The organism is Ottowia thiooxydans DSM 14619, assembly GCF_000422885.1.
Classification (GTDB): domain Bacteria; phylum Pseudomonadota; class Gammaproteobacteria; order Burkholderiales; family Burkholderiaceae_C; genus Ottowia; species Ottowia thiooxydans.
The window spans coordinates 1-57,671 of sequence record NZ_AUGX01000034.1 but is presented as its reverse complement, the minus strand read 5'-3'; the positions used below and the strand labels follow the sequence as shown (position 1 = coordinate 57,671).

At 60.5% G+C, this 57,671-nt stretch carries 34 protein-coding genes (1 of these 34 running past the window's edge); 22 read left to right on the top strand and 12 right to left on the bottom strand.

Going from position 1 to position 57,671, the window contains the following annotated elements:
- The 10 genes from G518_RS0121100 to G518_RS38685 all read left to right on the top strand — a co-directional run.
- Positions 1-578 carry the 3' portion of an ABC transporter permease gene (locus G518_RS0121100; protein ID WP_051237185.1) on the top strand. 262 nt of this gene lie to the left of the window's left edge, so 578 of the gene's 840 nt are visible here — the last part of the coding sequence; its start codon lies off the left edge, out of view; the stop codon is at positions 576-578.
- A 13-nt stretch (positions 579-591) separates the two neighbouring features.
- A complete protein-coding gene (locus tag G518_RS0121095) occupies positions 592-1,593 on the top strand; it encodes an ABC transporter ATP-binding protein (protein ID WP_051237183.1) in 1,002 nt (333 codons plus the stop codon).
- A complete protein-coding gene (locus tag G518_RS36190; protein ID WP_169457980.1) occupies positions 1,583-2,377 on the top strand; it encodes an ABC transporter ATP-binding protein in 795 nt (264 codons plus the stop codon). The genes G518_RS0121095 and G518_RS36190 overlap by 11 nt, the downstream gene beginning before the upstream one ends.
- A 537-nt stretch (positions 2,378-2,914) precedes the next feature.
- Positions 2,915-6,979, top strand: a complete 4,065-nt coding sequence (locus tag G518_RS0121080; RefSeq protein ID WP_051237180.1) for a Pls/PosA family non-ribosomal peptide synthetase — start codon at positions 2,915-2,917, stop codon at positions 6,977-6,979.
- A gap of 241 nt (positions 6,980-7,220) precedes the next feature.
- The gene (locus G518_RS0121075; RefSeq protein WP_028604234.1) at positions 7,221-8,033 is read left to right on the top strand and encodes a hypothetical protein; all 813 of its coding nucleotides are present in this window, start codon (positions 7,221-7,223) and stop codon (positions 8,031-8,033) included.
- A gap of 510 nt (positions 8,034-8,543) precedes the next feature.
- On the top strand, positions 8,544-8,834 hold the full coding sequence (locus tag G518_RS0121065) for an acyl carrier protein (RefSeq protein ID WP_028604233.1): 291 nt from the start codon (positions 8,544-8,546) through the stop codon (positions 8,832-8,834).
- A gap of 14 nt (positions 8,835-8,848) precedes the next feature.
- Complete coding sequence (locus G518_RS0121060) at positions 8,849-10,126, top strand: glycosyltransferase (protein ID WP_028604232.1); 1,278 nt, start codon at positions 8,849-8,851, stop codon at positions 10,124-10,126.
- A gap of 8 nt (positions 10,127-10,134) precedes the next feature.
- The gene (locus tag G518_RS36185) at positions 10,135-17,187 is read left to right on the top strand and encodes a type I polyketide synthase (RefSeq protein WP_051237177.1); all 7,053 of its coding nucleotides are present in this window, start codon (positions 10,135-10,137) and stop codon (positions 17,185-17,187) included.
- An 18-nt stretch (positions 17,188-17,205) separates the two neighbouring features.
- Entirely contained in the window at positions 17,206-19,923 is a 2,718-nt protein-coding gene (locus tag G518_RS0121050; protein ID WP_028604231.1) for a polyketide synthase dehydratase domain-containing protein, read from the top strand.
- A complete protein-coding gene (locus tag G518_RS38685; RefSeq protein ID WP_051237175.1) occupies positions 19,920-28,655 on the top strand; it encodes a type I polyketide synthase in 8,736 nt (2,911 codons plus the stop codon). Before G518_RS0121050 ends, G518_RS38685 begins: the two co-directional genes overlap by 4 nt.
- 219 nt (positions 28,656-28,874) lie before the next feature.
- Here the strand turns inward: G518_RS38685 and G518_RS0121040 are convergent, their stop codons facing one another.
- The 11 genes from G518_RS0121040 to G518_RS0120990 form a co-directional block, all read right to left on the bottom strand.
- On the bottom strand, positions 28,875-29,462 hold the full coding sequence (locus G518_RS0121040; RefSeq protein WP_028604230.1) for a septation protein IspZ: 588 nt from the start codon (positions 29,460-29,462) through the stop codon (positions 28,875-28,877).
- A 97-nt stretch (positions 29,463-29,559) separates the two neighbouring features.
- Positions 29,560-30,498 carry a Gfo/Idh/MocA family protein gene (locus G518_RS0121035; protein ID WP_028604229.1) on the bottom strand — a complete coding sequence of 313 codons (939 nt, stop codon included), beginning with the start codon at positions 30,496-30,498 and terminating at the stop codon, positions 29,560-29,562.
- Between the two features lie 9 nt (positions 30,499-30,507).
- A complete protein-coding gene (locus tag G518_RS0121030) occupies positions 30,508-31,803 on the bottom strand; it encodes a TolC family protein (protein ID WP_028604228.1) in 1,296 nt (431 codons plus the stop codon).
- A gap of 53 nt (positions 31,804-31,856) precedes the next feature.
- The gene (locus G518_RS0121025; protein WP_084652077.1) at positions 31,857-33,257 is read right to left on the bottom strand and encodes a TolC family protein; all 1,401 of its coding nucleotides are present in this window, start codon (positions 33,255-33,257) and stop codon (positions 31,857-31,859) included.
- The gene (locus G518_RS0121020; protein ID WP_028604226.1) at positions 33,254-34,606 is read right to left on the bottom strand and encodes a TolC family protein; all 1,353 of its coding nucleotides are present in this window, start codon (positions 34,604-34,606) and stop codon (positions 33,254-33,256) included. Before G518_RS0121020 ends, G518_RS0121025 begins: the two co-directional genes overlap by 4 nt.
- Entirely contained in the window at positions 34,603-37,332 is a 2,730-nt protein-coding gene (locus G518_RS36175) for an NHLP bacteriocin export ABC transporter permease/ATPase subunit (RefSeq protein ID WP_028604225.1), read from the bottom strand. The genes G518_RS0121020 and G518_RS36175 overlap by 4 nt, the downstream gene beginning before the upstream one ends.
- Positions 37,333-37,342: 10 nt before the next feature.
- Positions 37,343-39,106: an ATP-binding cassette domain-containing protein gene (locus G518_RS0121010; RefSeq protein WP_028604224.1), complete on the bottom strand. Its 1,764-nt coding sequence runs from the start codon at positions 39,104-39,106 to the stop codon at positions 37,343-37,345.
- A 5-nt stretch (positions 39,107-39,111) separates the two neighbouring features.
- Positions 39,112-40,338 carry an NHLP bacteriocin system secretion protein gene (locus tag G518_RS0121005; protein WP_028604223.1) on the bottom strand — a complete coding sequence of 409 codons (1,227 nt, stop codon included), beginning with the start codon at positions 40,336-40,338 and terminating at the stop codon, positions 39,112-39,114.
- A gap of 33 nt (positions 40,339-40,371) precedes the next feature.
- Complete coding sequence (locus tag G518_RS0121000; RefSeq protein ID WP_028604222.1) at positions 40,372-41,376, bottom strand: methyltransferase; 1,005 nt, start codon at positions 41,374-41,376, stop codon at positions 40,372-40,374.
- Entirely contained in the window at positions 41,373-42,548 is a 1,176-nt protein-coding gene (locus G518_RS0120995) for a glycosyltransferase family 4 protein (RefSeq protein WP_028604221.1), read from the bottom strand. The genes G518_RS0121000 and G518_RS0120995 overlap by 4 nt, the downstream gene beginning before the upstream one ends.
- Positions 42,548-43,450 carry a glucosamine inositolphosphorylceramide transferase family protein gene (locus G518_RS0120990; protein ID WP_051237174.1) on the bottom strand — a complete coding sequence of 301 codons (903 nt, stop codon included), beginning with the start codon at positions 43,448-43,450 and terminating at the stop codon, positions 42,548-42,550. Before G518_RS0120990 ends, G518_RS0120995 begins: the two co-directional genes overlap by 1 nt.
- Positions 43,451-43,851: 401 nt before the next feature.
- Between G518_RS0120990 and G518_RS0120985 the strand changes: the two genes are divergently transcribed.
- The 6 genes from G518_RS0120985 to G518_RS0120955 all read left to right on the top strand — a co-directional run bounded on the left by G518_RS0120985 (position 43,852) and on the right by G518_RS0120955 (position 49,391).
- The gene (locus G518_RS0120985; RefSeq protein ID WP_028604219.1) at positions 43,852-44,148 is read left to right on the top strand and encodes a hypothetical protein; all 297 of its coding nucleotides are present in this window, start codon (positions 43,852-43,854) and stop codon (positions 44,146-44,148) included.
- A gap of 40 nt (positions 44,149-44,188) precedes the next feature.
- The gene (locus G518_RS0120980; protein ID WP_028604218.1) at positions 44,189-45,214 is read left to right on the top strand and encodes a hypothetical protein; all 1,026 of its coding nucleotides are present in this window, start codon (positions 44,189-44,191) and stop codon (positions 45,212-45,214) included.
- A gap of 18 nt (positions 45,215-45,232) precedes the next feature.
- Positions 45,233-45,655: a sugar 3,4-ketoisomerase gene (locus tag G518_RS0120975; protein ID WP_036595511.1), complete on the top strand. Its 423-nt coding sequence runs from the start codon at positions 45,233-45,235 to the stop codon at positions 45,653-45,655.
- 229 nt (positions 45,656-45,884) lie between these two features.
- Positions 45,885-47,288 (top strand): NDP-hexose 2,3-dehydratase family protein, encoded by a 1,404-nt coding sequence (locus tag G518_RS0120965; protein ID WP_036595508.1) that lies wholly within the window; start codon positions 45,885-45,887, stop codon positions 47,286-47,288.
- A gap of 85 nt (positions 47,289-47,373) precedes the next feature.
- Complete coding sequence (locus tag G518_RS0120960) at positions 47,374-48,381, top strand: NAD-dependent epimerase (protein ID WP_028604215.1); 1,008 nt, start codon at positions 47,374-47,376, stop codon at positions 48,379-48,381.
- A gap of 101 nt (positions 48,382-48,482) precedes the next feature.
- The gene (locus G518_RS0120955) at positions 48,483-49,391 is read left to right on the top strand and encodes a DMT family transporter (RefSeq protein WP_028604214.1); all 909 of its coding nucleotides are present in this window, start codon (positions 48,483-48,485) and stop codon (positions 49,389-49,391) included.
- A gap of 59 nt (positions 49,392-49,450) precedes the next feature.
- Here G518_RS0120955 and G518_RS36170 read toward each other — a convergent pair whose 3' ends face one another.
- On the bottom strand, positions 49,451-50,377 hold the full coding sequence (locus G518_RS36170) for a LysR family transcriptional regulator (protein ID WP_051237172.1): 927 nt from the start codon (positions 50,375-50,377) through the stop codon (positions 49,451-49,453).
- A 97-nt stretch (positions 50,378-50,474) separates the two neighbouring features.
- Between G518_RS36170 and G518_RS0120945 the strand changes: the two genes are divergently transcribed.
- From G518_RS0120945 to G518_RS36160, 6 genes are all read left to right on the top strand, one after another.
- Positions 50,475-52,139 carry a rhodanese-like domain-containing protein gene (locus G518_RS0120945; RefSeq protein ID WP_051237170.1) on the top strand — a complete coding sequence of 555 codons (1,665 nt, stop codon included), beginning with the start codon at positions 50,475-50,477 and terminating at the stop codon, positions 52,137-52,139.
- 62 nt (positions 52,140-52,201) lie between these two features.
- Positions 52,202-53,188: a Bug family tripartite tricarboxylate transporter substrate binding protein gene (locus G518_RS0120940; protein ID WP_036595506.1), complete on the top strand. Its 987-nt coding sequence runs from the start codon at positions 52,202-52,204 to the stop codon at positions 53,186-53,188.
- Between the two features lie 39 nt (positions 53,189-53,227).
- Positions 53,228-53,851 (top strand): cysteine dioxygenase family protein, encoded by a 624-nt coding sequence (locus G518_RS0120935; RefSeq protein ID WP_051237168.1) that lies wholly within the window; start codon positions 53,228-53,230, stop codon positions 53,849-53,851.
- Positions 53,848-55,098: an aminotransferase class I/II-fold pyridoxal phosphate-dependent enzyme gene (locus G518_RS36165; RefSeq protein ID WP_245598063.1), complete on the top strand. Its 1,251-nt coding sequence runs from the start codon at positions 53,848-53,850 to the stop codon at positions 55,096-55,098. The genes G518_RS0120935 and G518_RS36165 overlap by 4 nt, the downstream gene beginning before the upstream one ends.
- Positions 55,095-56,348, top strand: a complete 1,254-nt coding sequence (gene metC, locus G518_RS0120925; protein WP_028604210.1) for a cystathionine beta-lyase — start codon at positions 55,095-55,097, stop codon at positions 56,346-56,348. The genes G518_RS36165 and metC overlap by 4 nt, the downstream gene beginning before the upstream one ends.
- 24 nt (positions 56,349-56,372) lie before the next feature.
- The gene (locus tag G518_RS36160) at positions 56,373-57,350 is read left to right on the top strand and encodes a tripartite tricarboxylate transporter substrate binding protein (RefSeq protein WP_051237164.1); all 978 of its coding nucleotides are present in this window, start codon (positions 56,373-56,375) and stop codon (positions 57,348-57,350) included.
- The last annotated feature ends 321 nt before the right edge of the window (positions 57,351-57,671 follow it).

Genomic DNA, 57,671 nt, shown 5'->3' with positions numbered 1-57,671 from the left:
TGGTTTCGGCGGTGGTAGGTGTCTGCGTGGGTGCGTTCAGCGGATACCTGGGTGGCATCCTTGATTCCGTGCTGTCGCGAGTTGTCGACGTACTGTTGGCATTTCCTCTGTTCGTTGCGGCGATGGCTCTTGTGGCTGTATTCGGAAATTCGGTTCAATCGGTGGTGCTCGCCACGGCCATCATCAATTTTCCGTTCTATTTTCGGCTCGCTCGCGCGCAGTCCGTGTCTCTGCGTACTATCGGATATGTTGAAGCAGCATTGATCAACGGCAACTCAAGCTCCCGGGTCATCCTTGGTTTCATCTTGCCGAATTCTCTGCCGCCCGTGGTCGTACAGATCTCACTCAACCTCGGCTGGGCCATTCTGAATACGGCAAGTCTCGCCTTCATTGGGTTGGGCGTCGGCCCTCCTACTCCTGAATGGGGCGTGATGATCCAGGAAGGGGCCGCCTTGATGATCGCTGGCCAATGGTGGACGGTGGTCTTCCCTGGAGGCGCCTTGGTGCTCGCGGTGTTTTGTTTCTCCCTAATAGGAGATGGCCTGCGCGACATCATCGATCCGCGGCGGCGCAGCTAAAGTGGTGGACTGTATGAGTGAAGACCGAGATCGCATCAACAAATCGGTGCTCGATATCCAGAAGCTTAGCTTGAGCTTCATCACGAGGGCTGGACGCGTTCATGCACTGGACAAGGTAAGCTTGCAAGTGGAAAGTGGTGAGTGCGTGGCCCTGATCGGCGAGTCTGGTTCCGGTAAGTCCATCACTGGCATGGCGGTCATGCGACTGCTTGGCACAAACGCTGAGATCTCCGCCGAGCACATGAGCTTGGCTGGCCAAGACATCCTGAAGATGTCGCCAAGTGTGTTGCGCGACTATCGCGGACGGCGCGTCGCCATGATCTTCCAAAACGCGAAGGCTGCCCTAAACCCTATCCGGCGCGTCGGCGATACGCTGGTTGACATTCTGGTCACTCACGCGCCTCATCGCACAACTCGCGCTCAGGCACGCAAAAAAGTACTGGAAGTCATGATACAGCTTGGCATTGCCCACGCTGAGGAACGCATGGCCGCCTATCCAGCCGAGCTCTCGGGTGGAATGTGTCAACGCATCATGATCGTAGCGGCACTGGTGTGCGAACCGGAGCTCATCATCGCCGACGAACCCACGTCTGCATTGGACGTCACGACCCAAGTGAAGGTCATGAACTTGCTGATCGAAGCGTGCCGACAACGTCATCTGGCGTGTCTTTTTATTACGCACGATCTTGCATTGGCTGCGGAGCACTGTGACCGCGCGGTCGTCATGCATGCTGGCCAGGTCCTTGAGGTGGGAAGTTCCGAAGAGGTGCTCAGCAACCCAGCCCATCCCTATACCCGCATGCTTGTGGCCGCTATGCCTTCAGGCAAAAGCAGTCATCATGAACTGCAGCCTATGCGAGGTGGCTTACCGGATCTTCGCCGCAACGATCTCCCCGCCTGCCGGTTCGCCGAGCGCTGTTCGCGAGCAGAAGACATCTGCCTGCGTGTCGAAGCGCCACGCCAAACGGTTGCACCCTTTCACCATGTCAGCTGCCACCATCCCCATGTCTCATGATTTCCTTGAGGTCGTCAGTCTGTCGAAGAATTTCGACTTAGGCCGAGGTCGAATACTTAAGGCAGTACAGAACGTCACCTTCAGCGCGGCCAAGGGTAAGGTCATCGGATTGGTGGGCGAGTCTGGTTCGGGCAAATCGACGCTGGTGCGCATGATCGCCCGCTTGATACTGCAAAGCTCCGGAGAGGTGCTACTGGACCGCATCAACATCAGTCCCCTGGTGGGTTCCACTTTTTCCCGCCATCCCGCTCGGCGGGACATTCAGATGGTGTTTCAGGATCCCTTGGCTTCACTCAACCCGCGATTTCGTGCTCGGCGTGCGATCGCCGATCCGGTTTTGCGATTGGGAACTGAAGCGGAGAAAGCTCAAGTGGATGCACTCGTTGAGCGAGCAGCCATGCGTACGGGCTTGCCTACTGAATTACTTAATCGCTTTCCGCATGAATTGTCCGGCGGACAGCGCGCCAGGGTGGATATTGCACGCGCAATAGTCCTCACCCCCAAGCTCGTCATCCTCGACGAGCCGACTTCCGCATTAGATGCCTCTCTACAAGCTCACGTCGTACGGACCTTGATGGAACTGCGTGACGAGCTAGATTTAACCTACATTTTTGTAAGCCACGACCTCAATCTCGTGCGCCTTCTCGCAGACGAGATCATCGTCATGTACCAGGGGCAGGCAGTGGAGCAAGGCGCCACCCAGCAGGTGTTCCATGACCCGAGCAACGACTACACCAAAACTCTCTTGGCAGCTTTGCCCCATATGCCCAGTCAGCGTTGGTGACAAGAAACGCCACGCTATAGATATCCATAGCGTGCGCGATGCCGCCAAATCTTTTGGATCTATCCCCTCGGAACGACGGCGCAACTCTGTGTGTAGCTATTTGCGGCGCCGGATCAATCATTGTCAGCGCGAACGGATTCGCACGCCTCCATGAAAATGGATATCAAACCGGTGTGCTGCCCTCAGGCCGGCGGGGCAACCGGCCAATCGCGGCGATGAGCGTTTTCGCCATCACGTCAAGGCTGTCGGGACCACGTGTGGGCGAAACTTCGGAGTTTCTGCAAGAGGCTGTGCGGGAAATCGAGGCGCGGCTGCCGCCTGCGCGTTCGCGCCCACCTTGAAGCAAGGCGACGCAGGCAGGCTCTTAGAACGTGTTTACGATCTATTCGGGGACCCCGAATAGATCGTAAACACGTTCTTACAGCTTGGCCTGCTCCGTGTATATCGTAAACCTGACGAATTCCTGTCGGCGCGCAAGGGGCCTTACGCGTTGACTCAAGCCAGCGGCGACAATGGCTGCGAATTGCCACCCCAAAAATGACTGCCCCCATCCTCCACGGCCCTGATCGCCCCGATCTTCTGCGCTCCGAAATCCTGGCCGACATCTTCGAGGAGACTGCCGCCCGCGTGCCAGAGAAGACGGCGCTCATCTATGGCGACCGGCACCTGACCTACGGTGAACTGGATCGGGCAGCCAATCGCGTCGCGCATCGTCTGATAGAAGCTGGTGTGCGACCTGGTCAGATGGTGGGGCTGTGGCATCCACGCGGGATCGAACTGCTGGTGTTGCAACTAGCCATCGCCAAAACTGGGGCTGCGTGGCTGCCCTTCGATGCCGACGTACCGACCGATCGCATCGCCGTGTGCCTGGAAGATGCCCAAGCTGTTGCGCTATTGATAGATGAGCATCATGGTCAGCCGGCGCACACTCAATCCAACATCTCAGCCCAAGTTCTTACGGCAAGAGAGTTGCTGGCACCGCTGCCGCAAGCCACCGTGCTCCGGCGCCGGGCAGGCGCTCTGCCCGAGCACACCGCCTATGTGATCTACACCAGCGGCTCCACCGGCAAGCCCAAGGGCATTGCCATTACGCAAGCCAGCATCTGCCACTTCCTGCGCAGCGAGAACGCGCGCCTGGGTGTGCGCGAGGACGACAAGGTCTATCAGGGCTTTTCGGTCGCCTTTGATATGAGCTTTGAGGAGATCTGGATCAGCTATCTCGTGGGCGCCACCTTGTGGATTGCCCCCAAAGAAATAGCTGGCGACCCGGAGGCGCTTCCGCGCGCACTGATAGAACACGATGTCACGGTGCTGCACGCCGTGCCCACCCTGCTGGCGCTGTTCGCGCAGGATGTGCCGGGCCTTCGCATCATCAACCTGGGCGGGGAGATGTGCCCGCAATCCCTGGTGGAGCGCTGGGCGCATGGGCGGCAGATGTTCAATACCTACGGGCCCACTGAAGCCACGGTGTCGGCCAGCCTGGCTGAGCTCAAGGCCGGTGAGCCGGTGACCATAGGGGAGGCTTTGCCCAACTACGGCTTGTTGGTGATTGAGGTGATTGACCCAGACAGCATCGTCAACGGCCAAGTACCCCCCTTGAAGATCCTGCCTTTTGGGGAGACAGGCGAGCTGTGCATCACCGGCCCTGGCGTGGCAGCGGGCTACTTGGGCCGGCCTGAGTTGACCGCCGAGAAATTCCTGCCCAACCCCTGGGCACGCAGCGCGCAAGAGGCACGCCTGTACCGCACGGGCGATCTCGCGCGGGTGGAAACGCATGCCAACCACCAACCTCAGATGCAATGCCTGGGCAGGGCGGATGATCAGGTCAAGATTCGCGGGTTTCGCGTGGAACTGGGGGAGATTGAGGCGGTCTTGGCTCAGCAAGCGGGCGTGGGCACCACCGCCGTGTTGCTGCGAAAAGATGACGACATAGACCAGCTCATTGCTTTCTATGTGCCCGCTGGTCAAACAAAACCGGAGGTACAGGCTCTGCGAGCAGGCTTGGCCGAGAAATTGCCACCTTACATGGTGCCCGCACGATTTGAGCCCCTCACTGCGATGCCGCGTTTGCCTTCGGGCAAGATAGACCGCAAGACGCTCAAGGCCTTACCGCTCGCGCCCGCCGCACCCACCGAAGGCAGCGACACCCCGCAGACTGCCGCTGAAGAGGCGCTCTTCGGTGCGCTGGAAAAGCTCTTTCCTGGCCACCCTATTCGGAGGGAGCTGGATTTTTTTAGCGACCTGGGTGGCCATTCGCTATTCGCAGCTCGCTTGATCTCCACTCTGCGGCAAGACCCCCGGTTTGCGCAGGCTGCAGTGACCGACATCTACCAGAACCGCAAGATTGGCTTGATCGCCGAGGCGCTGCAAACCGGCGTTCTAGCCGATGGTGCCTCTCACGCAGAGCGCCCCTTCCTGCTCCATTCGCCTTGGCGGCGTTGGCGCTGCGGCGTTGCCCAAGGGGTGGCCATTCCCTTTCTGGTGCTGATCAAGATGGCGCAATGGTTGGCACCGTTTTTTGCCTACCATTTCTACACTGGCGACCCATCCGATTCGATAGCCCTCGCGGTCTCGGCGTCGCTGGTGGCCTTCCTGCTCGCCACCGTGGCGGAGTTCGGCGTGGCATGGGCTGGTAAATGGCTGATTGCGGGGCGCCTCAAACCGGGCACCTACCCGCTCTGGGGCCTGGCTTACTACCGCTGGTGGTTGGCCGACCGCTTGATGGAAGCCGTGCCGGTGTACATGATCAATGGATCTTCACTCTATACCGGGTGGCTGCGTGCGCTGGGAGCGAACATTGGCCGAGACGTTAACCTGGGTGCGATCACGCTGCGCGCACCCGAATTGCTGCGCATAGGAGATGGCAGCAGCATCGGCAATGCGGTGAACCTTGAGAACGCCCGCGTAGAAGGCGGTCTCTTGCACTTGGGCAAAATTGATATTGGGCACCAGGCCTGCATTGGCTCCTACGTGGTGATCGAGGGCGACACTCGTATTGGCGACTTCGGCCACCTGGAAGGCCAGGCTGCTCTGCGTAGCGGCCAATCGGTGCCAGCACGCAAGATCTGGGCAGGTTCGCCGGCACGCGAACGCGGTGACTTCGATCCAGCCAGCCTGCCGCCACGCCCGATCGTCTCTCGTGGACGGTTGGTTTTTGAAGCCGCGTTTTTCGCGCTTGGCGCACTGGGGATGGCAGTGCTGTTCTTCATGCCGGTGTTTCCCACCTTCATGCTGATCGACGTGCTGGACATCGAGCAAATCTCCGTGCGCCCTTTGCTGGACGCAGGCACCATCACTGAAGTACAGGCATTTCTGCTGCGCTTTCTGAAATTCTTCTTGTTGGCCCTGCCTGCCAGCGTAGTGATGGTGGTGCTCACGGCGCTGGTGGCAGCGTTGATCCGCTACGTGTTCCTGCCGCGCATGAAGGCAGGCTCCTGGCCCATTCACAGCAACCGGTATCTGGGCAAATGGCTGGTCAATCAGATCCAGGAGGGCAGCCTGGCCACGCTTCACGGCATCTACGCCACCATCTATTCGGCCTGGTGGTATCGCCTGCTGGGCGCCAAGGTAGGCAAGGAAGCAGAGTTGTCCACCGCACTCGGCGTGGTCCCGGACATGCTGACGCTTGGCGATGAATGCTTCATTGCTGACGCCGTGATGCTGGGCGACGAACACATTGACGGCGGCTGGATGACCGTGCAGCCCACCGTCGTTTCCAAGCGCAGCTTCATCGGCAACGGCGCCTACGTACCAGACGGGACCACCGTGCCTGAGGGGGTACTGATCGGTGTGATGAGTGCCGTTCCGCGCAACGCCGCCATGAAGGAAGGCGACACCTGGCTTGGTTCACCGCCCATGCTGCTACCGGCGCGCGAGATAGCCGCTGGATTTCCTGAGCACCTGACCTACGCCCCATCCCCCTGGCGGCGTGTGGCACGCGGGCTGGTGGAAGCGTTCCGCATCGCTTCGCCCCATGCCATGGTCATTGCCGCTGGCTACGCCATCGTGCTGGATGCCATGCCCCTGGCTGAACAAGGCCGCTGGGGAGCTGTGGCCTTGGAGCTTTGCGTGGGTGGTGTGGTTTTTGGCTTTGCCACGTTCTTGTTCGTCGCCCTCTTCAAATGGCTGCTACTTGGCCGTTATCGCAAGCGCTCAGTGCCCATGTGGACACCCTTCGTCTGGTTGACGGAAGCTTCCACCAATATGTATGAAGGCATCGCGGTGCCCTGGTTCCTGCGCTATTTGAGAGGCACGCCGTGGCTTTCTGATGCCCTTAACTTGATGGGTTGCAAGATCGGCCGGGGCGTCTACATGGACACCACAGACATCACCGAGTTCGATTGCGTGCGCATTGGTGACCACAGCGAACTGAACGCTCTGTGCTGCCCACAGACTCACTTGTTCGAAGACCGCGTGATGAAGGTGGATGACGTGGTGATCGGCAGCCGCGTAACCCTGGGCCCGCGCTGTACGGTGCTTTATGGCGCTAGTGTGGGGGATGGGGCGCAGCTGGGGCCTCTGACGCTGGTGATGAAGGGCGAGAGCATTCCGGCCGGTACCCGCTGGCAAGGATCGCCCGCGGCGCCTTGGCGAGACCTTTGATGCGGCCTTATGAAGTTCAATTTCGTTCGCGCTGAGAAGGGTCTAAGCCCTTCGACAAGCTCAGGGCGAACGGTTTGTACATCACCGTACCGGGTCCGTAGTGTCCCTTTGCCTTAAAAAGAGATAAAAAGTTCTAATTAGATGGAACCTCACCGGCGGTGCGGTTACTTACTTGATTCAGCCGTGCACCAGGCCATTCGGCCCTATTCAACTCCAGCGCGCGGTGAATCAAGGAAAAATTGTGAACACGAAACTTGCGGCCGTCGGGCTACTTTGCGCACTGATGACGGCCTGTGGCGGTGGTGGCGATGACAGCCCCACACCCACCCCCACTCCTATAACAGCCAGCCCAGAGGGGCGTTGGGCTGCAAAGATCGGCAATGACCTGTTCTCGGTCATGACCGTGCTGGAAAACGGTGAAATCTGGGGCATTTATGCCAGTGGCTCAACCCTCGGAAATCTCTATGGCGAAGTGTCTGCCAATGGGCCTGCACTGAACGGCAAGTTGACTGATATCAACCTGACCTCGCGAGTCATCCGTGCAACGGACTTCACCGGAAGCGTCACGCCAAAAACCAGCATGGACCTCACGCTCACCGGCGCGTCCCCGATGTCCCTGACGTACGTAGAAACGTATGACCAACCGGCCAACGCTCTCGCGTTGACCGGGCTCTATGAAGGAAATCAATACACGCATATCTATAAATCGTTGCCGCTGGCGAATGACTCGACAAATAGCTCAACCACGCAGGGGTCCAATTCGACCACGGTGATTTCCGTCAACAAGGCAAAATTTCAAGTTTCCGACAAGGGCGAAGTGACTATGACATCGGATACCGATTGCTCTGGGTCTGGCACCATCTTGCCCCGAGCCACGGGTAAGAATGTGTTCGACGTCACGTTGACACTCCAGGGAAGTGCGTGCGCATTGGAAAATGGCACCAGCCTTCGCGGCATCGCCCTCCATGAATCAAAAGGCGACACCATGATCATTCAAGCCCTGAACGACGCCAAGACTGAAGGGCTCACCTTCAGCGCCTTCAAGTCGAAATAATCCTGGGCGCGAGGACTCCTCTGCTAGATCAGGGTCACATCCATCGCACCGCGCAGGAAAAAACCCTGCGATGAACAAAAAAGCAGCCTTTGGGCTGCTTTTTTGCATTGACATTCGGACCACGGTGGGCGAACACGGCAGGAACTCTACCGGAGCACGCTCAGGGGGGCAGATCGGTCAGACCTTGGTCAGGTTATTGCTCACGATTTATAAACAAAAGTTTTCAAAAAACTATAATCACTAACAAAACTGCGAAGTCAGTGAAGAATACATACTCGCGGCAGCTTGGCCAAGGCGCTCAGGTCCCAAAACGCACGGAAATGGGGCGCCTCTGGTGCCTGTCGAGTCAATGATCTGTGTGCCTGAATTAACGTCAACATGATTCTTTCTTACTGCCATACTTCAGCGATAGCATGGGTACGGTGTTGCAAGATTTGTATCAGTTACTGACACCGGGCCACGTGGCCAGCTAGTCCTGAGTTTCACTTCTCTTTAATCATCATCCCTGCCATGAAGATCAACCACATTGACGACTGCTGGAACGCGATTGTCGAAACGCTGACGGAACTGCTGGAAGAGCAGGGACAAGAGCCCGGCGAGATCACGCCGGCCACTCAGTTGAATGCCGATCTGGGCCTGAGTTCGGTCGAGGCCATCCACATGATGATCATGCTGGAAGACAAGCTGGATGCGGCTTTGAACTTCGAGAAGCTGGCCGTGCGTGACGGAGAGTATGTTCAGGATATTTCGGTCGCTGACTTGCTCGATTTCATTGCCCGTTCCGTTGGCCTGAAAACCTAGTCGCTCGCGCCCACATGCCTCGTTGCACCATTCTCGCTCTGGGGTCGAGGGGCGACATTCAACCCCTTTTGGCTCTGGCAATGGGCCTGAAGAAGGCTGGGTATTCAGTGCGTTTTGCTGCACCCGCGGATTTCGAGGAATGGGTGAGCGGCCTGGGTCTGGAATATGCACGCCTGGCGGGCAGCTCGGCTGACTTCTACGGCGGAGCTGCTGGTGTCGCGCTAAGGGAGCGGATTCGAGACCCTAAGAAGTTCACGCGCTTTCTCAACGACTATCTGGGCCTCTTTCTAGACCGGTTGTTCAAGTCCTGCTGGGAAGCCTGCCAGGACAGCGATGTGATCCTGTGCTGGTCCTGGACCCGTGTAGGACCCTCACTGGCCGAGAAGCTGAAGATTCCGCTGGTGATTGTGAGCCCAACCCCGGTGCTTCACCTTCCGACTTTCGCCTTCGCCAATCCCTTTCAAGGGCCACCCCAATTGCAGGGACGCAATTTGGGCCCGCTCTACAACCGGTGGAGCTGGCGCTGGGCCGAGCCGTTCACGCGCATAGGGCAAACGCAGGTCGACCGCTGGCGAGAGCAGACCCTGGGCTTGCCACCGCTGGACTGGAAAACGGAGCTGCGCCAACTTAGAAGCTTGCCCCACCTGTTTGGCTACAGCCCCGCAGTTTTGCCAAAACCTTGGGATTGGGGCGCCAATGCGCACGTCACCGGTTACTGGTTCCTGGAGCAAAAGACTCAATTTACCCCGCCCGCCCCGCTGGCTGAGTTTCTGGCCGCCGGCGAAGCGCCTGTAGCCTTGGGCTTTAGCAGCCAGATCGGGCGTGATGCCAAGCGAATCTCATCAGCAGTGATGGACGGGCTCGCCCGATCAGGCAAACGGGGCTTGTTGATTGCAGGCTGGGGCGGTATTGGACAAGCCGACTTGCCGAGCAATGTGTTCAAGGTGGATAGTGTTCCGTACGATTGGTTGTTACCTCGCGTGGCCGGCCTGGTGCATCAGGGTGGAGCAGGCTCCACCGCAGAAGCATTGCGGGCGGGCATTCCCAACGTGGCAGTGACCTTTGGCTATGAACAAGCTTTGTGGGGTGCGCGCATTGCCCGGCTGGGCGCCGGTGTGGCACCCATTCCCGCCGCCTCATTGAATGCGGACAACCTGAGTGAGGCCATTGTCCGCCTGGTCGACAAACCGCGCTTTCGTCAGAATGCACAAGCCGTTGCCGAGACCTTGCGCGCCGAAGACGGCGTGGGCGAGGTGGTCCGCATCATTGAAAGAGCCATACGCCGGAAGTAGAGCAAGCCATGAGCCCGTGTCCCACCCACATTGAAGTCAAGGCCATGGATTGCATCGCGCTCATTCCGCCTCACACTGCACTGCAGGCCGTCAAGGCAGTCCACGCTGCGGGTGGCATACCTCTGCTGGATGGCACAGGCCTGCCGTCAGACGATATCAAGTCCCTAGTGGAGAGGCTGGGCAGGCCCATTGGGAGCGCAGACCCCACACGATCCACACTCGGTTTGCGGATTGACGCCGCAGACGCACTCCAGCTCGAGCGCTGGCTTGACAGCACGGATTGCTTTCTGGTTCTAAGCCAATGGACCGCGCGTGAATTACCCGCACTGCTTGAACGTCTAGGAGGCTGTCGGACTTGGAGCGCCGATAGCGAAAATGGGCCCCAGCGAGGACAGTTTTCACGGGATTTGCAGGCTCATAGCCTAGCTATGGGTCAAAAAGACCGTGAAAAATGGACCGCTGCGGCCCATTTGCAGCCGGCGATTTCCAAGTCCGACAGCCTCCTAGGCGCACCCATACGACCCATCTGGCTGGAGCTGACCAGTCGTGGTGACATAGGCACGGTTTCTCCGGCTCTGCCATTTGCAGGCTGGCTCGCGCGCGGGGCTGAAAGCGCTGGCCGCTGCGGTGAAGAGTCTGCTTTCATCTTCTGCCAGCATCTGGCCAAGCAAGACAAGCCGTTCTGGATACAAGGCGGTATAGGTGTTCACTCTGCAGTGGCGTGCCAGGTTGGCGGCGCCAGCGGAGTGGTACTGGATGACGCACTTCTGTTGCTGCGCGAGTTCTCTCCGCCTGCCTCCTGGCAGTCTGTGCTTGGCAAGCAACGGATGGAAGATACGCGGGTACTGGTCAATGGTTCAGGTGAGCGCTATCGCGTGGCAGCCGGGCATCGGTTCTCACACCCCGTCATGGGCCAACGGCAGATTGGTTGGGGTGATCCCACCACTTTTGACTGGCCTCTTGGGCAGATGGCGGGCCAAGCGCATCGCATCGCCAGCCGCTACGGCAGCATGGGCCACCTGATGGCCGCCATTCGCGCCGCTTGCCGCCGCGACGTGGCGCTGGCCGCAGCCCTTCAGCCTTTGGCCCAAAACGGCCCGCTCGCGCGAGCCCATGGCACAGCGTTTCCTATCGTCCAAGGCCCCATGACGCGTGTCAGCGATGGCGCCGCGTTCGCCGAGGCAGTCGCTGAAGCAGGCGGCTTGCCCATGGTGGCCTTGTCCGTGATGCAGCCCGACCGCGTGGCCACGCTGCTGAAGGAAACCCGCATTCGCCTCGCAGGAAAACCATGGGGCGCGGGCCTCTTGGGATACCTCCCGGCCGAGTTGCTTGAAGCCCAGCTGGAAGCCGTCGCTGAGTGCCGGCCCGCTTTTGCCGTGGTCGCCGGAGGCAGCGCCGAACAGGGCGCTCGCCTGGAAAGCCTGGGGATTCCGACCTATATCCACGTACCCACCCCTTCCCTGCTAGCGCTGGCCTGGGAACAAGGCGCACGCCGCTTCGTTTTCGAAGGCAGTGAATGCGGCGGACATGTGGGGCCGCTCTACAGCCTGCCGCTGTGGAACGCCATGATCGATGCCTTGCTGCAGTTGCCCAAAGGGCAGCATGCGGATGTTCTCTTTGCCGGCGGCATTCATGACGAGCGCTCGGCAGCGATGGTGGCCGCGATGGCCGCCCCTCTGGCTGCCCGGGGTATCCGCATTGGCGTGCTCATGGGCAGCGCCTATCTATTCACCCGCGAAGCGGTGGCCACGGGCGCCATCGCCGATCTCTTCCAGCAACAGGCGCTGGAGTCCAGCCGTACGGTCCTGATAGAAACCCGGCCTGGCCACCGAGTGCGATGTGCCCCAACGCCCTTCACCCAATCCTTCGATCAGCGCCGCAGCGCCTTGCTGGCAGCGGGCGAGCCACCCGGCGCCGTGGGAGACCAGCTCGAAGAGCTTCTTCAGGGTCGCCTGCGAATCGCCTCCAAGGGAATCATTCGACATGGCGATGAATTGCGACAAGTCGATTCCGCGCAAATGATGCATGAAGGCGCCTTCATGATGGGCGAGGTGGTGGGACTCAACGAGGCTCGGATCTCATGCGCCGAGTTGCACCACCGCGTCGCTGACGGCGCCATGCGCTTGCTGGGCTCCCTTCAGGAACCACTCGGTGCGCCTCTGAAAGACGAAGACATGAACAACGAACCAGTCGCCATCATCGGCATCGGATGCGTATTGCCCGGTGCACAAGAGGCCTCCGCCCTGTGGCGCAATCTGCTGGATCAAGCCAATGCCATTCGCGAGGTTCCTGAGTCGCGCTGGGACTGGCGCTTGTACTTTGATGGTGATCCCAAGGCGCGCGACCGCATTTACTCAAAATGGGGCGGTTTCATTGATGCTTTGCCGTTCGATCCCTTGGGCTACGGCATTCCTCCAAAGTCCCTGCAATCCATCAGCCTGGCGCAGTTGCTCGCGCTCGAGACCACGCGCCGGGCATTGGAAGACGCCGGGCTAGGCAATCTGTCCGATCATGCGGCGCTGCGAGAGCAGACCTCAGTGATCTTTGGCGTGGCCAGCACCGGTGATCTTGAACTCATGTACAAGGCGCGCTCCGCGTTGCCATTGATCACGCCCATGACGGAAGAGGCGCAGCAGCGCCTACCTGAGTGGACTGAGGAAAGCTACCCGGGCATCTTGCTGAATGTGGTGGCGGGCCGCATTGCCAATAGGTTCGACCTGGGAGGCTGCAATTTTGTAGTGGACGCGGCATGCGCGTCTTCGCTCGCCGCTTTGGATCTGGCGGTGCGGGAGCTGCAGTCGCATCGCTCCGACATGGTGCTCGCCGGTGCGGTAGAAACTGAGCTCTCTCCCCATGCCTACATGGCGTTCAGCAAGACCCAGGCACTTTCAGGGCGCGGCGAAGCCAACGTCTTCGACGCCAGGGCTGATGGCATCGTGATCAGTGAAGGCGCCGTCACACTGGTGCTCAAGCGCTTGTCAGACGCCGAGCGAGACGGTGACCGTGTGTATGCCCTGATTCGCGCCGTGGCCGGCTCCAGCGATGGCAGAGGCATGGGCCTCACCGCGCCCAAGCCCGCAGGACAGGTCAAGGCCGTGCAGCGGGCCCACCGGGCTGGTGGCACCCAAGTGAACGCCATGGGGCTTTATGAAGCACACGGCACAGGCACCCGGGTGGGAGACCAGGCCGAGCTGGAATCGCTCATCTCCGTGCTGAGCGGAAGCGGAGCAGGCGCCAACTCATGCGTTGTAGGTTCAGCCAAGTCGCTACTCGGACACACACGGGCGGCTGCGGGCCTTACTGGCGTGGTCAAGGCTGCGCTGGCACTCCACCACCGCACGCTCCCGCCACATGGTGGCGTGAAGACGCCCCTGGCCGCGTTGCTGCAAACCGACTCCCCTGCCTTCCTGCTGGACCGCCCTTTGCCGTGGTTCAAACCTGAAGGCAAGGCCAGGCAAGCTGGTGTCAGCGCCTTTGGCTTTGGCGGCACTAATTTTCATGCGGTGCTGGAAGAGCATGGTACGGGCGCGATGGGTGCTGATGCGTGGCCCCTCGAGTTGTTCGCGTTCAAGGCAACCGACCGTGGGCGACTGGCTGAACGCTTGAATCAGCTGGCCACCACTTTGGTGAACACGGATGACACCGTCCGCCTGCGAGACCTTTCTCGTGCCAGCTTCGCGCGCGCTACCAGTGATGCGGGGCGCATGCGCTTGGCGCTGGTGGCGACATCCAAAAGCGATCTGCAGCGCCAATTGGCGGCAGCTGCCGGTTGGTTGCAATCGAGTGGCAGCAAACCACCACCGGGTATCTATGCTGGCAGCGCTGAAGGGCCTGCCGAGCAAGAGGGAAGCCCGCTCGCGTTCCTGTTTCCAGGACAAGGCTCTCAGTTTCCAGGCATGGGGGCGGAGCTGGCCGTTTACTTTGCCGAAGTTGGCGATGCATTGCACCACTCCGATGTGCGAGGGCTGATCCTGCCGCCAGCCGCTTTTGACGAGAGCAGCCGGCAATCACAGGAAAAGCAACTGGCCGACACCCGTGTCGCCCAACCGGCCATTGCCGCCCTCTCGGCCGGAATGCTTGATCTGGCCCGGCGCTGCGGCCTGGCGCCAGAACGGGTGGCAGGACATAGCTTCGGTGAGTTTGTCGCGTTGCATGCGGCGGGTGCGCTGTCCCGGGATGACCTTCTCAAACTCGCCGCCGAGCGTGGCAGGCTGATGGGCGAAGCGGGCTCTGGCACCATGCTGATGGCAGGGCTAGGCTTGGACGCGTTGAAGCCGTTTCTTGCAGACAGGGATGGCAAAAATGATAGCGAGGGCGTGTGGATTGCCAACCTGAACAGCCCCACTCAAACGGTGTTGTCGGGAGACACTCAAAGCTTGGCCGCACTGTGCTCACGCCTTGAGGCGGCAGGGCACGTGGCACGCCCGCTGCCAGTGTCCGCCGCCTTTCATTCACCGCTGATGCGCGGTGCGGCTGAACCTTTTGCCGGCTTCCTGGCGCAGGAGGTGCGGTTCATGCAGCCCAAGTGGCCGGTGCACGCCAACCTGGATGGCCAGCCCTATCCTGAGGATGTCGACGGTGTTCGCCAGCGCTGCTCCGAGCATCTGGAGCAGTCCGTGAATTTCTCGGCCCAGATCACCTCCATGTGGGAGGCGGGTGTCCGGCATTTTCTGGAAATCGGACCTGGCCGGGTACTCACAGGGCTGGTGGGTCAGATCCTGGGTGACCGCCCCCATAAGGCTGTGGCCTCCGAAGGCTCCCTCAAAAGCTGGCTGAGCGCACTGGGTAGCCTGTGGGCTGCTGGCCAACCAGTGGCCTTGGATGCGCTGTTTCAGGAGCGCGAAGTACGCACTCTCGATCTGGAAAAACTCCCTACCGCCAAGCAGCACGCCTGGATGTTGGACGGAGGGCGCATCTATCAGCCCGGCCAACCAGCATTGGTGGGCGTTACTCCGTTTCGCGATGCGCTCAGTCCCGCCAGTGCGCCGGCCACTCTGGCCACAGCGCCCAGCGCACTGGGGGCCGATCCCGTGGCGGACGCTTTCGGGCAATACCAGGAAACCATGCGCCAATTCCTGGATCAGCAGGAACGCATGATGATGAGGGTCCTGGACGGCCATTCTTCGCCGCAAAGCCAGAGCCAGCATCACCCAGCACAAGTCGCCAGCCCTGCCCCACAAAGGGCTGTAGACACCACCCATGCCAACGCCGGGGACGCACCGCCTGCACAGGATGCCGCCGCACCCAGCCTCAAGCCGGTACAGGTCACCATCGATGGTGATCGATTGCGGCAGGATCTGGTGCGTCTGGTGAGCGAGCGCACGGGCTATCCGGTGGAAATGCTGGGTCTGGAGCAAGACCTGGAAGGCGAGTTGGGCATTGACTCGATCAAGCGGATCGAAATCATCAACAACCTGGTGAAGAGCCTGCCGGCAGAGGTGTCCGGTCAGTTGCGCAAACAGCTCAATCGCTTGGTGCAGGCCAAATCATTGAAGGCGATCGTCGAATCGGTGTTGCAGCAAACCGAAAGCCGTCTGTTTGATCCGATCGCGGTCGATACGGGCGGCCCCGGTTGCCCTCGTTTCCTGATGGTGGATCGTGTCAAACCGCTGCCAACCCGCCTACCCAAGCCGGCTTCTGGTTTGTGGGTCATTACGAGCGACAACGGCGATGTCGCCCGCCAGTTGCTGGGTAAGTTCCACGCTGAAGGCCTCGGCGCCTGCCTGATTCCCCACGAGGAGCTGAACTCGCCCGAGTTGATCGTTCGTCGGCTGACCGCGCAGCGCTATGTTCATGGCCCGGTGGCAGGCATTGTGCATCTGGCCGCCTTGGGTTCACCTGCGCAAGCAGATGACCTGGCCGCGTGGCGTGATGCCACCGCGCGGGTCGTCAAAAGCTTGCACGTACTCTTACAGGCATGCGCGCAGGAACTGACCGACCCGGGCCATCCTATGCGTCTGCTTGCCGCCTCCCAATCAGGCGGCGTGCTGGACATTGAGCACCCAGAAGGCAATACGGCCGCATGGTCCGCCGCGGGCGGTTGCCATGGCCTGCTGCGTTCAGTTGAACAGGAGTTTCCGCACCTGCTGACCAAGGTGGTGGATGTGGAGCCCTCTTCTTCAGGGCTGGTCGAGTTGTTGTTCGCAGAAGCCTCGCTACCAGGCGGTGGAACCGAGATTGCCTACCGCGCTGGCGAGCGCTTCATCCGGGTTCCGCAGCAGGCGCCCTGGCCCACGGATGCCCCGGCTGATGACCGCTGGCGCCCTCAAGCCGGATGGGTAGTTCTGGCCACGGGAGGAGCCAGGGGCATCACCGCAGAAATCTGCCGCGAGCTGGCAGCCCCCGGCGTTCGATTGGTGCTGGTCGGACGCTCGGCAGCGCAGGACACCAGCGCCGGCCAGGAGCGCGAAACCAGCATGGCCTCGTTCCGCGCAGCCGGGGCCGAAGTGGAGTACTACAGCCTTGACGTGCGTGACGAGGCTGCCATGACCCATCTCATCAACGATCTGTACGAACGCTACGGGCGCATTGATGCAGTGGTCCATGGCGCCGGGTTGATCGAAGATCAGTCCTTCCTCGCTAAAGAGCCGGAGTCATTCGATCGCGTGTTTGACACCAAGGCGGACAGCGCCTATCTGCTTTCCCATCTGCTTCGGCCTGCAGAACTCAAGTGGATGGTGTTGTTCGGTTCCATCTCCGGCCGGTTCGGCAATCAGGGTCAGTCCGACTACGCGGCGGCCAACCAGGTCATGGCGCGGCTGGGCACCCATTTGGACCAGCGTTGGCCGAGCACCCGCGTTGTCACCATTGACTGGGGTCCCTGGCAAGGTGCCGGAATGGCGGCAGACGGGGTACTGGCCTTGCTGGAAGGCCAGGGCATCACACCGGTTTCTATTGCTGCCGGACGGCGCTTTTTTGTCGAAGAGATGAGCCGTGGCCGCAAGGGTGAATCAGAAGTGATTGCCGGCAATGGTCCTTGGGCCCTCGAAATCGATCGACTTCTGTCGACCGTGTTCGAGCTCTCCCTGCTCCTGCTTCATGGCGAAGCCCATGCGGGCTGACCTGGGGAGCGAACACCGGTGAACCCAACCGAGCACGCACCGCCTCGTCTGCTCCTGCTGGGAGCCCCTGACCGAGCCAGCCTGCTCGGCCGTATTGACCGCGCTACTCAGCGCCTGGCCAGCGGAATCAGCCCCTTGCAAGACGAGCTTGGCCAGCCCGATGAGCAGGAGCGCCTGGCGATCGTGGGGCCGGCACAGGAGCTTGTCGCGCTCCTGGCAGTGGCGCGTGAAAAGCTGGCGGAGCCTGGCCGCACACGACTGTCGATGCGCAATCGGGGCATTTACTTTGGCCAGGGACAGCAGGCCTCCGGAGTCGCCTTTCTGTACCCAGGCGAAGGTGCCCAGCGCGTGGGCATGATGGATACCGCGCGGCAGCATCTGTCACCGCTTCGTGAGTGGCTGAGCGCCCTGGACCAAACCTTCCTGGGCCACGGGCACCCACCACCCTCCGAGCTGATTTACCCTCCCTCGGGTTCGAACGCCGATGAATCGGCCTTGTTCGACATTGCGCGGGGTGGCCCACTCAGCACGGCCATCAGCCTCGCGTTGCACGAGGTACTGGTGGGATACGGCGTGCGCCCCGATGCCTTGCTCGGCCACAGCAACGGTGAGCACGCGGCGGTCATGGCGGCCTGTCTGGATCTGAGCCGTGATCGCCAGCACATCTGTGACTGGCTGCACCAAACCAGCCGCGCCGGACTGGCCCTGCACCCACCTGAGCCAGCGCAGGGCATGCTGGCCGTAAGCGCGTTTTCCAGCACCGCACTCACTGCGTTGCTGGCAGAGCGCGAGGGTGAGGTTTTCCTGGCCATGGACAATTGTTCGCTCCAACAAGTTCTAGGGGGCCATCGCGCTGAGCTTGAAAAGGTGGCCGAGCACATCAGTGCGCAAGGCGGCATCGGCCTGAAGCTGCCCTTTCAGAGGGCCTATCACACACCTCTTTTTGCGCGCTGGGGCGAAACGCTTGCGGCGCATTACCCGCTCCTGGCCTTGCCCTCGCCCAAAACGCCGGTCTATTCCTGCCTGACCGGGCAAGCCATGGGGCCCGAAGCCGATGCCATGCGCGAGACCATGGCACGCCAATGGACTGCCACCATCAGCCTGCGCAATGCCGTGGAAAACCTTTATGCCAAGGGTATCCACACATTCATTGAAGTAGGGCCTGACAACAAACTCTGCGCCTTCGTGGATGACACACTGCGAGGCCGCCCTCACCTGGCCGCAGGCATGGCCAGTGCCCGCCAGGACGACATGGCCGTACTCAAGACGCTACTCGCGCAACTTTATGCCCATGGTGTGGGCCTCGATGTTCACGGCATACGGCTTCGCGAGTTTCCCGCCCCACCGCCGGTCGCAAGGCCGTTGACATCGCCTCCACAGCGCCAAGGCTTGATTGAGCGCCAGGCCGCACTGATTACAGATGCCAAGGCCCGCATGCAGGCGATGCAACAAAGCTTCCTGAGCCGCCGAGGTACGGGTTCCGCGCACCCAGCCACAAAGCCTGGCACGGCCGTCACCGCCGCGTTCAGTGGTGGTGCGCTTGCCCGGGAGCTTCGTCGCCAGCTATCGACTACGGCCATGCCCTGGCTCGCAGACCACAGTCTTGGGCGTGGGCAGCCGGCCCTGCCGGTCCTCGCATTCACCACCAGCCTGGCGCTGGCGGCTGCGGTGGCCAGGCAAACAGTGGGCGCCCATAGGAGTGCTCCCGTTGTTTTGACCGCCGTCAAGGCGCAGCGCTGGCTCGCCCTGGATGAAGGAAAGCTCGGCCTCCACATCGCCTGGTCGAGACAGGCGAACACGGTCGACATCTCCTTGCGCGACGAGCAGCCGCTCCACGATGAGCCCGCATTCTCCAGCCATGTCGAGTTCATCCCTGCCGCGGTGGCCCCGCTTGCCCCCCTCGGCGAACAAGGCTCCGGGCGATGCGCCTGGACTCCGGAGCGCTTCTACCGGGAGTACGCTTTCCACGGCCCACAGTTCCAATGCTTGCGCCAAGTGACCTGGATCGGATCCACGGGCATCGTGGCCGAACTTGAAACCACCCTGCCACCCGCCGCGGACGCCGAGCTCTTCGCCGCAGACCCCGCTTTGCTGGATGGCGCAGGCCAGTTGGTCGCCCTGTGGTTGCTGGAGCATTCGATCATCACCGCAGACACGGGCGTCTTTCCGTATCAGGCCCGGCGTGTCGTGCTCCATGAAACACCCCCTCCTGGCGTTCGCGTACGCTGCGAGGGACGCATTGCCGTTCATGGAGAGGCCGTGACCGAAGCCGACTTCGTGTTCTCCGCCGGCGGACGCATCATCGCGACGATAGAAGGTTTTGCACAGCGGCTGATTGCGCTGCCGTCCATCCTGGCTAACTGGATTTTCGGTGACGGCCGTATGGCATTTTCAAGTTCGACCGCATCGGGTGAACGCACCATCAACCTGGATGAGTGGCGTGACACTCTGGAAGCCAACGGCGGAATCTGGGCTCGCGCCCTGGCCCACCGCGTATTGAACGCGCATGAGCTGCCTGCATGGTCCTCGCATCGTGATGTAGAGGATCTGCTCGCCCGCATCGCGGCCAAGGAGCTGGCACTGGAAGATATGGCCAGGCGAGGTATGCCCACACCACCGCTGCACGCCATCACCATCTCGCGGAACCTATTGACCTATGGCGATTACGACATGAGCTTCGACTATCGTCCAGGTGGCACCCCCTTGAGGGTGGCACGCAGCAAGGCTTTCTCATGACGGAGCGCGGCAAATTACTGCTCATGTCGGCAGCCTCCCAGGAAGAGCTTCTTGCCGAACTGGCCAACATCCTGGCGGGACATCAGCCTCACCCCTGGAACGACACCGAATTGCATCGCCTGGCACTGGTGGCCGACGATGATGAAGGTTTGGCCGCTGCCATCCAACTCGCCAGCGAACGCCTGACCCGTGGAAGTGACAAGCCAGTTTTCAATCTGGCCAATCAAGTGTTCTACGGCCGAAGAACCGAGAACGTTGGCGAAGAGGTGGAACCTCATCGGGTCGCATTCATGTTCCCTGGCTTTGGGGCGCACCATCGCACCCTGATGGCCGATCTTCTCGCCGCCTTTCCTGAAGTGCAGCAGTGGTTCGACGCCCTACCGGCGGATGCCCGGAAACGGTTCGAGTCCAACACCTTGATCCATCCCGGCACGGATCAACCGGCTGCGCCCGACTTCAGGCAAGGCATAGACGCCATCTTGTTAGGCTCCCTGGCCCTGCACACCGTGCTGGCCCGCTGTGCACCGGGCCTGGCTTGCGACGCCATGATCGGCCACAGCTACGGAGAAACGGCGGTGCTCGCCGCTTCGGGAATGACGTCGCAGGCCGATGCGATTGGGTTGCTCGACGCCATGATGGGCGCCATTGCCCAATCGGACCCTGACGCACGCTCCCGTGCCGCAGACATGCGGATGATTGCGGTCACAGCCGCATCACGGGAAACCTTGGCGGCATTCCGCCAGCAGCCCGCGACGACGGAAGAAGTCAGCGGGAAAGCAGTGGGCGCTGAAGACTCCGTATTTCTGGCTTTGGACAACTGCCCTCAGCAGGCCATCTTGTGTGGCCCCGAAACGGAGGTGGCCGCGATAGAAAAAGCCCTGTCCACCCGCGGCAACCTGTGCCTGCGATTGCCGGGAATGACGATACCGGTACACACGCCGCTGTTTCCCGTCAGCCAGCCCGCGCTGCAGAGTATGTATGCCGGCATGCCGCTCAGCCTGCCCTCCGTGCCCGTCTACAGCGCAACCACTGCGGCGCCCTTGCCTGCTGAGCTTGCGGGTATTCGTGAAGTGCTGGCCCTGCAGTGGACTCATCGTGCACGGTTTCGGGAAACCATTGAACGCCTATACGAAGATGGCATCCGTACCTTCGTGGAGGTCGGCCCCGGTGGACATCTGGCCGGCTTCGCACGGGACACGCTGCGCGGAAGGTCAGCTTTCTGCATGGCCACCAATCTGGAAAATCGCCCCACTCTCTCTCAGCTGCGTTGCTTTCTGGCGCAGATGTTTGTGCGAGGCCACAAGATTGACGCCAGCGCATTCGATACTGTGCCTTTGGCTGGCGGTGCAAAACACGCTTCATTGCTGTTGCAGTCGGCTCAGGAGCCGGGGTTGCCGGTGGAACCAACCGCGTTCACGGCCTTGAATTTGGAGGCCATGGTGCGTGACCTCGTGGCCGATTTGTTGGAGCTTGAAGCACCGGAGGCTATCGACGCCGATCGCGGTTTCTTCGAGCTGGGCATGGGATCGCTACAACTGGTGGAACTGGCCGAGCGCTTGCAGACTCAACTGGCGCGGCCGCTAGGCCAGACGGTAGCGTTCGACCATCCCAGTATCTCTGCCTTGGCGACCTACCTGAGCCAGGGTACAAGCGCACTTCCCGCCACGTCCGGTGCCAGAACCCATTCAGACGATATTGCAGTCATCGGCATGGGGTGCCGCCTTCCCGGCGGAATCAACACGCCGCAGGCCTTCTGGGATTTCCTGTGCGCGGGTGGCGACGGCATCTGCCCTGTGCCAGACGACCGATGGGACCTGTCCGAGCTGCGTGCCGCCGGGGTGGACCCCGACAGCATGCCGCACATCTTTCACGGCGGGTTCCTGAAAGAAATCCGTGACTTCGATTGCACCGCCTTTGGCATCTCGCCAAGGGAAGCCATCGCGCTCGATCCACAGCAACGCCTGCTGCTGGAGGTGAGCCAGGAAGCGCTGGAATCGGCCTGCATCACGCCCTCATCTCTTAAGAACAGCGCCACCGGCATTTTTGTGGGCATCAGCCACACCGAGTATTTGCAGCGCCTGTCTATGGCCGAGCGGCTGAACGTCTCGGGTTACCTGGGCACCGGCAACGCGCACTCGACCGCCGCAGGGCGCTTGTCTTTCCATCTGGGCGTTCATGGGCCTTGCATGGCTGTCGACACGGCCTGCTCCTCCTCGCTGGTGGCGCTGCATCTGGCGTGCCGCAGCCTGCGAGACGGGGAAAGCCATCTGGCACTGGCAGGTGGGGTCAATCTGCTGGTCTCGCCCGAGACCAGCATCATGCTGGCGCGCGCGGGCGCTTTGTCGAAAGACAGCCGATGCCAAACCTTCGACGATGGCGCCAACGGCTACGTGCGCAGCGAAGGTTGCGGCGTGGTCGTGCTGAAGCGTCTGGCCGACGCCCAGGCTGACGGTGACTCCATTCTGGCCGTGGTGCGAGGCAGCGCGGTCAACCACGATGGCCGCACCAGCGGCTTCACCGTGCCCAGCGGACAGGCCCAGCAGGCCCTGATACGCCAGGCATTGAATACCAGCCGGATCAGCCCGCAGGAGGTGGACTACTTTGAGGCACACGGCACCGGCACGTCGCTGGGTGATCCGATCGAGCTCAACGCATTGGGCCACGTGTTCAGCGAGCGCCCGCAGGACAAGCCCTTGATACTGGGCGCCGTCAAAACCAATCTGGGCCATCTGGAAGCGGCTGCTGGAATCACTGGTTTCATCAAGGGCGTGCTTCAGTTGCAGCACGGTCGCATTGCATCCAATCTGCACTTCACATCGCCCAATCACCGTGTGGATTGGGCGCAGCTGCCTTTTGCCGTCTCGCGGAGTCTGCAACCCTGGCCGAATCCTGATCGAGCACGCTTTGCCGGCGTCAGCTCGTTTGGCATCAGCGGCACCAATGCTTGCGCCATTCTCACCCAGGCGCCTGATGAAACGCCCCATGATGCAGAAGTGGCAGGCGCTCCACGCGAACTTCAGATACTGACCCTTTCAGCGCCTTCTGCTTCGGCAGCCGAGGCGCTCGCGCTATCCGTCGCTCACACCTTGCCAAAGATAGGGAGCGCAAGCTTCGCGAGCTTTTGCACCAGCACTCAACTGGGCCGCGATCACTCGCGCTACCGAATCGCGGTAGTGGGAACCGATGCTGAGCAGCTTGCTGAAGCGCTTGCGCACAAAACACCGGCCCACTGCGCTCGCCCCCCGAAGATCGCATTCCTGTTCAGCGGGCAAGGCTCGCAAATGGCCAACATGGGCTGCGAACTCCTGGACTCAGAACCTGCCTTCCGCGCAGCTCTGGAAGCGGCTGGCCAAGCGCTGCAGCCGTTCATGACACAGCCTCTGATTGAGCTCCTCCGGAGCGGGCACAGTTTGGACGCCACCGCGCTGGCACAACCAAGTTTGTTCGGCATTCAATACGCCCTGTGCGCGCTCTGGAAAAGCTGGGGCGTGCTGCCGCATGCCGTACTTGGGCACAGCATTGGTGAATATGCGGCCGCCTGCGCCGCGGGCATGCTGACTCTGGAAGAGGCAGCGCCCCTGGTGGCCCACCGCGGCAGGTTGATGCAGTCATTGCCCGCAGGGGGCGCCATGCTGGCGGTCCACCTGGGCCACGCGCAAGTGGCCGCATTCCTGACGGAATCAACGCTTCCCCTGGCCATCGCCGCCATCAATGGTCGCCACCATACGGTGCTTTCAGGCGCGGAGGGCGATATAGCCCGAGCGGAGCATCTGCTCCATCAGGCCGGCACCACTGCAGCACGCCTAAAGGTTTCACACGCTTTCCATTCGCCGCTGATGGCTCCAGCGCTGGAACCCTTCCACTGCATCGCGACAGCAGTGACGCCCAGAGCGGGCCAATTGCCCATGGTCTCCACACTGACCGGTGCCCTGCTGGAAAGCGCGCCAGACGCCCATTACTGGACGCAGCAATTGAGCTCGACCGTGCTGTTTGAGCCGGCCATGCAGACTCTGAAAAACACAGGCTGCACGGTGTTTATTGAGATTGGCCCCCGCCCCGTGCTGCTGGGGCTGGCCCAAAATGACCACAGCGAAGGCACCTGGCTGGCTAGTTTGAACGGCACCTCCGGAGAGCAGCGCCGAATGCTGCAAGCGCTGGCAGACCTCTATAGCACCGGTGCCCACGTCGATTGGCGTCAGTTCCACGACGGCAGGCCTTGGCGCCGAGCCAGCGTGCCCTTGACGCCGTTCGATCGGCGCAGGTTGTGGATAGACAAACGCCCTGAAATGCACATGAGTGCACCAGCAGTGAATGTGCCTGCTGCCCCATCGCCAACGAGCCCTCCGCCTAGGAAAAACTCGCTGATCGATCGTTTGCGCGCTACACCCTTGCAAGAGCAGCCCGCCCTGGTAGAGGCCAGCCTGCGGCGAATGGTGGCATCCGCCTTGGGTGGCCTTGCTGAAAGCGCTTTGGAGCCAAGCGAGCCCTTGAATCGCATGGGCCTGGACTCCTTGATGGCGATGAGTTTGCGCAATGAACTGGCCAGCAAACTCGGGCTCGACACGACGCTCGCCCATCTGACCGGCGAGGCCACGCTTGAGAGCCTGACCGCCGTGGTACAGGCCCAGTTGCTCAAGTCCGGAGCGCTGAGCGAGGTGACTACCCCTGAGCCGCCGTCTGCAGAGTCCGAGCCTTGCCCCCTTTCTTACGGCCAACGAGCACTCTGGTTTCTCTGGCAGTTGGCACCGCACTCAAGCGCCTACGGCTTGTCATTACCGCTGGAGATCGCCGCACCTGCTGACCCCATTCGCTGGCGCGCAGCCTGCCGAGCCCTGGTCGCCAGCCACCCTCAACTGCGGAGCGTGTTCCGTCTAGGAGCCTATCGGACTTGGAGCGTCGAAAGCGAAAATCGGCCCCAGCGAGGACAGTTTTCTCCGGATTCGCAGGCCCATAGCCCAGCTATGGGTCAAGAAGACGGTGGAAAATGGACCGCTGAGGTCGATTTGCAGCCGACGATTTCCAAGTCCGACAGGCTCCTAGTGGATGGGCAAGTGGTGCAACAGGCCATGCCGGCCGGTGAGGTGCAATGGGCTGACATGCCGGTGGCTGGCTGGAGCATGCAGGACGTCACCGCACTGCATCGCCAGCCTTTCGATCTTGAACATGGCCCGGTGATCCGCTTTGGCTGGTTTCCAAGAGATGACGGCAGTGCACTGCTGCTGCTCTCCATGCACCACATCGTCTCAGACGGCTGGTCACTGGAGCTGATCCGGCGGCAACTTCCGCACATCGCCACGGAAGGCGCGCCAGACACTGCTCACGTCACAGAAGCGTCGGGCTACCGCGCCCACGTCCGCCGCCAGCTCCAACTGCTTTCCAGCGCGAAGGGTGAGGCCTTGTGGACTTACTGGCGCGATCAGCTTGGTGGGCCCTTGCCGGTACTCGATCTGCCCACAGACTATCCACGCCCTGCCCAAAAGGGCTTTGCTGGTGCGTCCTGCGCGTTCGCCTTGTCCGAAGAACTGACGCTCGCCATGAAAGCCTTGGCCAGAGAAGTGGGTGCCACTCCGTACGTCGTCTTCCTGGCGGGTTTTCTGGCGCTTGTGCATCGAACCGCAGGCCAGGACGATCTGCTGGTTGGCTCCCCTCAAGCGGGGCGCGATCACGCGGAGTCCGCCCTCATCGTGGGCTACTTCACCGACCCTCTCGTGATCCGGTCGCGGCTTGGCCGCGATCAGGGCTTCCGTGAATTCCTAACCGCCACGCGTCAGACCGTGCTCGGTGCGCTGGAGCATTCGCAATTTCCTTTCGCCCTACTGGTGGAGCGACTGGCGCCGCAGCGCGCAGCAGATCGCTCACCGCTATTCGATGCAAGTTTCAATTTCACCCCGGCGGCCGTGCAGAACGACGATCTGCCCGAAGTAAGGCAGATTGAGCAGGCTGACGGAAAGTTCGATCTGACGCTGAATCTGCGAGACGGGGTGGCTGCCAGTGGCTGGTTTGGCTATGACACTCAGTTGTTCTCGGCTGCTGGCATGGCGCGCCTGCGCGACAACTTCATTCATTTGCTTGAATCCGCCGTGGCCGATCCAGAGCGCAGCGTAAGCACGCTGGCCACGTCTCGGGCAAGGGATGGCCTCGCGTTGGTGCCCGTGCTCAGTGGGGAAACGCTTGAGCTCAGTGCGCAAGACCACGTAGCCAGGCGCTTTGAAAGCGCGTCACGCACCCATCCTGATTCCATGGCTTTGGTGGCCGAGGATGCCCGGCTTAGCTACCGTCAACTAGATGCCATCGCTTGCCGGCTGGCGACTCAATTGTCCAACCAGGGACTGGGACACGGTAGCCGGGTGGGTGTCATGGCTCGCCGCACGGCAGGCTTCTTCGCAGCCGTTCTGGCCATTCACAAGATCGGCGCGGCCTATGTGGCGCTGGACCCTGCATGGCCTCAAGCTCTGCTCGAAAGGACCATTGCGAACAATGCTATCTCGCTATCATTTGGAGAGCACGGGCCAGACCTGTCTGTCATGGCGGACAGCGCCGGCCATGCTCCAACGCACCCCAGCTTTGCACAGGCAGCGAACAGTCTGGATGACCCCGCCTATGTGATCTTCACCTCCGGCTCCACTGGCGAGCCCAAGGGCGTGGAGATCTCGCACCGCTCTCTGGCCAACTATGTAGCCAGCATGGCCCCATTGCTGGGGCTTGAAGCTCCGGGCAACTTTGCGCTGGTGTCCACTCTGGCGGCGGATCTTGGCTTGACGATGGTATTTCCGTCCCTTTGCCTTGGCGCGTGCCTGCACGTGTTGCCGGAAGAAGCCAGCCTGGATGGGGCTCGGTTTGCGGATTACATCGAACGCGAACACATCGACTATCTGAAGATCGTCCCCTCTCACTTTGCAGCACTGACCGCCGGTCGCATGGTCTTCCCACGCCGCGTTCTGGTGTTTGGTGGCGAAGGCGCAAGCCCCTCCTGGGTCGCAGGTTTGCAGAAAGCGGCAGGTGCCTGCCGCATCTTCAATCACTACGGCCCTACGGAGACCACCATCGGGGTGCTTTGCGGCGAGGTCACCGCCACAACGCCTGTGCACGCCGGCAGCCTGCCCCTGTCCCATGCGGTGGCAGGCAGCGAGATCTATCTTCTGGATGCTCAAGACAACCCCGTACCCGGAGGTGCCATAGGCCACCTTCACGTGAGCGGCCCATGCCTGGCACTGGGTTACCTGGGCCTTGCATCGCAAGCCAGTTTCATTACCTTGAACGGCCTTCGGCTTTACCGAACAGGTGACCTGGCGCGGCAATGGCCAGACGGCGCTCTGGAAATATTGGGAAGAATCGATCGCCAAGCGAAGATCCGGGGTTTTCGCATTGAGCCCGCTCAGATCGAATCGGCTCTGAGAAGGCAACCGGGCATCAGCGAATGCGCGGTGATCACCGTGCCGGGGCCGAACTCCACGGCTCGTTTGCTGGGCTTCGTGGTCGCGAACGGCCAGACTCCTGAGTTATCTGCACTGCGCGAGACCTTGACCAAGCTTTTACCTGCGCCCATGGTGCCCGAGCACATTTTCTATCTGGACGCACTGCCCCGAAACGCCAACGGCAAGCTCGATACAGCAGCACTCGCCCTGCGTGCCACCCCGGCGCGTGAAGAAGGCGCGCAGTTGCCTAGGGACATGATCGAAATCGAGCTGACTCGCATCTGGACGGAAGTCCTGGGTGTTGCACAAGTGGGTATTCACGATGACTTCTTCAGCCTGGGAGGCCATTCCTTGTTGGCCGTCAAGCTGCTGTCCCTGATTCAGCAGAAATTCGGAAATCAGCTTTCCCTGGGGCAGATTCTCACCCACCCTAGCATTGCTGCCCAGGCGGAGACCTTGCGCACAGCCGCATCCCAGACCAGCCCATCAAGCGCACTCATCTCCTTGCGCCAAGGCGACTCACGCCAAGCGCCGCTCTATCTTCTTCCCGGCGCCGGTGGCAGCATCGTCTACCTGTTCTCTCTGGTGCGCGCATTGCCGGGAGACCTTCCCGTGCGTGCCTTGCAAGGCCGTGGTCTTCAGCCGGACGATCCCGTACCCCGCACAGTCGAAGAAGCGGCTGTCCACCACGTGGCCCTCCTCGAACAGGCGCAACCCGCAGGCCCGGTGCGACTGGCAGGGCACTCGTTTGGCGCACTGGTGGCCTACGAGATGGCTAGGCTGTTGCAATCTCGCGGCCGCCGTGTGGATTTTCTGGGACTGATCGACAACGCGGCGCAATCGACTGCCTCATCTGCGCGCAGCGACCAGCAATGGCTTGCCTATATCGCCAGGCGGATCGAGAAGCTCTCAGGCAAATCGCTTGACCTCGGTGGCATCGAAGCAGCAGCGGACTATTCCGCCGCGGCCCATCTGCTTTCGGTGCGCATGGTGACCGCTGACCTGCTGCCGGGTGGCATGGACGAAGCTTATTTGCTGCGCTTTCTTGATATCTACCGAGCCAACACCATCGCGGCCAGCCTCTACCGGCCACAGCCTCTGGCGCAAGGTTTACGTGCCACGGTGTTGGTGGCTGAGCAGAAAGACATCGAACTGGAATTAGCGGATGGACCGGCAGGTGACGCGACCCAGGGTTGGGGTGCACTGATCGCGCCAACGCCCAAGGTGGTGGTCGTGCCAGGAACACATCTGAGCATGCTGAACGAACCCCACGCCCAAACGCTGGCGCTAAAGATCGCGCAAGCTATCGGTGATTGATCGGATCAGAGATGGACCAGGAACGGATGCGATCTCAGGAACTGCATCAGGGTGTCTGAACCCCGTTCTGGCTGAGGTCGACGTCTTGGGCTGCTCTTCAACCTAAAAACCGTTGGCGCTGAGCTTGGCCTGTTCTGAGCTTGTCGAAGGGTCGAAGCGTTGCGCAAGGCTTCGACAGGCTCAGCCCGAACGGGGTTTATCGATTCGACTTCTTCGTTATCAGAGAGGGATGCTGCCTTCCGGTCGCCGAGGCAGCCAACCCAATTTGTACAGCAATTGATACAAGGGTTTGGTCCCGACGATAGACAGGCCGATCATGGCCATCAGGCTCGCAGTGCCCAGTGCGGCGCGCCACGCCGTGGCTTGCTCCAGCGAAAAAACCATGCCCAACCAAAGGTAGAGCATCGCCTTTGCAACGAAGTACCCGACCCAGATCAGGGTGAGAATCTGAAAGAGACGGCGCAGATCCGGTCGGTCCGAAAACGACCGACTCTTTTGCCGCTCGACAATTTCCTCAATCATTGAAGTGGGCCGGAACAAGCTCGCCAGGAAAACGCCGGCGGTCACCAAGTTACTGATCACCGCCTCAAAGCGCAGCATGAAAGGGTGGTGAGATACCAGGTCAATGCCACCAAATAGCAACGTCTGAACACCCGACACCAGGAAAAGCGTCTCGAACCCGCGCTTTCGGATCAGACGATCGGCGATGCCCCAGCCGATCACCACCATGCCACTGGCAATGGCGGCCTTGGTGCCAAAGAAATGGCCCACTGCGATGAACACAATCATCGAGCCAAAATTGTCCATCGCGAAGACGAGAAAGCGCCAGAGCTTCTGCGGCAAACTCGCTGGCGGGGGAGCGGGCGTTTCGGCAGCGATGGTGTCTCTCCTCTTGGAAGGCGTTTTAGAACTCGAGGCTGACCTGGCGCAATCGTTCAACGGCCCTTGCATCGGTCAGCAAGGCATCCAGAAATTCACCTGGATTGGAATTCTCCGCGGCCTTGAACACCGCCGCCACGAACAGGGCAAAGCTATCTGCAGGCGCAACCTCCCGCGTCGTCGGCGCATTTCTGACGCTTCCTTCCAGGCGGCAAACCATGTCTGGTGGCGTCGTGAAGGCCCGCTCCAAAGTCAACAAGGCGGAGGGGCCGAGCAGGATCAAACGATTGACATAGCCTGTGGTGGCGCCAAAGTGCCCGACCACGCTCCGCCCTCCAGGATAAGTCATCAGCACGCTAAACCCCGTGTCTCCTTCCAGGCTGCGGCAAACGATCTCCAGCGGGGGCACGCCAAAAAGCACCCGCCCAATGGACACAGCGTACGAGCCCAAATCCATCCTCATCCCACCGCCCAGTGCGGGATCGTTGCGGAAGTTGCCTGAAGGAAAAGGCGGAAAGCTGAAGGCAGCGACCGCCTGAGTGGGCGCGGAACCTGCCTCAGCGAAAAATTGGCGTGCAGCTGCCATCTGCGGATGGAAAGGATAAACCGCCGCCTCCGCCAGAACGCACCGATGGCGCTGCGCAAGTTCTGCCAAGTGCTCTGCCTGGGCCAAGGTGCTTACGGCAGGCTTGTCGATCATCACATGACGCCCGGCCGCAAGGGCTTTAGCGGCCAACTCCACATGATTGGCGTTCACGGTAGATATCCACACGAACGGCGCAGCGCTTTCTCGCAAGGCTTGCTCATAGTCGCCGTAATCCTGCCCGGTCATGCCGGCGGGGCGCAAGATCGTGCCAATGGAATGACGCGAGGCAATATCCAATTGGCGGACGTCATTGGCAAAAAGCGCTGGAATGACCCGCCGCCTGGCGATATCAGAGTAGCCGAGCAAGAGAACGTGCATCCAATGAACTCACTGACGAGGTAACGAAACCGAGGGCTGAATTAGGGCCCCCGAAATATGCTCAGGCGTGAGACGCCCGAGCGCTGACAACAAGCTGTATTCTGCGACGGCCACATCACGAAGTGCCCGGTTTTTCGCTGTCACGGCCTTCCAGATCTCCTGCCTGCCATTCAGCACATCCAGGAGTGTCCTGAGCCCGCGTTGCTGTTCAAACACCAATCCGCGCAAGGCCACTTCAGCAGCCTCGTTCTGCATTCGACTGGCCTCAAGCGCCGTGCGCGCAGTGGCCCTGTCGTCCCAGGCCTGCGAGGCTTTCTGGGTGACAAGGTTGACAGCCTGCTCCAGCTGGATTTGCCTTTGGCGCAGGCTTTCCTGTTCGGCCCGGAGGTTCGCAGACACCGCCCCACCCAGATAAAGCGGAATGACAATCTGAAAACCCAACCCGTACTCACGGCTTCTTCCGCGCGAGCTGCCGAGTTGATCGACTTCATTGCCCAGGTGCGCCTGAAAGTTCACGCTCGGCCGAACCTTGGCCTTGGACGCCGCGATGTCTGCCCTGGCCGATGCCTCGGCAAACGTGGCTTGCCGGATGCTGGGGTTGCTCTCCAGCGCCAAAACCACACTGGTCTGCTTGTCAGGTGGTAAATCCACTCTGGCGCCTATCGCCTGCAGGTCCACAGGCGGGCGCCCCACCCAGCGCTCAAAGGCGGCCTTGGCCACCGCCAAAGCCGCGGTAGCTTGCGCCTTCAGCGCGCGCGCATCCTCAAGCCGGCCAAGAGTTTGATCAAGATCGACCACCGTGGCGTCACGGCGCGCCAATCCTACGGCGGTCGTATGACGCTGCAGCTCGATGGCACTCATCATCTGCTCGGCCCCTTCAAGGTCTGCCGTCGTTCGAAGCACTTCCGCATAAGCTGTGGCGGCGTTGAGAAGCAGCGTTTGAACACCACTCTCCAGTGCAGCCCGTTGCGCACTCTGGTCCGCCAGGCCCTTGTCGATGCCGGCTTGAATCCCGCCACCGGAGTAGACAGGTTGAACAAGTCGAAGTTGCCACTGGCGCTGAACATAGCGGCTGTTATCTGGTTGGGCAGGCCCTGCGGGGTTGTATGCCATAGTGGATTCGCTCAGCCAGCCCGCACTGCCGGTGACATCCAGACGTGGCAGTTTCTGCGCACGCGCTTGAACCACGCCCTCATCGGCAGCCAGCAGCTGGGCCTTGAGCCCACGCAGGCCGGCATTCGACTCATAAGCCGAGACCAGCGCGGTCGTCAGCGTCTCCCCATGCGCGCTGGCAGACAGTGCCACGCACACACTCATTTGGCACAGACGATGCCATGGCCTGGGCCGCATCCTGGACGTCAATGAAGCCCCCACTGGCGCACAATCACAGGCCGCTTTGAAAAACCGGCGGCCTCAGCATCTACCTGCAGTTGCATCGTGACAGGATCGAGCTTGCCAATAGCGGCCAACAAACGCAGTCCGGAAAGAGTGATGTCTCGCGAAGCCGATGCCACTCCCACACGGGCATTGAACACATCGTCCGCCGCGTTGAGCTGATCCCAGACCGAACGAACGCCCCGGAGCACGCCCAGATCGATGCCCTCCGAGGTCACTTGCGCCGCAGACAACTGGGTCTGCCAACTCGTCGCCACTTGCTTCGCTGCGGCGTATCCGTGCCAGGCGTTGTTCACCGCTTCCAGTACACCCCTGCGCTGCCCCTCGCGTGCCATCTCGGCACTTCTCTTGCCCGCCTCGGCCTTCTCTATGCCAGCCTGTGCAGCGCCACCAAGATTGAACTGCCAATCTGCGCTGACCAACACACTTCGGTGATGCAGCCGCCGCCATTCGCTGGAGACTCCGGAGCCGTCAGAGGCGGCGTAGGTCAGCGTCGCCGTGGGCAACTTTTGAGCTTGCGCAATGCGAACGACTTGACCGGCGGCGTCTATCGCCTGCCCTGCAGCAAGCAAACCGGGATCACTGGCCATGGCTTCGGCGCGTGCCATCTCTTCCGACGCCGGCAACGCCGGCAGCTCCGCCGGCAAGGCCGTGCTGGCAAGCGAAGGCTCCGCGTCCGCCCCAATCACAAGGCGATAAGCCAGGCGCGCACGGCCCAGATCGTTTTCAGCCTGTGCATGGCTGGCCACTGCTTGGGCCAGTCGGGACTGCACCTGTCCAAAATCAGTCACGGTGATCATTTGAAGCTTCAAGCGCGATTCATTGCTATCGCGCAGGCGGCTCAAATGCTTCACATGAGCGTCAATGGCGGACATTTTTCTTGTTGCCAGCCAAACGTCGAAATACGCCGTCGCTGCGCTCAAAAGCACCTGCTGCTCTGTTTGCCGAAGCAGGGACCGCACCACGCCAGACTGTGATTGGGCGGCTGCCAACTTCGCATCCAAACTCCCCCCGGCATACAAAGGCTGCTGAAGGTTCAACCCTACCGAGTTTTGCGGATAGGCAAAACGCTCTCGCGGACTTGGCGTAGAGACATCAGCAAATGACCAGGTCTCGTAGACCACTCGCCCAACCCCACCAAAAGCGATCACCCGCGGACGCCGTGCCGCAACCGCCAGGTTCACGTTCTCGTCAGTACCCACGACTTGAGAGCGCGCTATGCGCACATCAGGGTTGGTTGCATAGGCTCGGCTCAGCGCGTCAGCCAGGCTTTGGGCGTGGACCACAGGAGCCAGTGTGCAGAGCACGACAGCGAGCGTGAAGACTTTCTTATAGCGCCGGCCCATGTGTCTCGACCGCTTCATTGCAGTCCCAGCCTGGCGGCAGTCAGGCCGCCTGTACGCGCCAGCAATAGCCAGCGGCCTAGCGTGGCCTCCCGCTGTGCGACATGAAGGCTGACTTCGGCGTTATAGAGCTCGCGGTGCGCATCAAGCAGCTCAAAGAAACTGCGCTGCTCTCGTTGCCGCGTCATTCCCTGCAGGCTTCTCTGAACGGCAGCGACCTGACTGACCCTTGCGGCCAGTGTGTCCTGAGTGGCCAAGAGCCCGTACCACGCTTCGGCCACAGCCGCCTGCAACGCGCTCTGGCTTTCCTGCAAGTCCAACTCACGCTGCCTGAGCACCTGCTCGGCCTGCCGTACCCGGGATGCCGTGGCGCCCCCGGCATACAGTGACAGCGAGGCATTGAGCGTCAAGTAGCGTGTGGTATCCGAGATCTCCCACGCCTGTGCCTCGCGGGCACGGCGCACGCCTGTCGCCAGGTTCATGGCCGGGAGCCAACCCGCTGTTGCCGTATCTACCCCGGTTCGGGTGGCGTTAATGCCGCGTCGCACTGCCTCCAGGTTCGGGTGGTCTACCATGGCCTGCGCCAAGGCCTCTTGCGCGCTGGCGGGAAGAGCGGCGGTGGACTCGCATGAGGCAAGCTCCGGTGGCGGCTCGCCAGTCCATGCCTTATATGAAGCCCGGGCGGCTTCCAGGGCGATCTGCGACTGGCTGAGCTGGATGCGCGCATTCGCAAGGCGGCTTTCGCCGCGCCCCTGATCGGTCCGCGTGGCATCCTGCCTCGCCACCAGGCCTGCAACGCCCTGCAGGGCTTGGCTCAACTGGCTTTCATAGCGACGCGCCGACTCCAGGTCTCTCATCGCCTTTTGTATATCCGAGCAGGCGACGGCGATGCCTAGAAACACCTTCTGCTCGGTATCGCGTACCTGGGCGCTCTGCACTGCGAGCAAGGCCTCGCTTTGTCGGATCGACGCTCTGAGCGCGCCGCCCTGATACACCGGCAGACTCACCTCAACACCGTACTTGCGCGGACGGTAATCAAAGCCCGCGTTCACAGACGCGGCCCCTGGCGTGCTCACCACTGCTGTGGAATCGCGAAGCAGGCCTGCAGCCGCATTCAGATGCACGGTAGGCCTTGTGCCAGCATGATCCAGGGCCACCTGTGCTATGGCAGCCTCCAGTTTGGCACGTGCGTCTTGCAGGTCAGGGTGGTCTCGGTAACCCAGCAAGAAGGCGCTTTTCAGGCCATCGTCTGCCTTGGCCCCCTGCACCCCCAGCAGCCCCCCTGCAAGATAGCAGGCCACGGCCACCATCCTCATTCGCGCCGCAGTGAAAGCGTGGAGCTTGCGCAGCAGAAAGCCGTCGAATTTCACGTTTGCCGCCGGACCAGTTCAGCAAAGACCTCGCCCCGTGCCATCAGCTCCTGATAGCTTCCCGACTCCACCACCTTACCTGCCACGATGACGAAGATGCGGTCCGCACGGATGATGGTGCTCAACCGGTGTGCGACGGCGATCCGCGTGACACGCATGTTTTCTATGGTGCGACTCACGATCTCCTGCGTCTCGTTGTCGAGCGCACTCGTCGCCTCATCAAACACCAGGATTCTCGGCTTGCGGATCAGGGCCCGGGCAATGAGCAAACGCTGACGCTGGCCACCAGAGATATTGGCGGCCCCATCGGCAATCACGGTGTCCATGCCTTGCGGCATCTGCTGCACATCTTTCTCGAACCCAGCTTGGCGCGCGGCTTCCCACGCATCTTCCACGCTCACGCCAGAATCCCCGGTCAGGTTCTCGAACACGGTACCTGGCAAAAGCTTGCCGTCCTGTATCACCACGCCGAGTTGTTCACGCACCAACGCTTTGTCGAGAGTGGAAAGCTCGTGATTGTCCAGATGGATCGAGCCCGCTTCGGGCGTTTCAAAGCCCAGCAGCAAGCGGATGGTGGACGATTTCCCACTGCCTGAGGGGCCCACAAAGGCAATAAATTCCCCAGGTTCGGCCCGAAAGGAAAGCCCATCGAGAATCAAAGGGCCGTCTTCCTGATACCTGAAACTCACATTCTTGAATTCGATGCCCCCAGCCAGTTCCCCGGGATTTTCACGGGCTCCGAACTGTTCGGTCTGCATTTCAAGCAGCGGCCGCAAACGACCGATCAGCGGTTGCACCGCACTGAGTCGAATGGCGACCAACATCAACCCGGTCATGGCGGTGATGAACTGAATGAACGCCGTGACATAGGCCGCAAAGTCAGGCAATGACATCACCACGTCCAGCTCATGCCCTGTGATCTGGGCCCAGGTGGTGGGTATTTGAAAGTACGCCAAAAGGGTTCCGGACTCCACCCCTATGACAGTGAACAGCACCGCCAAAGAGATCGTGCCGAGCATGGCCATGATCGACACCAGCAACACCTGGGCGTGGGCGTTCTTGTTCATCACGGCCTGCACACCCAGGAACATGCGCACCCAACGCTGAAAGGCAATGTCTTCCATGGCAGCCATGCGCAGCTTGGCCACCATGTCGAGCAACTGCACCGTCAGTGATTGAAGTTTTCCGCCAAGAACGAGCGCCTGTCTGTCCAGTGTCACCAGGCGCCATCCAAGCAGAAACCCGACGAAAGCAAAAAGAAACACAACGGCCGCGAGAATCAAGCTCAGCAGGGGGGCGAAATAGAGCATCAAGGCGAAACTGAACGTCCCCATGATGCCGCCGACGATCGAGTTGATCACGCTACCCGTCAGGATCTTGCGAACTGATTCCACCGACTGCATGCGACTGACGAGATCACCAGAAGAATGCTGGCGAAAAAACGACGTGGGGGCGCGCAGCAACCTGTCCCAGAGAGCGGCCTGTAGCCGCATATCCATGCGGCCCTCGATCCGCAAAATCCCGATCGCCTGAACCAAGGCCATCAAAGCCACTGCAGCCGCGCAGATGAAAATGATGGCACCCACCACAGCGGCCTGGGTAGGCTGGTTGGAAGGAATGATGGAGTCGAACAATACTCGTGTGGCCATCGGTGGCGCCAGAGACAGCGTGCCCACCAGCAGGATCATGACGGTGATCGTGACGATATCCATCCCGGTCCGCTTGATCACGAAACCCAACATGTCAGACAGCTTGAGTGCACGATCAGGCAGTGATTCGAAAAACTGCACCGCCGTGGGCAACAAACGCTTCGCCACCCCGGCGTCCACGCGCACCCTGGAAAGGGTTAGTGGATCAACGGCGTCGTAGCCGCCCAACAGGCGCGGAATCAGCGCGCAAGGCCGCCCGTCGCTCCATTGCGCTACCAGCGGCACTTCCGAACGTTTCCACCACGTGTCGCTCAAGGTCACATCGCGGGATTGAAGTTTGGAAGCGGCAGCGATCAACTCCACGGGCTTTGGCGACGCCGCAATGGCATCCACCCCCCCATGCGGCAACACGACCTTGAGATCAAGATCTGCCACTACCAGCTCGCACGCCGCAAACAGAGGCTGCATGGAACTGGTCCCACCAACCCGGTGGTCTTTTATGGTGTCCACCAGGCGCCCTATCGCGCCGCCCATCGTCTGCTGGCGCAAGGACTCGCCAGCCTCCAGCGCAGCCAATTCGGCTGACTGCACCGCGCGAAAACGTTCCGCGGCGAACGGCAATGCGTTTTGATGAAATGCCGCCAGGCCAGACACCACGAGCCTGCCATCAGCCGACTCGATCTCCTTGCACGCCGCCGCCAACTCGGGCTCCTCCATGGCCGCGGACAGCGCTTGCACCCATTTCTCAAGCGAAGACACCACCTCATCGTTCGAAGAGGACAGCTCCTCCATCTTGCAACGCCGGAGCTGCGTGTCATTTCCTGGCACCACCAGCAAGCTGACTCTCTGATCCCTCAAGAGCGGCACGCCAAACATGAATGCGCCCATCGGCACGCTCAGCACATGGTGGCGAAGTCCTGCGCTGGCGCTCTGCCGATCGAGCAGAAAAATATCGACCAATCCGGCTTCCACGCGCCATGCGGCAGTGTCGTCCTGAAGTTCAAAACTGTCTTTGGCTCCGTAGGAGCGAACTTCACCCGCAGGTGTGGCGGCAGATGATGTGTGGGATGGATCCATGTTTTCGCGCTCAGGCCAGCCGGATCAATTCGGCATAACGTCCGTTGGCTTGCACGAGCTCGTCGTGATGCCCCCTCTCCACGATGCTGCCCTGATCGAGCACGAGAATTTCGTCCGCATCCTTGAGCGTCGACAGACGGTGGGCAATGATGATGCAGGTGCATCCGCGGCGCCGCAGGTTGCGATCGATCTTCGCCTCGGTCTCGGTGTCGAGCGCTGCCGACGCTTCGTCAAGAAAGAGAATGCGCGGTTTGCGCACCAGAGCGCGCCCAATTTCTATGCGCTGGCGTTGCCCCCCGCTGAAATTGGAGCCGTCTTCCGCCACCAGGGAGGTATAGCCTCCCGTGCGCATCGAAATGACATCATCGATTTCGGCATCCTTGGCTGCCTCACGAATAGCTTCCATGCTGAGCGTGTCATCGCCTAAAGTGAAGTTTTCCCGGACGGTACCTTCAAATAACTGAACGTCCTGAGACACATAGCCGACCGACGCCGCCCAGCAGGTGCGAGATATCTCGGTGATCGGCAGGCCGTCGTAGAGCACCACGCCACTGCTCGGCTGATACAGGCCCATGGCAATCTTTCCCAAGGTCGACTTCCCGCCACCCGATGCACCGACGATCACGACCCGAGTACCCGGACGTATGGTCAAGGACAAATCCTTGATGATGGGTGCCGGCGCCCCCGGGAAACCGAACGTGACATTGCGCAACTCAATCTCGCCGCTCAGGCGCTGCAGGTTGGGCTGCTGTGAGCGCGCCTGCGTCAAGGGATCGATGGGCGCATGGATGACAGCGTTGCATGAAGAAAGGCGGGCGCTCAACTCGGAAAAATCCTGTGTCCCGGTCATCAGATCCTGCACGGGCTGCGCGAACCGGGCTGCGAACATCTTGAAGGCCAACAATTCGCCCACGGAAAATCTGCCATCAATGACCATCATCGCCCCGAGCCCCAGAACGAGCGCTGAGTTCAGGCCGTTCAAGGCCTTTGGCGCCAGATCGAGCAGCAGCGAAAGGGAGTCTATGCGCTGTTGCACGGAGGTGGTGCTGCCGATCAGCTCCGCTTGCCGTTTGAAGAAGAAGCGCTCCATGTTCATCGCCTTCAGCGACTCAATGGCCTTGATGCCGCCCAGTGCGATGCGGTAGGACTGGCCGACCTTCACCAACTGTGTCTTGTTGGCTGCACCGCGCTTGCGGTTCACGCGAGCCAGCACAAATACGTTGAGGCACGACAAGGCGGCGGTCATCAAGCCCAGAGGCACTGAATAGAGCAGCAGAATGGCAATATAGAAAGATGCCAGCAGGGCGCTGGTCAGATTGGCCACCACGCGGCTCGAAGCCAGGCTGGCCAATCTCGGCACCGAAGCCAGGCGTGACACCACATCACCGACCGGAACCGTGCCAAAAAACAGAATCGGCGCCGTCAATGAGCGCCAGAACATCTGCACAGATGTCGACACCGACACATGGCTTTCTACGCGGCGAGTGAAATACTGCTGAACCAGCGTAGACGTGAGCGCGATGAATGAAGCGACCAGCAGACCCACCACGATCGGGAAAAGCCATCCGTTCAGGTTCTTCACCAGCACCATATCCACGAACAACTGCGTGAACGCTGGCATCGCAATGTTGGGCAGCAAGGTCAGCAGCGTTGTGATGATGACCACCAACATGGCGTCTCGCCCACCCGCCCAGCGCTCGGCGAGCATGACCCAGGAGCTGCGAGCCGGCTTGGCTTTCTTCGCCTCAGGAATGGGTGTCGCGCTGCCGGCCATGGCGTTCACTTGAAGAAGCGGAACACATATGAAATAGGCCGTGCCTCTTGCACGATCACCGAGCCGCTGACCGTGGTGCCCACGGTCACAGGAACCGGAGAAGCCCTGCCCGACGCCATCTTCACGTAACCTGGCCGGCCGGGCTCCGGCACAAGAGCGAGCACCACTTGCAACGACGCACCGATCTTGCTGACCTCGGACACCAAGGCATCGTTTTCCAGCATATTAGTCAAACTCGCCTGCGAAGACGGCAGGTCAGCCACGGATTTGACGGTGGCCAGAACCGTGCCGTAGACATCGGAATCAATGGAGCCGACCTTGAGTCGCGCCTGGGCGCCAGGTTGAATCTGTTTGCCGTCAGAGATCTGAAAATAGGTGACGGCCTGGATGGAGGTGGCGCCACTTTCAATGGTGACCACATTCTCGTTCTCTGCGACAAATTTTCCGGGCATGGTCGTCACCGAGACGACGCTCCCGCTCACCCTCGCCGTGATGCGCTGAGCGCGATCCAGGCTTTCCTCCAGGCCAGCTGCTTGCTGCCTGGTCTTCAGAAGGCTCTCGTCCATGGCGGCAAGATCCTTCTGCACCGTCGCTCTGGCGTCGTCCAGTTGCGCTCGAAGTGTCTGAATCTGCGCCGTGGCTTCACGCAGGGCGAGTTCGGTGGAAATCCGGCTCTGGCGCGCCTGCTCCATCTGGGTGCGCGTGACATACCCCTGGCTCAACTCCTGCGCCATGTCGGCAATGAGTTTGTCCTGAAATTGCAATTGCTCTTGCAGAGATTTGCGGCGAAATTCTTGCGACGCCACTTGCTTGTCCGTGATGCTCTGCTTGCTTTCCAGCTCGCGGGCACTGCGAGCTGCCTCGCGCTTGCGCGCCCCTTCACCCAGCTCCACCAGCGATTGAGCGGCCTTGGCCTGCGTTCTAAGCTGAGGCTGTTGCAGCTCGATCAGCGCATCGCCTTCCTTGACATCGTCGCCCACATTGACATGGACCGCTTTCACAATACCGCTGGCACTGGACAACACGCGCGTGACCTGCCCATCGTTTGGAACAATGGAGCCCAGCCCTGTGACCGTGACGAAGACGCTTCCGTACATGGACCAAAGCACAAGCAAAAGGCACAAGCCGGCCAAGGTGCACACCGCCAGCCATCGTGCAGGGCTCGTGAGTTGAACCAGGCTGCCGATCTTGTCAGGCCCATTGGGGGCTTCGCGCTTGGAAGGTTCGGCCACGGTGTTATCGATCTTGTTAGGGTGTTGATGTGATCAAGGCTGCGCCTTGAACTGGAACAAAGTTTGTCCGCTGGTCAAAGCGCCCACACTGGTGACGGCCCAGCCCGCCCCTTCTACCAGCGCGCACAACCCGGCCTGCGTACGCCCGGTACTTCCTGCCTCGCTAACCACCGACTGCATGAGATTGTCCAGCGCCTTGTACATGCCCGGCATTCCACCGTCCAGGGGAGGTTCCACCACCCATAAGCGGGCAGACGACTTCATCGCACCGCGCAACACGGTCAGCAATTGATGGCAATTCGCGTCATTCCAGTTGTGCAAGACATTTTTAAGCAAATACAGATCGCCGCCTTTAGGCACGGAGGCGAAAAAATCACCGGCCTCAAAATCAAGCCGCCCCACCAGGCCCGGTTGTTCGGCTGCCAACGCAACCCTTGCTCTGGCACAGACATCGGACCGGTCAAAGCAGAGGCCCCGGATATCGGCAGGCAGCGCCGCGAGCAAGGCTCGCAGCAGCATTCCCCGGCCACCTCCAATATCGATGATCAGGCCTTCGGCCATCCCCGTCAATTCGGCCGCCAAGGCCGCCCCCACGGGCCGTGTCAACTCAGCCATGGCCAGATCGTAGATTTCCCCCTCTTCGCGCTGCTGCTCCATCAGATGCATCAAGCTGAAGCCGAAATGCTTCTCCAACCCAGGCTGACCTGTTTTCAAGGTGTGAAGAACTTCCATGAATCCGCGCTGATACACACCGCTGGCCAGCAAGGAAAAATGGCGGAGCGAATGCGGGTGAGCTCGAGTGAGGAGACTGCCGTCCGCCGTATTGACGTACTGGCCCTCAGGCTGCAGCTCAAACAATCCAACCTCGCAAAGCAGCCCCATGAGTTTTTCAATCATTTCAGGCCGGCATTCCGTGGCCTGCGCCAACTCGGCTGCCGTTCTTGGCCGTTCGCTGAGCAGATCTGGCACCCCAAGCTGGGTGGCGGCCCCCACTGCGCTGGCAATCCACCCTCCACAGGCTAGATAAGCAGGATTCATGTGGCAACCTCATCAGACTCTGCCGACGAAGCGAACTCCGGGCTGGAAAGCAGATTTCTATACAAGCCGAGCCACCCTGCGTTCTCGTTCTCAGGGCTCAACTCTCGCGCCAGTTGCAAGGCTCCTGCTGATAGGCGCATCGCCAATACATCGTCCTGAAGAATGCGCTCTATCGCCGCTGTCATCGCGGCAGGTTCACCATGAGGGACCACCAAGGCGTTTTCACCGTCGCGCAAAATCTCTTTCATGCCGCCCACTTCGGTGGCCACCAGCGGAATACCGAGACTGGCCGCTTCAAGCAAGGCATTGGGCAAGCCTTCGTACGCCGATGGCTGTACGTACACGTGCATGCCTCTCAGCCGGTCGAAAACTTCGGAATGAGGAAACGGGCCTGTCAGATTAACTTCAGGTTCTATGGCGAATTCACTGATCAGTGCGTTCGTCCAGCGCTCTTCCTCCTGATCCTGAAAGTACCCCGCAAGGCACAGCTGGCGCCTGTACCGCAATGGGAGTGCCGCGTATGCCCGCACCAGCAAAGGAATGTCTTTTACTTTGCGAAGCTCGCCCACCGTTCCCACCACATGGCGGTTGTGATCGCCCAGTCGCCAAAGTTCGGCGTTCTGCGGCATCGGCTTGACGCTGTTGCGAATGACGGAGCTTCGCCCCTGAACATCGACATCGATCGAGACAAGATCGAGGTAGGCTGCGTTGACTGAAGTAATCCAGCTCGCATTTTTCAGACTCGAGACAATGGGCGCGCGCGTCAGGGGGTGGTTGATCAAAGTCAGCGCATCATTACCCCGAATGCTGGCCACCACCGGCCTGCGGCGCCCGCTCTGCCGCACGGCACGAATACAGGGGTAGACGGCCGTCAGAAAAAACCCGTGGAATAGATCGAAGTCGTACTGTTCATCCAGATTGAACACCAGATCCCCCAGCACATGGGCGGCATCGCGCCAATTGCCACCATGGCAGACGCGGTGAACATGAATGCCGTCATGCAGCGTGTGCTCGACGGTGACCTCCGTCCGGCTCGTCATCGCATGAGCGGACACCACATGAACCTCATACCCTGCAGCCAGGAGCGTGCAAGCCAGCCGATGCGCCGCAACGCCCACCCCCCCTAGCTCGGGCGGATAGATCTGGCTGGAAAGACAAATGCGCTGCGTCATCAGGAATGAGCCAATGTGGCGCCATCCACTGCGGCTAGCCACCGCCCGTCAGGCAGCGCAAGCGCGTCGATGTGGTGCATGGCGAGCGCGTTCCATCCGGAACGCGAGGCGCTGAAAATTGGGCTTTCGGGCAACTCGTGCTCGAGAAAACTGGTCTCGTCGAGTTGGTCAATCTCAAATGCGCGCAGATGCGTGCCATACGAGGGCCAGCCATCCTGCGCAAAGCGCACTACCCTGCCATCGAAGCTCAGCACCCGCCCTCCCGGGCGGGTTCGGCGCCGATTGCCCGGCCATAAAGGACTGGCTGGATGCGCTCTCCAAGGCCCGGCGGGCGATTTGGCCTGAAACAGGCACAACTCGTCCAGGCCGCGCTGCGCGAAGAGCCACCACGTATCGCCGTCGAAGTGCAAAGTGCTGTCGGCGTAGGGGCCCTTCAGCAACTGCCCCACCACACGCCATTGCCCGGGAAAGCTTTCTGCCCGATAAAGAAAAACGCCATCAGCCTGGCGTGTCTCGGGGATCATGTAGATCCCACCATGCCACTCAAATACCTGTGGATAGGAAAGGTGGAAGGCTTCGCGCATGACCACCTGGCCATACACCCAGGTCACGCCATCATCCTGGCTGCAAGCGTACGCAATCTCCCCGCGCTCAGTGGCCGCGTTCATGACTTCAAAAAACAGGTAGATCGTGTCGCCCCGCCGAAGCAGGAAAGGGTCTGCAACGGCGTTGGCGACCACATCGGTGACATGCCGGCAGGTCAGGCCTGGGCGTTTGCCCTGCGCCTGCATGGGCTGCAACGCCAAAGGCGACAAACCTGAATAAAAAGCAATGGCCCATTGATAGCGCCACTGAGGCCGGCTTGGCCTGTCCAACTCCGAGGATGCTTGAGGTGTCGCCATGCTGGTTGCCTGAAAAAAGCCTCTCGTCACCGCCCTAGGTCATTGTCTTCAAATGATAAAAAAGCGAACTATTGTATTGTTTTGAAGTGCGATTTCAGGGCCCGGCTTGCCGGGCCAGGTACCCCACATCACGCCCTGTTAGATGCCAGTATGCAACATTTTGTGACCCACAAGGCGCTTTGGCGCGCAATATAACACGGTCGTACTCGGGCCTGATGACGATAACAGGCCTTGATTACATGGATTCAGAAAGTAAGAATAAATCATCATTTTTATAGAAAAAGTAGACGATTTTCAAATCCGTATGCAAGAATGCCAGAAGGTGTAGGGTTTTGTTTTTTTAGTAACCGTTCACCGCTGTCAATTCATCCCCTTAGCTTTTTTTACATCACGGAGTAGACATGCTGTACATGGTTTCACTAGAGCCCAAGAACCTTCTGGCTCAAGCTTCAGCCGAAGCGGTTCGCAAGTTCAAAGCCGGCTTTCAAGCCGGCAAAGATAAAGGCATCATCAAAGCGGCCTACAGCAAGGTCGGCGGCGGCTTGATCCTGATCATTGATTCCCCAAGCAATGCCAGCTTGACCATCAATCTGCGCGAGCACCACATCACCGACGCTGAAGTCGTGCCTCTGGTGGACTTCATGGACGTGGTCGACGCGTACATCGAGCACAAAGAAACTGGCGCCGTCAAAAAATAAATTCAGCTGAACGCTGGTTGTTGGCTAGCCAGACATAGACATGCAGCAAGAATTCTCCGGCGAGGAGAGCGCATCACGCGCCGCTCTCCGGGGTGAGTTTTGGGGGGTCGTGGCGTACTACAACCCTCTGAATCAAGATGTCCTGCAGAAGAACTTCTCAGAATTCAGTGATGGAGTGCGCTCCCAGGGCCTCAAGCTCCTGGTGGTGGAACTGGCCTTAGGTGACGCCCAGTTTCAGATTGCCCGCACCCAATGCGATGGCCTGATTCAGCGCCGAACCAGCACGCTGCTTTGGCACAAAGAGCGCCTGCTCAATCTCGGAATTGATCACCTTCCCCCCACATGCGACAAGCTTGTCTGGCTGGATAGCGACATTCTTTTTGAGAACCCTCACTGGGTAGCTGAAACCGCTGCCGAGCTGGAGCTTCACCCCGTGGTTCAACCCTTTGCGCAGGCCGCATGGCTACCTGAGGGAGCACGGGAGTTGCCCACTGATCTGCCCTTCGGGCTGGCGGAATCGCATTTCATGCCTGGCATGGCAGCCACCATGCAGTCGTGCACCAATCCGCGGCGAGCACTCCTCGATTATTTCCTCCATGGCCACTGCGGCTTTGCGTGGGCCGCCCGGCGCCACATTTTGGCGCGGCACGGACTCTACGACCGCCATGTACTAGGCGGTGGCGATGTCACCATTGCCCATGCCCTCTATGGAGATGAAGACTATTTGCGGGGCCGCAATCCTGGCGCCCGTGGCATGGGCGCCTCTGAGCTGAACGCCATCGCCCAATGGAGCCGGGGACTTCATGCCGAGGTCATGGGAAACCTGGGATTCACGCCGGGGCGTGTCTTGCACCTGTGGCACGGCGCAACATCCAACCGCAACTACCGAGGCCGGTGGAAGATGCTGGCGGAAAACCAGTTCGATCCCAGCGTGGATGTGACCGTAGACGAGCAAGGTTGCCTAGCGTGGAGCACAGACAAACCCCAGCTCCACCAACAGGTGTCAGACTACTTTCACGCCCGCGTGCAGGCACCCGTGCCAGCGCCGGCCTCAATCACAGATTAAAGAACAAGGATTTCAGAAATGGAAAAAGTCGCCGCAGGCAATCTCGATCTGGTTCGATGGATTGATTTGCCTTCCCACGCCGACCCCAGAGGTGTGCTGACCGCCATAGAAGGCGGCAAAGATCTCCCTTTTGACATCAAACGCGCCTACCTGGTGCATCACATCGTGGCCGACCGCGGAGGCCACGCCCATCGCGCCACTGAGCAAATCGTCATTGCCGCCGCAGGCAGCTTCGAGATGAACCTCTCGAACGGGCGCGAAAGCCGGACCTTTCTTCTGGATAGCCCAACGCGTGGCCTGTTCCTTTCGCCCATGCTGTTCATCAGCATGCAATCTTTTGCCCCCGGAACCTGCGCTCTGGTGTTGGCCAGTACCCACTACGACGGCACCAAGTCGATCCGCTCCTGGGAAGAGTATCTGGCTGCAATAAATCCATCCTAGAAACGGCAGTTGACCGCTTTATAGCTTTACAAAACCCGCATAAATTGAGGCTTTGCATGCTTAGCTCCCATTCACTTGTCAGGCGAGAGCGCTACACACCCGATCAGGCCGACCTCAAACGGGCTAGCCGCGTTGTTCGTCTTTGCAGGCGCCAGCCTGCCGCATCCTCTCGCCTTGCCAGCCCGCTTGAGGCCGGCCTGCTCGGGCGTGTTCAACTGCCGTTTCCAGGATGATCCTCGACGGCCTGCCGCACGAAACCATCCTCCGCTCCCTGGAGGCGGAGGACAGTGCGGTCACGCCTCTCAAAGATTTTTACCTGTGGCTGGATCTCAAACGGCAACAGAACCCCCTGACCGTTCGCCCCATTGCCTTTGGCGAACTTGAGCAATGGCACTTTACCCAGCCCGACACCGCACTGGCTCATCGCTCAGGCAAGTTCTTTACGGTGGAAGGCTTGCGCGTGGAAACGGACTTCGGTCCATTAACTCACTGGGAACAGCCCATCATCAACCAACCCGAGGTGGGCATTCTCGGCTTCATCACCCGTTCGTTCGGTGGTGTTTTGCATTTTCTGGTTCAGGGAAAAGTCGAGCCCGGCAACATCAACGGCGTGCAACTCACGCCCACGCTACAAGCCACGCGGAGCAACTACACCCTGGTTCACGGCGGCAACGAGCCGCCTTACAGCGCTGAATTTTTGGTGCCCGGTCGCACGCAAATCCTGGTGGACCGGCTCATGACCGAGCAAGGCTCTCGCTTCCTTCGCAAGCGAAACCGCAACATGATCGTCCTGGCAGAACATGAAATCTCCTGCCACGAGAATTTTTGCTGGCTGACGCTGGGTCAGATCAAACAACTGTTGAAGCAGGACAACCTGGTCAATATGAGCATGCGCTCGGTACTGAGCAGCTTGGCCATGGCCCGCTCCGCGTGCCTGGATTCATCTGAACTTGGTGTGGCCACGCAGTCGCCCTCGCGCTCGCGCTCGCACCGCTCATTCCACTCCAATAACCACGCACTCAACTGGCTATCGCAGTTACGGGCGCGCTATCAGCTCAAATTGGAGCGTCGGCCCCTCGACCAGTTGGCTGGATGGGTGATGGAAGAAGATGTCATCCGGCATGAAAGCGGTCGCCATTTTTCAGTGGCCGCGATTGAAGTCACCGCCACCGCCCGCGAAACAGCGCACTGGACGCAACCCATACTGCGACACTCAGGCCATGGATTGAATGGCTTTCTCGTGCAACGCATGGACGGCGTGCTGCATTTCCTGGTTCAGGCCTGCATGTTTCCCGGGCATAGAGACGTCTTCAAGCTGGGCTCCACGATCGCGCGCTCCAACCCCGAGCCGCTGTTCAATACCCCCCAGGCCCCGCCGTTCCTCGAATACTTTCGCGATCCACCTGCGGAATCCATCCGCTTCAACGCACTGCACTCCGAGGAAGGCGGGCGGTTCTTGCACCATCAAAGCCGCTACATGATCGTCGAACTTCCTGAGAACACCATCCGGGACCTGCCCGCCCACTATTGCTGGATGACCCTGTCTCAGCTCGCACTGTTCAACCATTTCGACGAGATCACCATTGAAGGCCGCAACCTCATGGCCTGCCTCGACGACACCCAATTTTTCTGAAACACGAAGCCGCGCATTGGAACGTGTTCTTAGACATCACAGATAGATTTTTCGGCCCTACAGTGTGGCCCCACGGAAAAGCAACATGAAAGTATTGATTACAGGCGCTGCGGGCTTTATTGGATCTTCGGTGGCCTATAAGCTGCTGGAGAACGGTGTGACGGTGGTAGGTGTAGACAATCACAACGATTACTACGACCCTTCCATCAAGCAAGCGCGGGTAGATCGCTTGGCGAGCCATCCCAATTACACGCACTGCCGAATTGATCTGGCTGATCGGAAGGCCCTCCATGATTGCTTCGTCGCGCACAAGCCCAACCGCGTGATCAACCTCGCTGCACAAGCGGGCGTGCGTTACTCCATTGAAAATCCACTTGCTTATATAGAAAGCAATATCGTCGGCTTCGCGCATATCCTGGAGGAATGCCGGCACAACGGGGTAGAGCATCTGGTCTACGCCAGCAGCTCAAGCGTGTATGGCGGCAACACCGCGATGCCATTTTCTGTGCACCACAACGTGGACCATCCGCTCAGCCTTTACGCGGCCAGCAAAAAATCCAACGAGCTGATGGCGCATTCCTATAGCCATCTCTATCAGTTGCCCACCACCGGCCTGCGCTTTTTTACGGTGTATGGCCCCTGGGGCCGGCCAGACATGTCCTTGTTCAAGTTCACCAAAGCCATTTTGGCAGGTGAGCCCATTCAAGTGTTCAACCATGGCAAGCATCGCCGCGATTTCACCTACATCGACGATATTGTTGACGGCGTAATCAAGGTCCTGGCCCGCGCTCCAGAGCCCGATCCCGAATGGCGCAGCGATCAACCCGATCCCGGAACCAGCCACGCGCCGTGGCGGATCTATAACATTGGCAACAACAACCCAGTCGAGCTGATGGATTTCATTTCCATCCTGGAAAAGCGCCTCGACAAAAAAGCGGTTATCGAGTTTCTTCCCTTGCAGCCCGGAGATATTCCGGAGTCCAAGGCGGACGTGAGTGATCTGGAAGCCAATTTCCAGTACCGACCGAATACCCGCGTGGAAGACGGCATAGACCGGTTCGTGGAGTGGTACCGGGCTTATTTCAACGCCTGATCGGGTCGGGAAGGTCAGCCCTCGCTGTTGAAACAACGTTCTAGATGGGCCGTCCAAATCAAGACAGCCTCCATATCCAGCAGCTCAAGCACAATCCCCGCATGACTGCTCTCTCTCGCCGCCAACTATTCGGGTTGGTCGTGCTTACGCTCATGTGGGGCCTGAACTGGCCCATGATGAAACTGTCGCTGCGCGAGATGTCGCCGCTGCACTTTCGCTCCCTCACCATGGCCTTGGGGGCGTTGGGGTTGTGGCTGGTCTTTCGGGCGCAAGGGTTGCGCATGGTCCCGAAAGGGCGACGTGAGTGGCGAGACGTCGTCGTACTGGGCTTGCCCAACGTGCTGGGCTGGCATGGGCTTTCCATAGTTGCGCTCACACAGTTGCCAGCAGGGCGCGCGGCGATTCTGGGCTTCACCATGCCGGTTTGGACCGTGTTGATTGCCGTTCTTTTCTACCGCGAACCACTTACGCGTCGGCTGATAATTGCAGTCGCCGCCGTTCTCACCGGCATCGCCCTGCTGCTGGGAGATGAACTTGTTCAGCTGGGCGGCAGCCCCACCGGAATTTTGTGGATGCAGGGTGCGGCGTTCTGCTGGGCGCTTGGAACCATCTGGATGCAGCGCGCCAAACTGACGCTGCCCGCCGAGGCGCTGGTGGTGTGGATGATGGTGCTCTCATCGGCCGTACTGGCCGCCATGGCTTGGGCGCTGGAACCTGCTCAGCAGTGGCACTTCAGCGCTCCCATGTGGATCAGCTTGGTGTGGGCTGTGGCGATCAACTATGGCGCATCACAAGTGGTCTGGTTCCGCCTGGCGCGTTCATTGCCTCCATCCACCAGTGCCATGAGCTTGATGGCAACTCCCCTGATCGGCATTCTGAGCGCCCCTTTGATTTTGGGCGAATGGCCACGCTGGCAGGATCTGGCGGCTGTTGTGTGCGTGTTGGTGGCGATTAGTGCGGTGCTGCTAAAGCGAAGCGCCAAGCCAGGCGCCGACAGCTCTTTGCGCTAAGAGCCTGTTCAAAGAACGTGTTCATGAGCTAGCGAAAATTCCCTGCGCGAAAGGAAGTTTCACGGCTCGCTCACAGTAGCCGCGTTGGTGCCATGCCAGTCGGTAGTGATCTCCCGCGCCAAGGCGGCGAACGCCTCCGCCACGGGCGACAACACGAAGGAGGGGCGTGATAGCAAACCTATGCTGCGCCATGCACGGGGCTTTTCAACCGGCCGAACCACCACCGGGCCAAAGTTCAGGCTTTCCAGAGCCAAGCTGGGCACAATGGCGTAACCCAATCCCGCACGTACCAAAGCCACTGCCGTGGTGAGCGAGTCGACTTCATAAGACGGCTTCATGGCCTGGCCCGCTTCTACGGCCGCTTGGTCAGCACGCACGCGCACGCTGGACTGCGTGGTGACGGAAATGTAGTCGTGCCCCACCAGTGACCGCCAGGTAATGTTGGTTCGACTGACCAAGGGGTGGCCGGGCGGCAGCAGAGCAACCAGGTGGTCACGCAGCAGGGGCTCGAACTGCAAGGCTTCGTCTGGCTGAAGCAATAAGCCCAAGCCAATTTCAGAGCGGCCAGCACGCACCATTTCCGCAAAATTAGTGGCCTGCTCTTCACGCAACTCCAGCCGAATGCCCGCATGCATGGAATGAAAACGCAACAAGATGGCGGGCAGCAACCCACACGCCACCGACGGCACCACTGCCAGGCGCAGGGTGCCCATACGCAGCTCACGCGCATCTTCGGCAACCCGGCAGGTCTCCTCCATGGACTGCAAGGTGCGCCGCGCGTAGGCCAGCAAATCGAGCCCTGCCTGAGTGGGCTCCACATGCCGGGTGGTGCGCTGAAACAGCCGTAATCCCAGCTCGCTTTCCAGCTGCCGGATCAGCAAGGAATAGCCGGGCTGAGTCATTCCCATGCGCGCGGCGGCGGCCGAGAACGAGGTGCACTCGATGCCAAGCACAAAGGCACGCAGCTGACGCAACGACACATTCATACTTTTTATAAATTAATTATTAATATTTTTATATTTTACTTATTTAAAGCAGACCCCCAAAATCAGCCTCGAACTCACTTCACTTCGGTTGTCTGCCATGTCTGCTTCTTCTGCCAGCGCTTCGGCGCGCTCTGCATCCCAGCCCACATCCTGGCCCACCGTCGATGCCCGCCAAGTGCATGCCATGCTTTCTGACGGTCAAGAGTTGGCCTTTCTTGACGTGCGCGAAGAAGGCGTCTTTCATGCCGCGCATCCGCTGTTCGTGGTTTCGGCTCCGTTCAGCCATCTGGAGATGCGGCTTGCCGATCTCGTGCCCCGCCGCGACACGCGCATGGTGCTGATGGATGCCGAGGGAGAAGGACTTTCAGAGCGGGCAGCCGAGCGCATGGCAGAGTGGGGCTATAGCCATGTCGCCGTTTTGAAAGGCGGACTGCAAGCCTGGCGCGACGCTGGCCTGCAGGTGTTTTCCGGCATCTACGTGCCCAGCAAAGCCTTTGGCGAGTTCGTGGAACATAGTTATGGCACACCGTCCATTGATGCTCAGGAACTGAAAACCTGGATCAGTGAGGGGCGCGATATGGTGATCCTGGACAGCCGCCCCTACAGCGAATTCCACAACTACAGCCTGCCAGGTGGCATCAATTGCCCGGGCGCCGAGTTGGTTCATCGCGTGTTTGATCTGGTCGAGCGCGAGAGCACCACCGTGGTGGTGAATTGTGCCGGCCGCACACGGGGCATTATTGGCGCTCAATCGCTCATCAATGCCGGTTTGCGCAATCCGGTGGTATGTGTCCGCAACGGCACACAGGGCTGGCACCTGAGCGGCGAGACCATGGCCAGCGGGAGCAAGGCTGTGGCGCCGCCACCGACCCTTGAAGGTCTGAATCAGGCCATAGAGGCCTCGCAGCGCGTGGCAAAGCGCTTCGGCGTGCGCGAGATCGACGCGGCCCGGCTGCGCGAGCTGCAGGCGCAGGCTGGCGAGCGCACGCTGTATTTGTTTGACGTGCGCACACCTGAAGAATATGAAGCTGGCCACATCCCCGGCGCGCGCACGGCCCCCGGTGGGCAGTTGGTGCAATCCACCGATCACTACGTTGGAACGCGAAGTGCACGCATCGTGCTGTGCGATGACAACGGTGTGCGCGCGCGCATGACCGCATCCTGGCTTATCCAGCTCGGCTGGACTGACGTCTTCGTCTTGCAAGGTGGCCTCAGCGCCTGCGGACAGGCGCTTGAAAAAGGGCCTGAAGTGCCCACGCATCTGCCCGTTGAAGCGGGTTCCAGCGTTCGGAAATTGGGTGTGCTGGATGTGCAGCAGAAACTGAAATCAGGCGAAGCGGTGGTGGTGGATCTGTCTAGCAGCCTGCGCTTTCGCGACGGCCATATTTCTGGTGCATGGTTTGCGGTGCGGTCGCGGCTAGCCAATGCCATCTCGCAATTGCCTGCGCACAAGCTTCTGGTATTGACCTCGCTCGATGGGAAGTTCGCGGAGATCGCTGCAACCGATGCCCAGGCCGTGTCACCCGTTCCGGTGGCGGTGCTCCAGGGAGGCAATGCCGCATGGACCGCCGCCGGGCTGACTTTGGAGCCAGGCCTCACGCAAATGACCACGTCCACAGACGATGTTTGGTACAGCCCCTACGACCACGTAGACCGCACCAAAGCCATGAATGCTTACCTCAGCTGGGAAATCGGTCTGGTGGAACAAATGGAGCGAGAAGACGGTGCTCTGTTCCAGTATTTCGCTTCTGAGCCTGCCTAATTTCTTAGAGCGCCCTCATAAAAAGCATGGTGAACCACCTACATAAGCCACACGAGACAGGCATGAAAAACTCCATATTTCGCCCCACTCGCCGCCGCGCGATCCAAGCCTTAGGCGCACTAATGAGCGGCCAGGCCATTGCCCAGCCCGCGGCACAGCGCTCGGGCGCCATCAAGCTGATGGTGGGTTACGCCGCAGGCGGCGGCGCTGACGTGCTGGCGCGCTTGCTGACGCAGCACCTGACCCAGGCACTTGATCAGCCGGTCGTGGTGGACAACCGTCCTGGCGCTGGCGGCACCTTGGCAGCCAGCGCATTGGTCAATGCGCCTGCCGATGGCTCCGTGTTGTACATGGCAGAGTCCGCCGTTTTGGCCGCTCCGGCGATCTACGACAAAATCAACTACGACCCAACGACTTTGACAGCGGTCGGTGCGCTCGCCCAAATCCCATTTACGGTAGTGGTGCATCCTGATTTCCCAGCGCGCAACGTGGCCGAGCTCATCAGCGTGCTGAAAGCCAATCCAGGCAAGTATGCATACGCCTCACCGGGTGTGGGCAATATTGCTCACCTCAGTGCGGAGATGTTCAAGCGTGCGGCGAATGTAGATATGCTGCATGTGCCCTACAAAGGAGGAGCGCCCGCGCTGGCTGATCTGATCGCCGGCCAGATTCCCATCTGCTTCGTCAGCATGCCACCGGTGCTCCCCCTGGCTAAGGCCCAGAAGCTGCGTGTACTGGGTGTGACCACCACCACCCGCTCAGAAATCGCGAAAGACATACCGACGATCGCCGAGACATTGCCCGGGTTCCATGCGGCGGCCAATAGCTTCATCCTGGCACCACCCAAAACCCCCTCTGAGATCGTGACGCGGCTGAACACGGCGTTTCGCGCTGTGATGGCCTTACCTGAGGTGCAGCGGGAATACGCCGCGCAAGGCGTCACCGTGCGCACCGGGACGCCTCAGGAACTGACGGCACAGATCCGCACCGAACTGAAGACCTGGGAGACCGTGGCACGAGGAGCCGGGGTGCGCGCCAGCCTGTCTTAAATCCTGAAGCCTGTTCAACTATTTTTCCGAGATTCGCTCATGAGCATTGATCCTTCCCGCAGGCTGATTGAAGCCCGTGTAGCGCTGGTGGATGACACGATGGCCCGCATTCGATCGCTGGCCGCCAGCGCTCCACTGTCGCGTGAACTGCTGACCGAGATCGCGGCCCTGTTGCAACCCTTGGCAGATCAGCAGGACTATTTCACGGCCGAAGACTTTCCAGTGGCCGAGCCTGGCGGCATGGGCATTGCGCGCTATCTGCTGGCCTCACAACCCGACGACAGCTTCGCTCTGTACCTGAACTCCATCAACCCCGGCATGAATTCGCCACCACACGATCACACCACCTGGGCGGTGATCGTTGCACTGGAAGGGCAGGAGCTCAACCGGCTCTATGAGCGGGTTGACGATGGGAGCTCGCCCGATCAGGCGGAGCTAGCCAAGCGCAGCGAATTCATGGTGGAGCGGGGGCGATCCATTCAGTTCCTGCCAGACGACATTCACAGCATTCACATCCAGGGCGATCAGCCAACCCGCCACTTCCATCTGTATGGCCGCGCGCTGGAAACCTTGGACGAGCGGGTGGGCTACAACCTGGAAACGGGCGCGGTGGTCAAGTTCAACCGCAATTTTCTCGACAAACCCCGGCTCATGCCTCGATGAAAACGCCCGAGGATCCCATGACCGGCCCGCTTAAAAAACTGCCGATCTACCCAGTTCAGCGGCTAACCGCTTTGGTGGCGGATGTGCCTCCTGCTCACGGGCTGACACCCATCCTCTTCTCAGTAGGCGAGCCACGCCATGCGCAACCGGCAGCTGTCGGGGAGATCATGGGGAGATGCCCTCCAGGCTCTCTAGGCGCCTACCCGAGCGTAGTCGGTTCACCGGCCTTGCGAGAAGCCATAGCGGCCTGGCTGGGCCGCCGCTTTGCACCGGCGGTAGTGGACCCCGCATGCGAGGTACAGGTCGTTAACGGCACGCGCGAAGGCTTGTTTTCACTGACGCGCACGGTGCTGGATTCATCACCCCCCGATGCCTATGTGGTCTACCCCAATCCGGGCTACGCGGTCTATGAAGGCGCTACTGTCCTGAACGGATTGAGATCGTGGGTCTACGATTCCACCACCGCCTCACGACATGGCGAAGTTTTCTTATCGGTGCCAGAACATGTGTGGGCGCGCACCGCATTGCTGTTCGTTTGTTCACCCGACAACCCCATGGGCGGTGTGCAACAGCTGGATGCCTGGCGCACCATCTTCGAACTGTCTGATCAGCACGGCTTTACCGTGGTCGTGGATGAGTGCTATTCCGAGATCTACACCGGAGACGAACCGCCCCTGGGTGCGCTGCAAGCCGCTACATTGCTGGGCCGCTCGTTCGAACGCCTGGTCGTTCTCTCCAGCCTCTCAAAGCGCTCCAATGTGCCAGGTTTGCGTTCCGGATTCATGGCCGGCGACCGTGCCATTCTGACGCAGGCCGCACGTCTTCGCTCCTACAACGGCGGCGGCATGAACCCTGTGGTGGATGCAGCCAGCGTGGCGGCCTGGAACGACGAAGCCCATGTGCAAGACAGCAGAGAAAAATACCGCGAGAAGTACCGCCATGTCATTCCGCTGATGCAGCGCGCGCTCACCATCGCTACGCCCGATGCAGGCTTTTTTCTCTGGGCTGATATTGCACGCACTGGCCTCAGCGATGAAGAGTTCACCCGGCAGCTGTATGCACAGCAATCGGTGCTGGTGATGCCTGGCTCCTATCTCAGCTCCGCCTTTGGCCCGGAGCCCATACGTCAGCGCGTTCGAATTGCCCTGGTGGCCGCTCTGGAAGAATGCATGGAAGGCGCACGCCGCCTGCAGGCTTTCGTAGATAGCCTGGAACCGGCGCAATCACTAAATCTAGAAACTGCATGACAGACTCTCGCACCCTGCACCCTCACACCCGGCTGTTGCATGCTGGCCAGCCTGGCTTCAATAACGAAGGCAATGCTCCAGTGAATGCGCCCATCGTGCGCACCAGCACGGTCCGCTTTTCCTCTGTGGCGCAGATGGACGCGCTCAAGACACGCCGGCAAGCGGGTGAGCAGGTGTCGCTCTATGGCCGCCACGGCACAGATACGCACCGTGCCCTTGAAGCAGCCTTGTGCTCGCTGGAAGGTGCCAACCACGCATGGCTGGCACCTTCTGGAGTCGCGGCCATCACTTTGGGGCTGTTGTCGCTGGTAGCTCCGGGCGAACACGTGCTCATTACCGACAGCGTGTACGACCCAGTGCCACACCGTATTGTGAGCACCCTCTTTGCCCGCTTCGGGATTGAAGCAAGTTACTTCGATCCCCTGACCCAGCCGATTGAAGAGCACTTGCGACCCAACACGCGCGTGGTCTACGCTGAAAGTCCAGGCTCCATCTTGTTCGAGGTGTTGGATATCCCCGCTCTTGCCCGCGCGGCACACGCACATGGCGCGCTGCTGATGGTGGACAACACCTGGGCCGCCGGTTACCTGCAAGCGCCTATGGATCTTGGCGCTGATCTGGTGGCCTGCGCACTCACCAAATACCAGGGCGGGCATTCCGATCTGATGCAAGGCGCACTTCTCGCACGCGATGACGCCCTGGCGCGGCGCGTGCTCTCCACCTATGAGGCCCTGGGTTACGCCGTATCGGCAGACGATGCGTCTTTGGTCCTCAGAGGGATGCGCACCTTGCCGGTTCGCATGGCGCAACACGGCCGCAATGTCATCGAAGTGGCTAACTGGCTGCTCGCGCATCCACAGGTGGAACGCGTCTATTGCCCCGGCCTGCCCTCCGACCCAGGGCATGCTTTGTGGAAGCGCGATTTCAGTGGCCACAACGGCCTGCTGTCAGTGCAGTTCAAGGATTTTTCCGGCTTGCAGCTCAACGCCTTCTCGGACGCTTTGCAACTGCACTCCATCGGCGCTTCGTGGGGTGGATACGAGAGCCTGGCATTGCCAGTGACAGACAAAGCGCTGTCTTCGCACCAGGGATGGCAGCGCGCCCAGAAACAACGAGAGCAAGCAGGCCTCGCGCCTTCTGCGGGCGTGGTGCGGTTGCACGTGGGGCTGGAAGATGTGGGCGACTTGACTGCAGACATCGCGCAAGCCATCGAGCAAGCCGTCAATCAGCCACGAGCGCGCCAGCCATAGATTTATAAGAAGGAGACAACTCATATGCGACTGCCCAACCTCATGCGTGGCCTGCTGGCCACTGCGACTTTAGCTTTGGGGGCCGTCGCGGCTCACGCGGCCTGGCCCGAGCGGCCAGTCAAGCTTGTGGTGCCCTTTCCCGCGGGCGGGAACGTAGATGCCTATGCACGTTTGCTCGCCCCTGCCCTGTCTGCCGAATTGGGGCAGCCGGTAGTGATTGACAACAAGGCGGGCGCTACGGGTGCCATCGGGGTGGAGGCGGTCATTCGCGCCGAGCCAGATGGCTATACGGTCCTTCTGGGCAACATCACCGCCGTTGTCAGCAACGCCATCGGTGATGCCCCTAAGTTCGCCCCGCTCAAACAGTTGATTCCAGTGTGTACGCTGATAGACGGTGATGTGGTGGTCTTTGCCCCTTCCCGCCTCGGCGTACGCACGCCTGCGGAATTGAAGGCGCTGGCCCAGAAGTCCAGCGCGCCACTGACCTACGGCTCGTCCGGGGCTGGCTCGATTGCGCATATGGTGATGGTGCAGCTTACAGACGCCCTGGGCATCAAAGCCACGCACGTGCCCTACAAAGGCAATGGCCAGTTCATGACTGATTTGCTCGCGGGTCACATTCAACTGGGTGCGGCTGATTTGCCCAACTCTTCTCAGCATGTCAAGGCTGGGGCGCTGGTACCGCTGGCGGTAGGCGGTGCTCAGCGCTTCCCTGAGTTGCCGGATGTACCCACCACTCGCGAGTTGGGCATTACCAAGCCGAGTTTCACCGCATGGAGCGGGTTGCTGCTGCCCGCCAACACCCCACAGGCCATTGTGAGCCGCCTTGAGGCTGCGGCTCAAAAGGCATCACAGGATCCCAAGGTGCGTGAGTTCAGTTCCACCAACGGCAATCACGCTGTGTTCCGCAATGCCGCCCAGGCCAGGCAGGTGATTGCGGAAGGTGTGCAGGATTGGGGTGATTTCGTGCGTTCGACGCCGGCGATGATCAATAGCCGCTGAGGGTTTTACACCTTCCCCGCATGCGGAAGAGACTGATGCAGGCGCGCCTCGCGACTCGAGCCCGAGAGCCCCAGAACCCGAGGCCGTGAGCTGGTTTTACTCCTTCCCCCACTGGGGGAAGGTGGGGATGGGGGCAAGCGGCGGTTGATTAAGCGCTGCCATTGCTAGTTGCCTTCTGCTCTTCTCTTTAGGTCGGAGGCCGGGATTGCGCCCGGCGGCGCAGTCCCTTTCTTTGCTCGCACCCGGAGCGCCGGCCGAAAGCAACGAACCAAAGAAATGCGACCCCAAGTCCGTGTCCCTGCGCTGCGCTCCGGGCACCCT

What these genes read in the sequence shown, in the direction of transcription:
- G518_RS0121095 (WP_051237183.1), top strand. Translation starts at nt 592, where the DNA reads ATGAGTGAAGACCGAGATCGCATCAACAAATCGGTGCTCGATATCCAG.
- G518_RS36190 (WP_169457980.1), top strand. Translation starts at nt 1,583, where the DNA reads ATGTCTCATGATTTCCTTGAGGTCGTCAGTCTGTCGAAGAATTTCGAC.
- G518_RS0121080 (WP_051237180.1), top strand. Translation starts at nt 2,915, where the DNA reads ATGACTGCCCCCATCCTCCACGGCCCTGATCGCCCCGATCTTCTGCGC.
- G518_RS0121065 (WP_028604233.1), top strand. Translation starts at nt 8,544, where the DNA reads ATGAAGATCAACCACATTGACGACTGCTGGAACGCGATTGTCGAAACG.
- G518_RS0121060 (WP_028604232.1), top strand. Translation starts at nt 8,849, where the DNA reads ATGCCTCGTTGCACCATTCTCGCTCTGGGGTCGAGGGGCGACATTCAA.
- G518_RS36185 (WP_051237177.1), top strand. Translation starts at nt 10,135, where the DNA reads ATGAGCCCGTGTCCCACCCACATTGAAGTCAAGGCCATGGATTGCATC.
- G518_RS38685 (WP_051237175.1), top strand. Translation starts at nt 19,920, where the DNA reads ATGACGGAGCGCGGCAAATTACTGCTCATGTCGGCAGCCTCCCAGGAA.
- G518_RS0121040 (WP_028604230.1), bottom strand. Translation starts at nt 29,462, where the DNA reads ATGGACAATTTTGGCTCGATGATTGTGTTCATCGCAGTGGGCCATTTC.
- G518_RS0121035 (WP_028604229.1), bottom strand. Translation starts at nt 30,498, where the DNA reads ATGCACGTTCTCTTGCTCGGCTACTCTGATATCGCCAGGCGGCGGGTC.
- G518_RS0121025 (WP_084652077.1), bottom strand. Translation starts at nt 33,257, where the DNA reads ATGAAGCGGTCGAGACACATGGGCCGGCGCTATAAGAAAGTCTTCACG.
- G518_RS36175 (WP_028604225.1), bottom strand. Translation starts at nt 37,332, where the DNA reads ATGGATCCATCCCACACATCATCTGCCGCCACACCTGCGGGTGAAGTT.
- G518_RS0121010 (WP_028604224.1), bottom strand. Translation starts at nt 39,106, where the DNA reads ATGGCCGGCAGCGCGACACCCATTCCTGAGGCGAAGAAAGCCAAGCCG.
- G518_RS0121000 (WP_028604222.1), bottom strand. Translation starts at nt 41,376, where the DNA reads ATGAATCCTGCTTATCTAGCCTGTGGAGGGTGGATTGCCAGCGCAGTG.
- G518_RS0120995 (WP_028604221.1), bottom strand. Translation starts at nt 42,548, where the DNA reads ATGACGCAGCGCATTTGTCTTTCCAGCCAGATCTATCCGCCCGAGCTA.
- G518_RS0120990 (WP_051237174.1), bottom strand. Translation starts at nt 43,450, where the DNA reads ATGGCGACACCTCAAGCATCCTCGGAGTTGGACAGGCCAAGCCGGCCT.
- G518_RS0120985 (WP_028604219.1), top strand. Translation starts at nt 43,852, where the DNA reads ATGCTGTACATGGTTTCACTAGAGCCCAAGAACCTTCTGGCTCAAGCT.
- G518_RS0120980 (WP_028604218.1), top strand. Translation starts at nt 44,189, where the DNA reads ATGCAGCAAGAATTCTCCGGCGAGGAGAGCGCATCACGCGCCGCTCTC.
- G518_RS0120975 (WP_036595511.1), top strand. Translation starts at nt 45,233, where the DNA reads ATGGAAAAAGTCGCCGCAGGCAATCTCGATCTGGTTCGATGGATTGAT.
- G518_RS0120965 (WP_036595508.1), top strand. Translation starts at nt 45,885, where the DNA reads ATGATCCTCGACGGCCTGCCGCACGAAACCATCCTCCGCTCCCTGGAG.
- G518_RS0120960 (WP_028604215.1), top strand. Translation starts at nt 47,374, where the DNA reads ATGAAAGTATTGATTACAGGCGCTGCGGGCTTTATTGGATCTTCGGTG.
- G518_RS0120955 (WP_028604214.1), top strand. Translation starts at nt 48,483, where the DNA reads ATGACTGCTCTCTCTCGCCGCCAACTATTCGGGTTGGTCGTGCTTACG.
- G518_RS36170 (WP_051237172.1), bottom strand. Translation starts at nt 50,377, where the DNA reads ATGAATGTGTCGTTGCGTCAGCTGCGTGCCTTTGTGCTTGGCATCGAG.
- G518_RS0120945 (WP_051237170.1), top strand. Translation starts at nt 50,475, where the DNA reads ATGTCTGCTTCTTCTGCCAGCGCTTCGGCGCGCTCTGCATCCCAGCCC.
- G518_RS0120940 (WP_036595506.1), top strand. Translation starts at nt 52,202, where the DNA reads ATGAAAAACTCCATATTTCGCCCCACTCGCCGCCGCGCGATCCAAGCC.
- G518_RS0120935 (WP_051237168.1), top strand. Translation starts at nt 53,228, where the DNA reads ATGAGCATTGATCCTTCCCGCAGGCTGATTGAAGCCCGTGTAGCGCTG.
- G518_RS36165 (WP_245598063.1), top strand. Translation starts at nt 53,848, where the DNA reads ATGAAAACGCCCGAGGATCCCATGACCGGCCCGCTTAAAAAACTGCCG.
- metC (WP_028604210.1), top strand. Translation starts at nt 55,095, where the DNA reads ATGACAGACTCTCGCACCCTGCACCCTCACACCCGGCTGTTGCATGCT.
- G518_RS36160 (WP_051237164.1), top strand. Translation starts at nt 56,373, where the DNA reads ATGCGACTGCCCAACCTCATGCGTGGCCTGCTGGCCACTGCGACTTTA.